Source organism: Tamlana sp. I1 (assembly GCF_015355625.1).
Classification (GTDB): domain Bacteria; phylum Bacteroidota; class Bacteroidia; order Flavobacteriales; family Flavobacteriaceae; genus Pseudotamlana.
The window spans coordinates 1-43,416 of record NZ_JACLAF010000019.1 but is presented as its reverse complement, the minus strand read 5'-3'; the positions used below and the strand labels follow the sequence as shown (position 1 = coordinate 43,416).

Genomic DNA, 43,416 nt, shown 5'->3' with positions numbered 1-43,416 from the left:
CTAAACTATTTTATTAATAGAAGTACAAATGCTTCTGCAGAATCCTTTAATGCCAAAATTAAAGCTTTTAGAACGCAGTTCAGAGGCGTGAGAAACGTAAAATTCTTCCTCTATAGATTAACTACTATTTTTGCTTAATTCTAAAATCCCACAACTTTTGCTCTTGATCCGACTTCGCTCAGCATAAACTTCTCACCCAATTTAATCCACAAAAAAACCCAATACTTTCGTATCGGGTTTTTGTTGCTCCTTCTCTTGGGCTCGAACCAAGGACCCTCTGATTAACAGTCAGATGCTCTAACCAACTGAGCTAAGAAGGAGTGTGCTGTTTTGCTTAGCGAGTGCAAATATAAAAGCTTTTTTAGTATCTGCAAATATTTTTTAAAAAAATTTATTCAAAAAGTGCTTTATAGACATCATTCCCGTTTGCAAACAATACTAAAGCAATCAAAATGAAGAAACCAACCATTTGTGCATACTCCATAAATTTATCTCCAGGCTTTCTTCCTGAAATCATTTCATATAATAAAAACATAACATGACCACCATCTAAAGCAGGGATTGGCAATAAATTTAAAACCCCTAACATAATCGATAAAAAGGCCGTAATGCTCCAAAAATACTCCCAACTCCATGTGCTTGGAAAAATATCGTAAATGGCTTTAAAGCCTCCTACACCTTTGTAAGCACCTGTACTTGGCGAAAATATCGCTCCTAATTGGTCCCAATATGAAACAAGTTTGTCTTTAGCCTTATTTAAACCAACCGGAAAAGACTCAAAAAAGCCATAATCCTTAACATCAAATTTATAATACCCTAAGGCTTCTAAAGTTTCAGGAGTTGCGCCAGCTAATTCAACGCCAATTTTACCGTTTTCATTTATCGAAAGTGGTAACGTAATTTCACTGTTAGCACGTTTTATAGTGGCTGTAACTTGTTGTCCTTTATGTGCATCTAAAACGGTTTTAACCTGATCAAGATATTTGGTTTGGTTCCCATTCATACCAACTATAATATCGCCTTTTTTCAAGCCGCTATTTACATTATAAGAGGTATCTGGAACTTTGTTTACTATAAAAGGCTGTCTTAAACTAATAAAGCCTTTTTCTTTAGCATCCATTAATTGCGACAAGAAATCTTCAGGCATGTTTATTGTTGATACATTTCCGTTTCTTTCTATTTCAATTTGATGTCCGAATAATACTTTTTCAGAAATCTCAGAGAATTTTTCAATCTTATCACCATCAACAGCAATAATTTTATCACCCGTTAAAAGCCCTGCTTTATTAGCAACTGTACTTTCAACTAAAAGTCCATCCTTAATATTTTCGCTAGGCAAAAAGGTATCGCCATAAAAATAGCTCATACCAATGTAGATTAATATGGCCAACAAAAAGTTTACCGTAACCCCACCAAGCATAATAATTAAACGCTGCCATGCTGGTTTCGATCTAAATTCCCAAGGCTGTGGTTCTTGCGCCATTTGCTCGGTGTCCATGCTTTCATCAATCATTCCAGAGATTTTAACATAGCCTCCTAAAGGCAACCAACCAATACCATAAACAGTTTCTCCTATTTTCTTTTTGAATAATGAAAACTTCACATCAAAAAACAAATAAAATTTTTCAACGCGTGTTTTAAACAGTTTTGCTGGGATAAAATGCCCCAATTCGTGTAAAATAATTAACAACGAAAGACTTAGTAAAAACTGAGAAATCTTTATAACAAACTCCATATGATAGTTTAACATTTTTTATAATCGTGCAAAAGTAAGGTTTTAAACCAACTTTGAAAAAACAATTAAACAAAGGCGCAAGTTTTAACAGCAATTTAAGCTTAGAGGCTATAACAGCGCCCGTTTCTTTTCCAATTATATTTTTTGAGACAAGAGATTCATTGTATTTTTGCATCATTTAATTTTCATAAATTCCTTTATGTTATCGTTTTTTAAGGATTACAAGATTTTCGCCATAGTTTTCGCTGTTATTTCAATCATTATTGTTTCAATAATTTATAACACCTTAAATGTTTATCAGCCTTTACCCATTTATCAACCCACTATGGTAAGTCCCGAATTGGTTGACAGCACGCTTCATTATCAGAAAAAATATCATAAAATAGCAGATTTTAATCTGATTAATCAAAACGGAAAAACCATTACCCAAAACGATTATAAAGGCAAAATTTATGTGGCCGATTTCTTTTTTACATCCTGCCAAACCATTTGTCCGATTATGACAACGCACATGGCCGATATTCAAAAAGAAATTTTAAATGATAACGATGTTATGCTGCTTTCACATTCGGTGACTCCCGAGATTGATACCATAGCACAATTAAAAAAATATGCCATTGAAAAAGGCGTAAACGATAAAAAGTGGAATTTAGTTACGGGCGATAAAAAGCAAATTTATGAATTGGCAAGAAAAAGCTATTTGGCTGTGAAAGATAACGGTGACGGCGGCCCTTTTGATATGATTCATACCGAAAACTTCATGCTAATTGATAAAAAACGACAAATTAGAGGCTTTTACGACGGGACAAACCCTGAAGATATTGAAAGACTTCTTGATGATATTAAAATTTTAAAACAAGAAAAGCTTTAGTTTAGAGCAAAAAAAAAGCGATTCTCACGAAGCGCTTTTTTTAATCTTATTTTATTTATTTGTAACGTCTTTTTGCATTCCAAACTAACGAGCTTGTATTGCTAAAGGTTTTAGTTACTGTTCCTACTTTCGTTTCTGCTGCTACTTTTGTAATATTTGTATTTGTTGTCATAATGTATTTTTTACCGGTGCAAATTTACAACGCTTATATACTTAAGAAAACAACAGACTTGGTACGTTTGTATGTTAAATTAACATTAAGTTTACCTGCAATGTTTTTAATCGATGAATAACACATTTTGACTGATAACTAATTGTTTTTCAGAATAGTTATTACTTTTAAATGTTCTTATTTTTGGATCGTGTCGCTGCGTTAGGGATTGCAGTGGAAAGCCCACAGCGCCTTTTTTTGGCGCGAGGACTTGTAACGTAAAGCCCGACCTTAAGGTAACGCCCAAAAAAATATTTGCATATTATAAACTCATTACCTTTTAGGTTTTAAAGTTTTAAAGTATTTTTGCTTCTTTAAAATCAATCTAAATAATCTTGCAAGATACTATAGCACAATTAAAACGCGGTGAAAGCGCCATAATTACTGATGTTTCTTCCGCCAATATTCCTCTAAAACTCTTAGAAATGGGATGCCTGCCGGGTAGCACCGTAAAACTGGTACAGCTCGCGCCATTTCAAGACCCAATGTACCTAGACATTAACGGGTCGCATCTTGCCATTAGAAAAGAAACCGCAGCACTTATATTAATTGAAAAAATAACGCATGAGTAAACAAATAAATGTTGCGTTAATTGGTAACCCAAACACAGGAAAAACCTCTGTTTTTAATGCTTTAACAGGATTAAACCAGAAGGTTGGAAATTACCCAGGCATTACCGTTGAAAAAAAAGAAGGTGTTTGCAAATTACCTCGTGGCGTAAAAGCCCATATTATCGATTTACCGGGAACGTACAGTTTAAATGCTTCGTCGCTTGATGAAAGTGTGGTTATCGAATTACTTTTAAATCAAAACGATAAAGATTTTCCAGACATCGCCGTTGTGGTTACCGATGTTGAAAATTTGAAACGTAATTTACTGATTTTTACACAAATAAAAGATTTACAAATTCCTACACTATTGGTTATAAACATGGCTGATAGGATGAGCTACAAAGGAATTTCGTTAGATATTGAAGGTTTAGAGGAAAAACTTCAAACCAAAATTGCGCTTGTAAGTACACGAAAAAATATTGGTATTGATAAGCTGAAAGAACTTATTACCAATTACAAAGAAGTCTCGTCGAAACCTTGCATTGATATTTCTGAAATTGACAACAACTATTTTAATAATCTGAAAAAAGCATTTCCCAATCAGCTATTATACAAGCTTTGGTTGGTTATTACTCAAGATGTTAATTTTGGAACTACAAACCGGAAAGAATTTGATGCTGTTGAAGATTTTAAAACCAAAAGTAAAGGCGACTTAAAACGACTTCAGCAAAAAGAAACCATAAAGCGCTATCAATTTATTAATAACGCTCTTAAAACAGGCCAAACTATTGATGCCACTCAAGCCAAAGATTTACGCTCGAAACTAGACCGCATTTTAACACACAAAGTGTGGGGATACGTTATTTTCTTTGCTGTTTTAATTCTTGTTTTTCAGGCCATTTACGATTGGGCAACCATCCCCATGGACATGATAGACACGGCGTTTGCGTTTTTAAGCGAATGGACAAGCGACCATTTACCTGCAGGAGCTTTTACCGATTTACTTTCTGAAGGGATTATTCCCGGACTTGGCGGTATTGTTATATTTATACCACAAATTGCCTTCTTATTTCTGTTTATCTCTGTTTTAGAAGAAAGTGGTTATATGAGCCGTGTGGTTTTTTTAATGGATCGCGTGATGCGTCGTTTTGGTTTAAGCGGAAAAAGTGTGGTGCCTTTAATTTCTGGAACTGCCTGTGCTATTCCAGCCATTATGGCCACTAGAAATATAGAAAGTTGGAAAGAACGCCTGATTACTATTTTGGTTACGCCATTTACAACCTGTTCGGCAAGACTTCCGGTGTATTTAATTATTATATCGTTGGTGATTCCCGAAGGTCGATTTCTTGGCTTGGGCTACCAACCTTTAACTTTAATGCTGTTGTATTTATTAGGTTTTGGAACTGCAGTTTTATCGGCTTACATCTTAAACAAAATTCTTAAAATAAAGAATAAAACCTTTTTTGTGGTTGAAATGCCAAACTACAAATTGCCTTTATTAAAAAATGTATTGCTTACTGTTGTTGAAAAAACAAAGGCTTTCATTTTTGGTGCTGGAAAAATTATTTTAGCGATTTCAATAATATTATGGTTTTTAGCTTCTTATGGGCCTGGTGAAAACTTTAACAGTGCCGAAGAAATTATGACTGAAAAATACGCTTCTCAAAATTTAGATGAAGACGATTTAAATCATAAAATAGCGCAATATAAACTCGAACATTCATACATAGGTATTTCGGGACGCGCCATAGAACCAGCGATTAGACCACTTGGTTACGATTGGAAAATAGGCATTGCCATTATTAGTTCGTTCGCTGCTCGTGAAGTGTTTGTTGGAACTTTAGCAACGATTTACAGCGTTGGAAGCGATGATGAAGAAACCATAAAAAACCGCATGGCAGGTGAGGTTAACCCCATTCTTGGAGGTCCATTATTTACATTTGCTTCAGGAATTTCACTCTTACTTTTTTATGCTTTTGCTATGCAATGCATGAGTACTTTAGCCATTGTAAAGCGTGAAACAAACAGCTGGAAATGGCCTGTTTTACAACTGGTTATCATGTCTATTTTTGCTTATATTGTCGCATTAATTGCATTTCAGTTTTTGAAATAATCTCAACTCAACAGAAAACATGAATACTATTATTCAAAATATATTAGTTTTTGCAGCTATAGCAGGCGCTGTATATTTTTTGATTAGAAAGTTTTTCTGGAAAAAAAAGAAATCTAAAAAATCTTGTGGTGGCGATGATGGTTGCGGCTGTCATTAATCACCTCAATTACACATTTTTAATTCTCTATATTTAGTTTGATGGAGGAATAAATTCGCTTCACAAAAGCTTTGAAGCTTTGAAGCTTTGCAACTTTATCACAATAATGACAATTCAACCAACCGGAAGGACTTCGAACATTATCGAGCAGCTAGTTTTAATGAAGATTTTATGTTATCGACTCCGCACACCTTTTTATTGAGAGTTTTAAACTTGAAATTTTTGGTTTTGTTTGAGTGAACATACTGCTATAAGCGGTTTTCATTGCTATTTTTTAATCTACAGGGTGTTAGAAACTTATTTTCAGTATTTCAATTTTAAGACTAATCAAGAATGGTCTGAAAAAAGTACAGCTTCACAAACCTCAACACACCTAATCACTCTGGAACTTTGAATCTTTGCAACTTTGAGACTTTGAAACTTTGAAACTTTGAAACTTTAAACACCCAACAATTCCATTTCATACCATAATTTTTAGTCTTATCTAAAATTATATTTATATTTGCATAAATTTATTTTAATGAAATATCTAATTATATTTTTATGCTTAGCTTCAATTACCTTAAACGCTCAGGACATAACCGGTCGCGTTTTATTTGACGGCATGCCTCTGGCCTACGCGAATGTCTACCTAAAAGGCACCTCCAAAGGAGCCACAACTAACGAAGAAGGCAGCTTCATTATTAAAAACAATCCAGCTGGAAATTATACCATTATCGCATCATATACTGGTTTTGAACCACAATCAAAAACCATTAAAATCACTAATGAAGATGTTGATGTTAATTTCAATCTACTAGATTCCTCCATGCTAGATGAAGTTGTAGTAACCGGGACTTTAAAGGCGGTTTCTAGACTTGATAGCCCCGTTCCTGTTGAAATTTACACACCAACATTCTTAAAGAAAAACCCAACACCTAACATATTTGAAGCTCTGCAAAACGTAAACGGCGTGCGTCCTCAAATTAATTGTAGTGTCTGCAACACAGGCGATATTCACATAAACGGATTAGAAGGCCCCTACACCCTCGTTTTAATAGACGGCATGCCAATTGTGAGTGGTTTATCTACCGTTTATGGGCTTTCGGGAATTCCAAATTCATTAATCGAACAGGTTGAAATTGTTAAAGGCCCTGCCTCTTCTCTTTACGGCAGTGAGGCTGTTGGTGGTTTAATTAATATTATTACCAAACTTTCAGAAAATGCACCATTAGTGTTTGCCGATAGTTTTGTTTCGGGTTGGGGAGAATGGAATTTAGATGCTGGTTTTAAAGCACGAATCGGACAAAAAACCGATGTGCTTCTAGGTATCAATTACTTTAATTACAGTAATCCTATAGATAATAACAACGATAATTTTACAGATTTAACCTTACAGGATAGAATTTCAATATTTCAAAAGTGGAATTTCAAACGAAAAGAAAACCGTGTTTTTTCTATGGCTGGTCGGTTTTTTTATGAAGATCGCTGGGGCGGAGAAATGCAGTGGAACCCTTCCTACAGAGGGGGCGACGAAATTTATGGTGAAAGCATTTACACGACGCGATACGAGATTTTAGGAAACTACCAATTGCCTGTAAATGAAAATATGATGCTTCAGTTTTCATATACCGATCATAATCAAAATTCGGTGTATGGAGACACCCCTTATTTGGCCACACAACGCATTGGTTTTTCACAACTTACCTGGGATAAACCACTAAAAAATCATGATTTATTATTCGGAATAGCTGCGCGGTATAATTATTACGATGATAATACACCCGCAACGTTTAGGGCTGATGAAATCGTGATTCCATCAATATTCGTTCAAGATGAAATTAAACTGAATGAGAAAAACAATCTACTATTAGGCGCACGTTACGATTACGACAAACGCCACGGTACTATTTTTACACCAAGAATAGCCTACAGATTTAAACCTACCGAAAATAATATTATACGTTTAAATGCCGGAACAGGCTTTCGTGTAGTTAATCTTTTTACTGAAGAACATGCCGCACTTACTGGCTCTAGAGATGTTATTATTGCTGAAGCTTTAAAACCAGAGCAATCTATTAACGTAAACATGAATTATTTAAGCAAATTATTCACTAAAAAAGGACACATGTTTACACTAGAAGCTTCGGCGTGGTATACTTATTTTAGTAATTTAATAGCCCCCGATTACGACAGCAATCCCAATCAAATTATATATGCCAATTTAAACGGAAAATCTGTTAGCAAAGGCGTGAGTTTAAATATAGACGCGTCACTTTCAAACGGACTTAAAATCCTTATGGGTGCGACGGTACAAGATGTTTCGCAAACCGAAAACGGCATTACCGAACGTCAAATTTTAACCGAAAGTTTTACAGGAACTTGGGGCATAACCTATAGAATTTATAAATATAAAACTGCTATAGACTATACAGGAAACCTTTACGGCCCCATGCGACTCCCCCTTTTAGGTGATTTAGACCCGAGATTACCTGAATCGCCTGTATGGAGCATTCAAAACATTCAATTTACTTTTGAAGGCTTAAAGAATTTTGAAATTTATGGCGGTATTAAAAACTTACTAAATTGGACACCAAACAAAGGCAACCCATTTATTATTGCACGTGCAGAGGATCCTTTTGATAAAGATGTGGTTTTTGACAGTGATGGTAATGCCATGGTTACCCCAGACAATCCCTATGGACTAACCTTCGATGCGGGTTATGTATACGGACCAAACCAAGGCAGACGTCTATTTTTAGGGTTACGATATATTTTGAAGTAATTACAGAATATCCCTAATCTTTCAAAAAGTCACGAAAAACCCTGAAACCTGAAGTAAAAACCATCATTAAAACTGAATAAATTTCTAATAAAAGGATGTTAAGCACTAGGCGGACACCCCTATAATCCCCTCTAGAGGATACTCCCCCCCAAGAATATTTAGAATTAATTTCTAAAAAAACTCAAACTAAAAAGCAAGGCGCCAAATCTGAGCAACTAAAAAGCAAACTATAAACCCTAAAATTACAGGCATTATAGAAGCAACTAGTGTCCATTTCGCACTGTTAGTTTCTTTATAAATCGTATAGATCGTGGTGCTACACGGGTTGTGCAGCAAACTAAAAAGCATCAAATTAATGGCCGTTAGAAGTGTCCAGCCTCCAGCTCTTAAAATATCGCCTGTGGCGTTTATAGAATCTAGTTCGAACATTACGCCAGCTCCTGCGCCACCGCCAATACCCGTTACCATTACGGTTAGCATCAAAATGGTAGGAATTACAATTTCGTTAGCTGGAATAGCCACTATATACGCTAGTAAAATCACACCATTCAATCCTATAAGAAATCCGAAGCCATCCATCCCATTTATTAACCATGCAGCAATGGTTTCATCACCTATATGAAGATTAGAAATTAGCCAAATTACAGCCCCTGCAGGTGCTGCAAAAACGATAGCACGCCATAAAACAATTAAAGTTCTATCAATTAAAGAGGTGTATATGGTTTTCCAGAAACGCGGTGGTCTGTACGGTGGTAATTCCAAATTAAAAGTTGAAACCTCGCCTTTTAAAACGGTTTTAGACAATGCCCACGACACACCAAACATAAAAGCCATACCCAAAACAGCAATACCAATTACGGCTAATAATGATGCAAAACTTGACATAGATTCTGGAACCACAGCACCAATAAAAATGGTCGCTATTAAAATTTGTGTCGGCCAGCGCCCATTACACAGTGAAAAATTATTAGTTATAATAGCAATTAATCGTTCTCTAGGGCTATCGATAATACGGGTAGCCACAACCCCGGCAGCATTGCAACCAAAGCCCATACTCATGGTTAATGCTTGCTTGCCATGCGCTCCAGACTTATTAAACAAGGCATCTAAATTAAAAGCCACACGTGGTAAATAACCAAAATCCTCTAAAAGCGTAAACATGGGAAAAAATATCGCCATGGGTGGCAACATAACTGCAATAACCCAAGCCACAGCCAAATACACTCCATCAATTAAAAAACCTGCAAGCCACCAAGGCATATTCACGTTTTCGGCACCACTTTTTAATATGGGATGAATGGTGTCTAAAAATAAAGTTGCTAACATGGAAGACGGATAATTCGCCCCAACAATAGTAAGCCATAAAACAGTTCCTAGAATTAAAAACATAATTGGAAATCCGAAATACTTGCTCGTTACAATTTTATCGATTTTAGCATCTAATCGGAATCGTTTTTCAGAATCGTTTGTCTTTACGGTATCTTTAACAATATCGGCTGCATCGGCATAAATTCCTTCTGTAAGATTATCATGAAATTCGTCACCAATCTGCCAACGCAATTCGTTTGATAATTCTATTATTTTGTCAATGTTATTCTCTTTCATAGTCTTGAAGCATTACACAAATTCTCCCGATTTTAAAGCCTTAATAATTTCTTTATCGCCTTCTAACAAACGAAAAGCAATCCAACGGCTGTTTGGAATGTTTGGAAATTCTTTTTCTATTTCGGCCGTTAAAGTTTTTACGGCTTTTTCAATGTTTTCTGGCACATTTTTTATGCGATGTGGCTTACAAACAATTTGTCCGCTAGCAATTTCACTCACCGTTTGAATTAATTCTGGAATCCCTTGATTAAACCTAGCACTTGCAGGCACCACGGGAATCCCTAAATCTCTGGACAGCGTTCTAACATCGATGTCAACTTTATTTCGTTTGGCTTCGTCCATTAAGTTTAAACACAAAACAGCTTTATCGGTAATCTCTAATATTTGAAGTACTAAATTTAAGTTGCGTTCTAGTCGATTAGCATCCACAACTATAATGGTCACATCGGGTTTTCCGAAGAGAATAAAATCACGTGCAGCAGCCTCATCTTCCGAAGTGGAAAGTAAAGAATAAGTTCCTGGCAAATCAACCAGTTTATATTTATTGGTATTGTACTCGAAACCACCTTCGGCACGCACTACGGTTTTTCCCGGCCAATTCCCTGTGTGTTGTCGCAGTCCTGTTAAAGCATTAAAAACAGTACTTTTTCCTGTGTTTGGATTTCCTGCTAATGCCACAACAAAATCGAAATTATCGGTTTGAATTCCCAATTTCTTTAAACCCTCTTTATTAAAATGAGAACAAGTTTCGCAAGCTGTATTTACTTTAGGTTCCATAATTTAATCTTTTTTAATAAGGATTTTTGCTGCTTGGTCGTTTCGCAAAGCAATGGAAGTGCCTTTAATTAAATAGGCATTGGGTTGCCCTAGCGGATTAACCAAATCGATACTCACAGAAGCTCCTTTTACAAAACCAAGATCCAATAATCGTCTTCGGCTTTCGCCTCTACTCTCTCTAGAAATCCCAATAATTTTAGCGGTTTCATGTTCTTCTAAGCTGGATAATCGAGCGATATTATCTTCAATAACCACTTCTTTCTCGATAACCGCTACCGTTAAATTTGCCGCTACAATGGGCGCTAACTTAAACTCTTCGCCTTCCGACCTAAAAACAATTCGTGTCGAATTATTTTCAATCACTTTAAGCAAGGATCCCATATGGATGTTTTCGGCTAATATTTGCTTATAAATAATATCGGGCTCATCTTCAATATGCGTGATTTTACCAACAGCACCAACCGGTAAACGTGGTAATTCCACACCATTAACTTGCGCTATTTTTCCTGTTCGTGTTGGAATGGGGTCGCCATGCGGATCGAATTTAGGATTTCCCAATTGTGCCGAAAGCGCTTCAGCATCATCATGAGACAGTTTATGTTCCATTAATTCGGCGCGGTCATGCCATTCATTTTTATTGAAGCCTGTTTTATCGGCCAAATAACGTTCCCAAAGCCGGTGCACACGAACAATACGCAAGGCATAATCTCGACCTTTTTCGGTGAGTTTTAAGATATCCGATTCAAAATAAATTAAATCGTTTATCGTCATTTTTTTTATGGCTTCAACAATACGGCTGTTATTAAAATCGAGCACTTGCACCAATGTTTTCATATCCACTTTATTATCTGAATTCTCAAAATGATAAAGCTGTTTTAAAACATCTTCAATAATAACCTTCTCGTTGCTTTTAAAATTCTTCTGAAGCAACCAAAACCAACCTTTTACAGGCCTGAAAAAAACATATATCAAGCCCACAATAATAAAGAAAATGGCCAGTGCCGCTATGGGATTGTAGTTATTCATCATTATAAACTTATATATAAATTTTTAGCAACTTCACTAGAAATAATCATCTTTCGGGATGTTGTTTCAATGGTTAATGAGTTATCAAAAGGTTCAAAATCTAAAACCTTGATCTGGTCTCCTAGTGCTAAATTATTCTTGTTAAGGTATTTTAAAAAGACGTCTGAAGAATCTTTAACCTGAGCTAAAACCCCCTCATCTCCTGGTTTCAACTCTAAAATATTCACACTTTTTAATGGCGAATAATTTCCTTCTTTATCTGGAATGGGATCGCCGTGCGGGTCGTGTGTTGGAAAGCCTAATAAAGCATCCAACTCATTTACTAATTTTAGCGATTTTATATGCTCTAACTGTTCGGCAACATCGTGAACCTCATCCCATGAAAAGTTTAGTTTTTCAACTAAAAACACTTCCCACAGTCTGTGTTTTCTAATCACTAAAGCAGCAGCCAACCTTCCTGCTTCGGTTAAGGTAACGCCTTGATATTTTATATAATTGGCTAATTTTTTCTCTGCCAATTTCTTTATCATATCGGTAACCGATGATGCTTTAGACTCAATTTTTTCGGCAATAGCATTGGTACTTACAGCAACAGTGCCTTGTTTCCCTAAATGGTAAATTGCCTTTAAATAATTTTCTTCAGATAGTGTAACCATAACATTAAAATACAGGCAAATATACAAAATTTCAATAGGTGTTAAAAATATTTTTAGATAAGACTAAAAAATAGCAACTCATAATATTCTAAGTAAAATTGAAATGGAAAATCAAAAAACAACAAAAGAATATTTTTCTTACATTTACTACATGGCAAAACACAACGAACTTGGAAAAAAAGGCGAAGATCTTGCGGTTAATTTTCTTCTGAAAAAAGGCTACACGATTAAAGAACGCAACTACAGGTTTGAAAAAGCTGAAGTTGATATTATAGCCGCGTTAAAAGACACACTCGCTATTGTTGAAGTAAAAACACGCTCGACAGCCGATTTTGGAAATCCGCAAGACTTTGTAAAACCCAAGCAAATTCAGCGTTTAGTTAAAGCGGTTGATGCTTATGTTATAAATAACGATTTAGATGTAGAAGTTCGTTTTGATATTATTGCCATTGTAAGAACCGACAAAACATTCAAAATAGAGCATTTAGAAGATGCTTTTTATCATTTTTGATTACTCGAAAATTAAGCTTTCTTATTCTTCCCCCTCAAAAAACATCATTAAATCGTCAATATGATCGGGTTTATCAATAATTTCTTTGTTCTTGTTCAGAATAAAATAGGTTGGTGTTGCAGTAACCCCATAAGCATCGCTAATCGTGTTGTCCCATTTTCCTTTTCCGTAAACATGAATAAATTCAGGATATTTTTTAGTTTGAGCCTTCCAACCTTCTAAGTCTTCGGCTTCTTCTAAACCAATAGCAATCACTTTTATTTTTCCCTTTTCTTCCGAATCGATAAAGGCTTTTAACTGCGGAATTTCATCTAAACAATGCGAACAAGTACTGCTCCAAAAAACAATAATATAATTTTCGGCGCCATTTAATTCGCTTAATTTTTTAGTGATTTTTTTATCTTGTTCCTTAACGGTGAGTGTGAAATCTGGAGCTTTATTTCCGTTAGAGATATTTTTATACAATTTTAAGGCAGCCAAAAGCTCGTTGTCATTTAGTGCCTTAGCCACATCGTTTAAGTAGGTTGTAGAAATATAATTCGCAACAGGTTCTAGTTTTAAATCGGCCATTTCTTGCCACAAATCAAATAATAAACTGCGTTTAACTTCATTAGGCGCCGTTTTCATGGCCTTATAAACCACATCGATATTGGCTTTATAATTTGAAATTTCATCTAAATTTTTAGAGGTCATTCCAAAAACATAACTCAGCATTTTTTCTTCAAGAAAACTAGAACTTTGAAGCGTAGGATTTTTAAAATCAACATAATCAAAATAATGCTCCTTAAGCTTATTAATGTAATTGCTAGCGGTTAACGCTTTAGCAGGCACAAAAGGTTTATTTGCCTTTATAAAATGTAAAGCGATGGTGCCTTTAGCTGCATTTTCAAAATTTGACTGAGTCTCTTTTTGAGTCTTAAAAATGGCTTTTAATGCTGTTGTATCCTTTGTTTCACTTTTATAATAATTGCTAATACTATGAATCACCATAGACATGCTGTTGTGGTAAGAGGCTAATAATTTATTTTCGTTCGACTTTTGAAATTTAACGCCTGTTTCGGAATTAAACTTAAGCTCGACATCTTCTTTCCCATTATAAATAATATCGAAATTATAATCTTCTTGAGGAATGGCATACACCAAACGATACATCCCTTTTGTAGCAGTAGAATCTAGCTGAAACTTAAAACTTCCGTCTTTTTGAATTTCTGCGCTAGTCACATAATCTGAAATAACCGGATTAACCTTATACAACAAAGCGATGTTATAATCTGCTGCTGGAGTAAACACCCCTTTTATGGTATGTTGAGCTAAAAGCAGCGATGGAAAAATTAATGCTAAAAAAAAGAAAGGTTTCAAAATTATAATCTTATTCATTTGGGTGCCTTCGTTTAAGGGAATTTTTATTAGGCATTAAAAACCTATGTTACAATAGGCTTTAAAGCTTCTAACGCTTGTTTTACTGTTTTTATTTGATCGAAAGTTATCATTAATCTTAAACCATTTCGGGTTTGTTTTTCTTTCATTTTACAAGCATTAGGATGTGTTTGAACAAACTGCAATACTTTAGTAAAACTAGGACTTTGGTAAAATCTACTTTGCTGATCGTTAATAAAATAACCGATAAGCTTACCCTTTTTCATAATGATTTTTTCAAATCCGATTTTGGTAGCCAGCCACTTTATTTTTACGCTATTTAACAAATCGATAACCTGTTTTGGCAACTCACCAAAACGATCAATTAATTCTTTCTCAAAGATATGTAATTCATCTTCCGATTTTAAATTATTTAGCTGTGTGTATAAATTTAATCGTTCAGCAATATTATTAATGTAATCATCTGGAAAAAGCAGTGAAAAATCGGTGTCGATAGTAACATCTTTTACATAAATTTTGTCTTCTTCGGGTTCGTCATACAAATCTTTAAATTCGTTTTCTTTAAGTTCTTCAATCGCTTCATTTAAAATTTTCTGATAAGTATCAAAACCAATATCATTCATAAAGCCACTTTGCTCACCACCTAACAAATCGCCCGCACCACGAATTTCTAAATCTTTCATGGCAATATTAAATCCGCTACCTAATTCGGTAAACTGCTCTAAAGCGGTAATACGTTTTCTGGCATCATCAGTCATTGCCGAATATTCTGGTGTTATAAAATAACAAAATGCCTTTTTATTGCTTCGCCCAACACGGCCACGCATTTGGTGCAAATCGCTCAATCCAAAATTATTGGCATTATTTATAAAAATGGTATTGGCATTAGGCACGTCCAATCCGCTTTCAATAATGGTGGTACTTACCAAGACATCGAAAGCACCATCCATAAAGGCTAACATTAATTGCTCTAATTTCTTCCCTTCCATTTGACCATGACCAACACCTACTTTGGCATCGGGCACCAAACGCTGAATCATGCCAGCAACTTCCTTAATATTTTCAATACGGTTGTGAATAAAGAATATTTGTCCGCCACGCTCAATTTCATAACTCACCGCATCCCTAATAGTTTCTTCAGCAAAACGAATCACATGACTTTCAATAGGATATCGGTTTGGCGGCGGCGTCGTGATAACTGATAAATCGCGAGCAGCCATTAAACTAAACTGAAGCGTTCTAGGAATAGGTGTCGCTGTTAATGTTAATACATCAACGTTGTCTTTTATGGTTTTTAGTTTCTCTTTTACGGCAACTCCAAATTTTTGTTCTTCATCGACAATTAGAAGCCCTAAATCTTTAAATTTTACACTTTTATTAACCAGTTGATGGGTACCAATAATGATATCAACCTTACCCTGCTCTAAACCTTCCAAAGTTTCGCGTTTTTCTTTTGCTGTTCTAAAACGGTTTACATACTCTACTGTTACAGGGAAATCCTTTAAACGTTGCCTAAAAGTTCGGGCGTGCTGATATGCTAAAATGGTGGTTGGCACTAAAACAGCCACTTGTTTCCCATTATCTACAGCCTTAAAAGCTGCTCGAATAGCGACTTCGGTTTTACCAAAACCTACATCACCACAAACCAAGCGATCCATGGGGCGTTCGCTTTCCATATCGGTTTTAATATCGGCAGTTGCAGTACTTTGGTCTGGGGTATCTTCGTAAATAAAAGAGGCTTCCAATTCGTGTTGCATCGCACTGTCAGGATGGTATTGATAGCCTTTTTGTGTTTTACGTTTGGCGTAAAGTTTTATTAAGTTGAAAGCTACATGTTTTACACGGGCTTTCGTTTTTTGTTTTAAAGTTTTCCAGGCATTGCTTCCTAGTTTATGGATTTTTGGCGCTTTACCGTCTTTACCATTAAACTTCGTGATTTTATGTAGTGAATGAATGCTTAAATACAGCACATCGCGTTCGCCATAAACCAACTTAATGGCTTCTTGTTTTTTGCCTTCAACATCTATTTTTTGAAGTCCGCCAAAGCGTCCAATCCCATGATCTATATGGGTTACATAATCGCCAATATCTAAATTTGTAAGCTCTTTTAAAGTGATGGCTTGTTTTTTAGCATAGCCATTTTTAAGGTGAAATTTATGATAACGCTCAAAAATTTGATGATCGGTATAACATACGATTTTTGCATCGTGATCTATAAATCCTTGGTGCAGCGACAACACAATGGTTTTATAAGCCACTTCTTCCTCGGCATCATCAAAAATATCATGAAAACGTTTGGCTTGCTGCTCGCTTACACAGGCAATAAAATTGTTGTAGCCTTTATTATGATTGGTATTTAAATCTTCAATTAACAAATTAAATTGTTTGTTGAAAGACGGTTGCGGTGTGGTATTGTATTCAATTAGCGCTGAAGCATTCCCATTTGATAGCACCGCAGAATTACCAAATTCGATAATTGAAAAATCCAGCAGCTGGCGTTTTAATAATTCGGCATTGCAAAATAAAGCTTCGGGTTTGGCGTGTTTTATATCTTCGGAAAGGGTTTTGAAGGCAGCTTCGGCTTTTTCGTAAAAATCGTCAATTCTTGAAAAAATTAAAGGCGCATTTTTTAAACATACTACGGTTTTTTGAGCGATATATTTTAAAAAACTCTGCCTGCTTTCCTGCATTAATTTATTCGCCACATTGGGAATGACATTAATTTTCTTGATTTGATCGATAGACAACTGGGTTTCTACATCGAAAGTTCGAATGCTATCCACCTCATCGCCAAAAAATTCGATACGATAAGGTTGGTCGTGCGAAAATGAAAAGACATCGACTATACCCCCTCGCACTGAAAATTCGCCAGGTTCGGTAACAAAATCAACCCTTTTAAACTGGTATTCAAAAAGAACTTCGTTTACAAAATCTATCGATAAATTATCGTTAACCCCAACTTTTAAGGTGTTACGTTCCAATTCCTTTCGGGTTACAACTTGCTCAAAAAGCGCATCGGGATAGGTAACAATTATAGCTGGTTTTTTTTGTGAATTTATTCGGTTTAAAACCTCGGCACGCAATAAAACATTAGCATTATCGGTTTCTTCAATATCGTAAGGCCTGCGGTAGCTTCCCGGATAAAACAGTACATCTTTATCGCCACAAAGTTGTTCTAAATCGTTTAAATAATGTGCTGCTTCTTCTTTATCATCAAAAACCAATAAAAAAGGCTTTTTAACCTCGTTAAAAACACTAGAAATCACAAAGGAAAAAGAAGACCCTACAAGGCCTTTTAAATGTGTTCTACTCTGAGGTTGGGCAATAGCGTTTTGCAGATTTTGCGTTTGCAAAGTCTGTGCGTAGGTTTTAGAGAGGATGGATTTACTCACTTATGTATTTTCATTTATGAACTGCAAATATAAGTCGCTTATTATTAATCTGAAATTTAGAAAACATAAAGAAATTAGTATTTACTTTACCACGAGTTAAAGGAATATCGATAAAAGTTATAGGTTCCGACATTTTATCGTTATTTTTGACTCTTAACCGATAAGCCTAAAAACACATCACAACTTTAAGTTAAAACTATAAAAAAAGGTATTATCCTTGTATATAATTTAACCCCCTCGCCTCCAAATGGAATCTGTAAGATCAACTTTATTAATAGATGATGATAAATTCACGAGTTTTTACAACGAAAAGATTGTAAAAAAACACAATAAATTTGGTGAAATCATCTCCGTTAATAGTGGTAAAGAAGCCTTGGAATATTTAGAGCTAGCTATTCAAGGTAAAGCCTTAAAACCAGATGTTATTTTTCTAGACATTAATATGCCCGCTATGAATGGTTGGGAATTTATTGAAGCTTATAGAAAATTAGACTTAGAATTTACAAGCAGTATTAATATTATAATGCTTACAACCTCTTCAAACCCAAAGGATAAAGAAAGATCGTTGGCTCTTGAAGAAATTAGCAATTACATTAACAAACCCCTTTCCCTCCCCATTTTAGATGATATCATTAAAAAATTAATTCCCTGTAAAACGCAATAACACCTTTTTTAAGCCAACTTAAATTTGTAGGTTGAAGCGTTTTACAAGAATACCAGACGACTAACCAATTACGCATGCGCATAAAAATTTATCTACAACACCTACTTTTGATAAGTTTTCTTTTAGGGCAAGTTTTGCATGCTCAAAACAGAGCTACTTTAACAGGCAATGTGTCTGATGAGTTTGGCAAATTGCCAGGCGCCTTAATTTCTATTGAAGGCACTACATTACAAACCACAACAAATATTGACGGGAACTTCACCCTTAATTTAGAAGAAGGCAGCTATGTAGTTACCGCTTCTTTCATCATGTACCGCTCTAAAAGCCAAGCCGTGGAAGTTAAAGTTGGTGATGAAATAACCCTTAATTTTATTTTAGAAACTGGATTTTCTGCCGATGAACCCATATCTTTAGGAACACGGGCTAAACCCCAAACTGCTTTAGAGACTACCGTACCAATTGAAATTATCACCCCCGAAGAGCTTAGCGGTTCTTCGCATTTCAATCTTAGTGAAATATTACATTATTTATCGCCATCATTTCATTCGACACCACAAACTATTGCCGATGGCACCGACCATATAGACCCAGGAACACTACGCGGTTTAGGGCCAGACCAAGTGCTGGTTTTAGTTAATGGTAAACGCCGCCACACCAGTTCTATGTTAAATGTAAACGGTACCATTGGTCGCGGTAGTGTAGGCACCGATTTTAATGCCATTCCGGTATCTTCCATAGACCATATTGAAATATTAAGAGACGGATCGACCCCGCAATATGGCTCTGATGCCATTGCAGGCGTAATTAATATCGTGCTTAAAAAACAAACCGATGTTATAAATTTAGATGCTCGAGTAAAATCGAATGTTCTAGGCGATGGGGTTACCAACTATTTTAGCAGTAACTTCGGATTAAAAATAGGCAATACTGGTTTTATTAATATTACAGGTGAGTTTCGCGACCGTAAAGCCACAAATCGAGCTGGAGATTATACAGGAAATGTTTATGTAACTGACGACGATGCTTTAGACGAACAATTGATTGCTCAAAATAATTTTTATTCTAAAACAGGTTATAAAAACCGCCAAGTTATGGAAATAGGAAGTGCTGCAGTACGTAATTCTGCTGTATCCTTTAACGGCGAGCTTTCTTTATTTAAACAAGCAAACCTGTATTTTTTTGGTGGTAGAAATTCTAGAGAAGGCTCCTCTGGTGGATTTTACCGTTTTCCTTATCAAACAGACCGTGTTGTTGATGAATTATTTCCCGATGGCTTTTCGCCAAATATTATAACCAATATACAAGACAATGCCTTAGCTTTTGGATTAAGAGGTGTTAAAAATGGTTGGAATCTAGATTTTAGTCACTCCATTGGCAATAACAACATCGATTTTACAGTAAGCAACTCCAACAATGCATCATTAGGAGTTACTTCACCAAAAACTTTTAAATCTGGTGGATACCTTTATAAATTAAACACCACAAATATTGATATTGATAAGCAGTTCGACTATATGCACGGTTTTAGTTTAGCCTTTGGAGGAGAACTGCGTATAGAAAGTTATGAAATTATTAGTGGTGAAGAGGACTCATACATTAATGGTGGTGAAACTTATATAGATGAAGATGGCAACGAGAAACCACGTCTTATAGGCGCCCAAGTTTTCCCTGGTATACAACCATCAGACGAACTTGTGCGTATTCGATCGAATGCTTCTGGTTACATTGATGCGGAATTACAACCCCTTCAGCCGTTGCTACTAAAAGCCGCTTTTCGATATGAATCTAATCAAGATTTTGGGCAATATTCCGTGTGGAAACTTTCCGGAAGGTATTTACTAGATAAAAACATCTCTATCCGTTCTAGTTATTCCACAGGATTTCGAGCACCTTCTTTACACCAAGTTTATTTTCAAAAAATAAGCACCCAATATTTTGATGGAAACATTAGTCAGGTAGGAACTTTTAACCATGAAAGTTCGCTTATTACAGATGTGTTTAAAGTGAGTAAATTAACACCCGAATTATCGAAACATTTTAGCTTAGGTTGGAACACAAAAATTAACAACAAATTCACCTTTACCTTTGATTATTACAACATTAACATTAACAACCGTATAATTTTATCGGGTGGGTTTAGCGATGGCTACGAAGCACTTTTAGCGCCTTACAACATTTCAACAGCGCAATTTTTTGTAAATGCCATCGACTCTAAAACCAATGGTATTGATATGGCGTTTACCTATCAAGACAAATTAGGTAACGGCTTATTTAATGGGGAAGTATCGGCAAATTACACCAAAACAATAGTGACTAATGTTGATGAGAATAGTGTTGAAAACGGTGACTTAAACTCTTTGTTTAATCGCGAAGAACGTTCTAGAATAGAATCGGCGCAACCAAATTTTAAAGTGAATTCATATGTGCAATATGAAATTAACAAATTTAAATTTAATTTGGTTGGCACTTATTTTGGAAGTTTAGATTATCTTCATCCTGATGATGGCGACCCAAACAATTGGCAGCTTAATGAATTTACAGGAAAGGTAGAAACTCGCGACCAAGTATTTAGTCCTAAGTTTGTTACCGATGTTTTTGTAACCTATAAATTTGCCGATTTTTTAGAAGCTACCGCAGGATGTAATAACATCTTTAATGTATATCCAGACAAACACACACATTCTGGAAATACAAATGATGGCAATTTTATATACAGCAGACGCGTTCAACAATTTGGAGTAAACGGTGCAAACCTATTTTTTAAACTACTATTACGTTTATAGTCTAATGAGGATTAAAACTTTTAAATACGCCTTACTTATAGTCTTCCTCGCTTGGGCGTTCCAAATAACTGCACAATCGCCTTTAAACGAACAAATAAAACGTGTTAAGCGCGCTATTTTTATATTTAATATCTCGGAGCAAATTCAATATAAAGACACCAACACCAACCCAAATTTTATTATTGGTGTTCTGGGTAAAGACCGTACGATAATCGATTTAAAAAGCTTAGCTCAAAAACGGAAAATTAAAAACAAACCCGTTCTTGTTGTTAGTTTTAACAGCATTAAAGACATTACCGATGTTGATGTAGTTTATGTAAATAGCAACAAAAATTTTGATGTTAATTACATACTGAATAAAATCTCGGGCAATAACACTTTACTCATTACCGAAGATTATCCTTTTAATTCCTCAATGGTTAATATTGTTAATATTGGTGATGATTTTCAGTATGAAATTAATGAAAGCCTACAATTAAGCAACAACATTATACCATCAAACAGCTTAAAAAAAGAAGCCATTTCTTCTATTGAAAAATGGAAACAACTCTTTCAGGATACCGAAAACAAACTTCAAGAAACCACTGAAGAATTAGAAATAGCCAAAGATGATATTAAAAACAAAGAAGCTAATATTACTAATCAGAAGAAAACCATAAAATCAATTAATTCTAAAATTGTAGAACAAAACGATGTTTTAGAAACTCAAAAATCTGAAATTAACGAATTGATATCATTAGCTGAATTTCAAAAAAAGAAATATTCAGAAAAACTCACTATTGAAAAACAATTAGAAGCGCGCATTTTAAAACAAATCGATTCTTTAAATCGAAAGCAAGAACACATCCGTGAAAACAACAAAACCATAGCCTTACAAAACCAAACTTTAAAGCAGCAAGAAGCCGATATTACGGCTAAAACAAATAAAATAAATACGGTTAATAGTAAACTCAATACTCAGAAAACAATTAACTATTTATTGGGCCTTATTATACTTATCTGTTTAATTGCGGCCATTTTACTTTACCGAAATTACACTGCCATTAAGTTTTTAAACAAGGATTTACAAGAAAAAAACAACGATATCTATAATAAATCCTTAGAAATCGCTTCAAAAAACAAAGAGTTAGAGGAATTCGCTTATTTAACCAGTCATGATCTAAAAGAGCCACTAACCACCATTTCTGGTTTAATCGATTTGCTTCAAGACGAATACAAAGACAAACTAGATGAAGATGCTTTAATGAGTATGGCCTTTATTAGCAAATCTAGTAACCGTATGCGAAACTTAATAGATTCGCTTTTAGAATACTCAAGACTTGGAAAAGCCAGCGAAAAGAAAACCATAAACTGCAATACATTAATTGCCGATATTACTGCCGATCTAGACCATGCCATCTACCGAAATAAGGCCACTATTAATTATGCCGATTTACCTACCGTTCGTGCAAGCCAAGTTGAACTTACTGTACTTTTTCAAAATTTAATTAATAACGCTATTAAATTTAAAAAACCAGATGTTTCTCCTATTATAAATATTTCATGCACCACAACAATTCCAGAGCATCAAACACAGGTTTTTTGGCAATTTAAAATTACCGATAACGGCATTGGCATTAAAAATAAACACAAGGATAAAATATTCGCTATTTTCCAGCGCTTACATTCTCGAGAAACTTATGAAGGTACAGGAATAGGTTTAGCATTCTGTAAAAAGATTGTAGAATCGTTAGGCGGACAAATTTGGTTTGAATCAACTATTAATGAAGGAACTTCTTTTTACTTCACCATTCCAAAATAGGTTTCATTTTTGAAACACAAAAAGCACTTCTTTAGATAAAAAAGCATCAAAGTTTAATTATATTTGCTCAAAATTAAACTTAAAAAAGATGTCAATTTCAAACTTATTTGATAACGGATTTAAAAAACGTAACGAAAATCATTTTGCATCTATTGTGCGTGTCGCTATGGACGATGGCATCATAACGCCAGATGAAAAAGCCTTTTTAGATCGATTAGCACGCAATTTAGATATTCACGAAGAAGTATATAATATTATTTTAAAGGATTATAAATCGCACCCTATAAACCCACCATCTTCTTACGATCGCCGCTTAGAGCGCTTATACGATTTGGTAAGAATGGTACACGTCGATCAAATTAAAGGCGACCCAGAACACCGTTTATTAAACAAAATTGGTGTTGGTTTAGGATTTCATGCTGTAAATGTAAAATACATTGTAGATAAAGCCCTAACTTTGGTACAAAACGGTGTAGATTTAGACACGTTTATAGATGAAATTAAAAACATGAATCAATAAGATTCAACTTTCTTATAAAAAAAGACGAATTCAATTTAGGGTTCGTCTTTTTTTATTCTGATTTTTAAAAGCGGCTTTTCATAGAAGGTTACTGCAATACCGCATAACAAAATAATACCACCAATTACCATTTGAAGCGAAATGGCTTCACCAATAAATAACCAAGCCAAAAGTGAGGCCAAAATACCCTGAGCTAACAAACTCACTGAAACCCTAGTGGCTCTCATACTTTTCGTGGCATAACTAATAAGCAACCAAGCCAACAATTGGCAGACAACCGCTTGAACAACTAAGACCAGCCACCCTAAATTGGAAAAACCCGAAAACGGTTCATTCAAAAAATAACTCACAAAAAATAAATATATTGAAGACGCTGATAAGCTTATGGTCATAAACGTAAACACATTCATATCCTTTAAAACGTATTTACTAATCAGCATATAAAAAGCATAAAGAACTCCCGAAAGTACACCAAAACTAAAAGCCAAATCGAAATCTAAGTTCTTGAAAACTGAAAAACCAACAAGCACTATCATACCAAAAACTGCAATTATAGTACCTATCCAAAAATTAACTTTAGGTTTATCTTTCAAAAAGAAAAAGCTCAAAAAACCCACCCAAACAGGCGATAAATTGGTTAATAAAGAAGCTTGAGTAGCGGTAGATTCTTGAATAGCTATATTCCAAACAGCCACATCACTGCCAAAAATCACACCACATAAAGCAGCCAATACCCCTAATTTTAAACTAACAACTTTAAACTGCCTAGTTACCAAAACATAAGGCAGTAGTAATAAAATTGAAAATGCCATACGGTAAAAAGCCGAAACCACACCTGGTGAAAGGCTAAGCTTAACCAAGATTGGAAACACCGATATACACAAAATCCCAACAACCAAAGCTAGTCTTGCTTTATTCATATTAGCCGTAAATTAAAGGAATGCTTATTTATGAAGTTTTAATTGTATACGCTTTCGCGGAACATCAACCTCGAGTACTTTTACAATAATTTGTTCATGTAAGTTTACGTGTTCAGTGACATCTTTTACAAAACTATCCGATAAATTAGACACGTGAATCAAACCACTTTCTTTGATGCCTACATCTACAAAACAACCAAAATTGGTAATATTATTTACAATTCCTGGAAGCAACTGGCCTTCGCGTAAATCGTTAATGGTTTTTATATTTTGATTAAAAGTAAATACTTTGGCTTGCTCTCGAATATCTAAACCTGGCTTTTCAAGTTCTTTAATAATATCTTCAAGCGTAAGCAAACCCACGGTTTCCGTACAGTACTGTTTTAAATTTATTTTTTGAAGTAGTGCTGAATTCCCTATTAAATCCTGAACCGATTTCCCTAAATCTTTCGCCATTTTATTAACGATGGAATAACTTTCCGGATGTACTGAAGAATCATCTAAAGGATTTTTAGCGCCTTTAATTCTTAAAAAAGCAGCACCTTGCTCAAAAGCTTTGCCGCCTAAACGCGGTACTTTTTTAATATCATTTCTAGATGTAAATACCCCATTTTCATTTCTATGGTTAAAAATATTTTCGGCTAATTTAGGTCCAATTCCCGAAACATAACTCAACAGTGATTTGCTCGCCGTATTAATGTTTACACCAACCGCATTCACACAATTTTCAACCACCACATCCAATTGCTTTTGAAGCTTAGCCTGATCGACATCGTGTTGATACTGCCCAACACCAATAGATTTCGCATCAATTTTAACCAATTCGGCTAGAGGATCTTGCAAACGCCTACCAATAGATACCGAACCACGTACCGTAACATCGTAATTTGGGAATTCTTCACGGGCAATTTTAGATGCCGAATAAATACTGGCGCCTGCTTCGCTTACCACAAATACCTGAACATCGTTTTTAAAATGCACTTTTCTAATTAAAGCTTCGGTTTCTCGTGATGCCGTGCCATTACCAATCGCTATGGCTTCAATTTTATAAGCATCGGCTAAAGAACTTATTTTTTTCATAGCTCCCACACTATCACTTTTTGGCGGATGCGGATAGATAGTTTCGTTATATTTTAACTGCCCTTGCGCATCTAAACACACCACTTTACAGCCTGTTCTAAACCCAGGATCGATGCCCATAACACGTTTTTCCCCCAAAGGCGAACCCAATAACAACTGTTTTAAGTTTTTCGCAAAGACGCTAATGGCAGATTCGTCGGCTTTATCTTTAGCAATTTGAAGTGCTTCATTAACTAAGGATGGCAGCAATAAGCGTTTATAACTATCTTTTATAGCCAGTTCAATATGTTCCGCGCAAGCGTTTCTAGAACGTATTACTTTTTGTTCAATTTTATCTAAAGCACGATCATCATCAATCGAAATTTTAACGCGAATAAAACCTTCTTTTTCTGCTCTTAAAATGGCTAAAAAACGATGCGAGGGCATGCGGCTTAAGTTTTCCTCCCAATCGAAATAATCTCTGAATTTTTGAGCATTTTCATCATCGGCTTTGGTTTTTATCACTTTCGTGGAAATCATAGCAAAACGCTCCAACTGATAACGGATGTTATTTCGAATATCACTGCGTTCGTTAATCCATTCGGCAATAATATGTCTCGCACCTTCCAAAGCCTCGTCAACCGAAGTGATGTCGCCTTTTACATATTTAAAAGCTATAGATTCCACATCATTAGCGTTCTGAGACATGATAATCTTTGCTAAGGGCTCTAAACCTTGTTGCCTGGCTTTTTCGGCTTTTGTTTTTCGGCTTTTTTTATAAGGGAGATACAAATCTTCAAGCGCAGTTAAGTCTTGAGTTTGTTCAATTTTTTGTTCTAATTCAGGCGTTAACACCTCTTGTTCTTCCAAAGCTTTTAAAATGGCTTTTTTTCGCTTTTCTAAAGCTTCAAATTGCTCTTTGAATTTTACAATTTCACCAATTTGAACCTCATCTAAATTACCTGTTCGTTCTTTTCGGTAACGTGAAATAAACGGAATGGTACAATCTTCATTTAATAAAGCCACGGTATTTTTAACCGATTGTTCTTGAAGCTGAGTGTGTTGAACTATATAATTTATCATGCTAATGGAATGAACTGAATAAACGCTAAACTAAAGAATTTTATGCTTAAAAAATTGCTTTTTTTAAAACCATTACGTGTTAAAAAAACATATAAAAACCACGATGGTGTTCTGTTAATTTTAAATAAAACCTCTCTTATCGACTCCGCTAGAAGACCGTACTTAGTAAAAATATATTTTAAATTTCAATGCTTAGGCAGTGGAGTCGAGAACAATTAATCTTCTTTAAATTTTCGCTTCTCAACTACGCGCGAAGCTCATTCAAGTAGAAACACAAAAGACCTAAACGTTTTTACACGAATAGGTCTTTTATCTTATATAAAATAGCGTTGTTAATCTATGACACCCTGCTGAAACGGTTTCAGCGAGCCAAAAAACTAGGCTACTTTCTTTATTAAATCGAAACAAGGGCATTTTGAACACCTTTTGTTTTCTCCTTTTTTAAATTTTTCACAGCAGTTACTCTTTACTTTTTTAGGAAGTTCTAATCCTAGTTTTCGTAATTTTTTCTCTGCCTTTTTTTGCTTCTTTTTCTTGCCCACAATAGAATGCTAAAATTCATATTCTCGGCAAATATATATTATTTTAATTAAATCTAAATAAGGTTAAATGTTAAAATTACTGTGGCCCAGGAGTTGCCGCTGTAGTAACGGTTAAATTTTCGATATCACGATCAAATAAATACAAGCCACCTTTATCGTCGCCAATCATATTTATTTTATCAAGAATGGTACGGGCTACGGCCTCTTCTTCTATTTGTTCGGCTACATACCATTGTAAAAAGTTATGCGATGCATAATCTTTCTCTTGTAAACTTATATGCACCAATTCGTTAATGCTTTGCGACACATAAACTTCATGCTCGTATAATTTTTCAAACATTTCTTTAAACGAGGTAAAAGTTACGTTTGGCGCATTTAATTGCGATATTTTAGCGTGGCCACCACGCTCGTTTACAAACTTTACTAATTTTAACATGTGTTCACGCTCTTCATCAGATTGAGCATACATAAAATTAGCAACACCTTCTAAGCCTTTAACCTCTGCCCAACAGGCCATAGCTAAATAAATTTGAGAGGATTCTGCTTCTATTCTTATTTGCGCATTTAGCGCGTCTTCTATAGTTTTTGATAACATAATGCTTCCTTTTTTTGTAAAGTTACAGATTTCTTTATTTAATTTTACATGAGAATTTACTTAATTCCCTTAATTATAATAGGTCTTAATTAAATTATAAATACAAAGAAGTCCACTAAAAAATAGATTTTAGGGGACTTCTTAAAAAGTTATTTAAAGCCTGTTTTTTAATTTCCAGCCTCCTGTTTAGCTTCTTTAATCATCTCGTCATTAGGTACAATAACAATATTTACACGTCTGTTTTTAGCACGACCTTCAGCAGTTCCATTATCTGCGATAGGCTGCTCTTCACCAAACCAGTGCGTTGTTAAACGGCTTGAGCTTATTCCGTTTTGTCTTAAGAAACCTGTTACAGCATTTGCTCTGTTTTTAGACAGTGTCATGTTGTAATTTGCGTCTCCTTGACTATCAGTATGACCAACAACTAATAAATTAGTATCTGGATGATCTTGAAATACACCAACTAATTTATTTAATGTTTCTTGAGATTCTGAATTGATATTGTATTTATTGGTTGCAAAATACACACCACTTCCGTCTTCGAAAGTCACAACAATACCTTGATCAACACGCTCTACTTGCGCACCTGGCACCTCTTGCTCGATTGCTTGTGCTTGCTTATCCATTTTATTTCCAATAACTACTCCGGCTCCACCACCTATGGCAGCACCAATAGCAGCACCTAATTCGCTATTACCATGGCCTACATTGTTTCCAATAATGGCACCTAAAATAGCACCTCCAACTGCACCAATAGCAGCGCCTTTTTGTTTATTATTGGCATTATCAACGGTTTTACAATTTACAAATGATACTAATGCAATGGCAGCTAATACTACCACAGCTGATTTTTTTAAGTATGTTTTCATCTTTTATTTTTTGAGGGTGAAATTTATTTATTTAAGCGTTTAATACGAATTTACATTTTTGAAAAATGCATGCTAATAACAAAAGGTTTATTATCAACAGACACGGTTTGATCCCAAGACATTTCTGTTTCTGAAAATGAAGCAAGATGCAGTCTAAAACCTTGATTGGTAGCCGATTTTCCTTTAGCATCGGTTGGCTTTATAAGAAAATCGTAAAGTCCGGACTGTTCGTCAATTTTATCAATGGTAAAAATAAAATCACGTTTTCCAACACTACAATCTGCACCATTAATGGTATAACTACCTTTATTATTATTGGTTACAAAATTCCAAGTACTGCCTTCAAAGCAAGCTTTACTTTCGTCATTTAGTAATGTGACATTATACTCGCCAGCTTCGCTGTAAGTAATTGAATTTAGCACCCAATCCCCTTTCATTACTTTTTTGGGTTTTACAGGAGCAGCAGTTTTTGTGGTTCCGCAAGCCATAAGGCTTAAAGTGATTAATACTAAAGCTATTTTTTTCATATTATGGTTTTAATTAATTATTCAAAATTACCGATATTATCTTCAAACTCTTTACAAGATAATATTTTTATTTTATATAATTAATAGCTGTTTTAGTTTATAAGGATTTTAAAACTTCACCAATTTATATCTCCCTTCTTTCTGATTTAAATAACCAAAAAGCAATTCGTTATTATGATAAAACACATCTTCGTTAGAACAATATTCCGTCAACGCGCTATAGGCTTTTATTTTTTCAAAAATATTTTCTTCAGTGGCGCCTGGTACATGGTTAAAACCAGCATCTAGTGTGGTTCTAAAATATGTTGATTTTGATGATTCATATCCGCTAAAACTATATGCAACAGGATTTATGGTTATTGCTACACTACCAAGACTAGCAATTGTAACACCTGCCATTCCAGGCATCACCATAGGCGTACTTGTTCTAACCTCTTTAGTTCCGCCAATAGTTAAATGATAAAGCGGCCCTACTTTGTAGGCACTAACACCAATGCCTCCAGAAGAAATTTTACGTAAAAACTTAGAAGTCTCATCAAAGGTTCTGGTCGTTACCCAGGGCACTGCTGTGTTTCCGTCTTGGGTGATAATAGAATTTCTTATGGCTATAGGCGCTTCCTTGTGATAGTAAAACGATTTTAAAACACTATCTGTCATAGATTTCACCCTTAAACTCATTTCTTTGTTTGAACTCGCTATTTGAAATAATTTACCATCTAGAAAATAGGAATTATACCTCTTATAATCGCCTATTTTACCAATAGCATAAGCAAACTCTTTTCTTTGAATATTGAAATCAATTAAACTGATAACAATCATTAAAGTAGATTTTGTTCTCTTATAATCGAAAGTTAAATATAAAGAATCATCATTTCTATAAATTTTAGCATCTTCAGAAACCAATTCAATACTATTTGGCACCGTATTTACTATTTCAAAAACTTGGCTCTCCCCTTTACTGAATAAGTCATCAAAACTAAAATAATCTAAATCACTTAGTCGCTGTGAGCGTTCTAAATCCAAAGCATGAGTTTTGATTACATTTAAATGATATGCATCATCCAATTCGCGAATTATAATTTCGTTATCGGCATTAGAGGATAAGAAATAAATAGTATTCTTGTAATTAATGGCTTTAATTAATGCCTCTCTAGGCAAATCAACCTTAAACTCTTTTACGCTATATTTTTTTGTTGAAAAGTCTACCGTAAAAACACAATATTTATTACGATTACTACTAGAATACACCAAACTGTATTGGTTCCCTACAACTTTAGTTCCTAATACTTTATCGTATTTATTTCGTTTATCTGAATCGAAACTAAAATGTACTTTCTCATTAAAGGAAGCATCAAACAAATACGCTTGAATGGTTTTCTTTTCCTTTACGAAAATAGCCAAATCGTTATTTTCAAGATTTGAAATAGAAAAGGTCTCCTTAGCCAATCTTTTAGATTCCTGTTCACATTCAAAGTCTAAAACAACCTCTTGACTAAAAGCCAATTGAAAACAAGACAGCAAACAAGCTAGAACACAAATAAATTTCTTCATAAACCGAAAAATTAACTAATGGTTAATCCATTAGCCACATTTGCTTCATCTGGATTAACAAAAACCAATTTCCCTTCGGCGTTTTCGGTCATTAAAATCATGCCTTCACTTTCTACACCACGTAAGGCACGAGGAGCTAAATTCACTAAAACCGTCACTTGTTTTCCAACAATATCCTCGGGTTTAAAACTTTCGGCGATTCCAGAAACTATGGTGCGTACATCGATGCCTGTATCTACTTTTAAAACCAATAACTTTTTAGCTTTTGGCATTTTTTCGGCTTCTAAAATGGTGCCTACTCGTAAATCTAGTTTTGTAAAATCATCAAAAGTAATGGTGGCTTTTTGAGGTTCTACTTTTTTATTAGCTACTTCGTTGGCTTTTTTGCTTGCTTCTAATTTATCCAATTGCTTCTGGATGGTTTCATCTTCAATTTTAGAAAAAAGTAATTCGGCTTGTCCTATTTTATGTCCAGCAGGAAGAAGCACTTTTTTAGTAGCTATTTCATTCCATTGTGATGCTTCGACAAGCTCAGCATGACTTTCGCTTTCAATAGAATTAGTCAACTTAAGAATATTTTTAAGTTTCTCGGAAGTAAACGGTAAAAACGGCTCACTTAAAGTGGCTAAAGCCGATGCGATTTGAAGCGCCACATACATGATGGTTTTGGTGCGTTCTTCATCTACTTTTATCACTTTCCAAGGTTCAGCGTCAGCTAAATATTTATTACCCAAACGCGCTAAATTCATTAATTCTTGACCTGCTTCTCTAAAACGGTAACGCTCTATAGAACTTGAAATCACATCTGGATACGCTTTTATAGCAGCTAAAGTTTCTTCATCAACGTCTGTAAAATCGTTTGGACTTGGCACAACACCTTCATAGTACTTATTGGTTAAAACCACGACTCTATTAATGAAGTTTCCGAAAATAGCAACCAATTCGTTATTATTTCTGGCTTGAAAATCTTTCCAAGTAAAATCGTTATCCTTTGTTTCTGGAGCATTTGCCGTTAAAACATAACGCAATACATCTTGCTGACCTGGAAATTCTTCCAAATATTCTGGTAACCAAACTGCCCAGTTTTTAGAGGTTGATAATTTGTTGCCTTCTAAGTTTAAAAACTCGTTAGCAGGCACATTATCTGGCATGATGTAAGATCCTTCAGCTTTAAGCATCGCTGGAAAAATAATACAGTGAAACACGATATTATCTTTTCCTATAAAATGCACCAATTTGGTGTCTTTATCTTTCCAATACGGTTCCCAATCTTTCCCTTCGCGAGCGGCCCATTCTTTAGTTGAAGAAATGTAACCAATAGGGGCATCAAACCAAACGTATAACACTTTACCTTCGCCACCTTCTACAGGCACAGGAATTCCCCAATCTAAATCGCGGGTTACGGCTCTAGGGCGCAAACCATCATCTATCCAAGATTTTACTTGGCCGTAAACATTAGGTTTCCAATCTTTTTTATGTCCTTCAAGAATCCATTCTCTTAAAAAAGCTTCATGTTTATCTAATGGTAAAAACCAGTGTTTAGTTTCTTTTAATGTAGGCGTGTTTCCTGTTAATGCCGATTTCGGATTAATTAAATCGGTAGCATTATGGCTGGTACCACAAGCTTCACATTGGTCGCCATAACTTTCTTCGTTGCCACATTTGGGGCAGGTTCCTACCACAAAACGATCGGCTAAAAACTGATTCGCTTCAGCATCGTATAATTGTTCGGTAGACTCTTCAATAAACTCGCCTTTATCGTATAAGGTTTTGAAAAATTCTGAAGCCGTTTCATGATGAATAGGTGCCGAAGTACGCGAATAATTATCGTAAGTTATTCCGAAATCTTCAAACGATTTTTTTATAATCGCATGGTATTTATCTACAATATCTTGCGGAGAAACCCCTTCGTTTTTCGCCTTAATCGTAATAGGCACACCGTGTTCGTCGCTACCTCCAATAAAAGCAACATCGTTACCCGTTAGGCGTAAATAACGCACATAAATATCGGCGGGCACATAAACGCCTGCTAAATGGCCAATGTGAATTGGGCCGTTGGTGTAAGGTAAAGCGGTGGTGACTGTATAACGTTTTGGTTTATTCATCAATTTAAATATTTTCAGACTGCCCTTTCGCGCAGGTTAACTTCAATTTACGCATGCTTTCGCATTATTTTCAAGCCACAAAAGTAATCATTTAACAAGCCATTTAGAAAAAAAATGTACTTTTACGTTATGTCTAAAAACCTACTAACGATAAGCTTATTATGTGCTATTTTTTTCTTCGGAATAGAAAAAAGTCATGCCCAAAATACAGCTGATAAAAACCAGAATAGCAGTTTGATACAACCACCATATTTAAAAGCAGGCGATACCGTTGCCATTGTGGCGCCTTCCGGAATTTTAAAAAATCGTCAAGGCGAAATTAAAAATGCCCAGGAGCTTTTAAAAAGTTGGGGACTACACAGCGTGGTTGGAAAACATGTGTTTACACAAAACAATCATTTTGCTGGTACTGACGATGAGCGTTGTGAAGATTTTCAAAATGCGCTAGACAACCCAAACATTAAAGCCATTTGGTGTGCCCGCGGCGGTTATGGTGCAGTGCGAATTTTAGACCGATTGGATTGGACGGCCTTTAAAAAAAATCCGAAATGGGTTATTGGGTATTCCGATATTACAGCCCTTCATAGCGATGTTCATAATTTAGGCTATCAATCGCTTCACGCCATGATGTGCACCAGTTTACAAGACGCACCAGAAACTATTAAAGAAACCATTTCAACCTTTAAAGATGCGCTATTTGGCAAGCCCTTGTCTTATACTTTAGAAGCTTCAACCTATAATAAAACAGGAAATGCTTCGGGCGAATTAGTTGGTGGAAATCTTACCATTTTACAAACCATGTTAGGTTCTAAATCGCAAATAGAAACCAAAGGAACAATTCTTTTTATTGAAGAAATTGGCGAATACAAATACCATATTGATCGTTTATTACAAAGTTTAAAACGTGCTGGATATTTTGATCATTGCAACGGGGTTATTGTTGGCGATTTAACCAAAATCAAGAAAAACACAACTCCTTGGGGAACCTCTGCCCAACAACTTATTTTAGATGTTTTAAAAGACTATAATTTTCCTATTGCATTTAATATGCATGCAGGCCACGCGAAAGATAATCGCGCTTTAATTTTTGGACGTCAAGTAGAATTACGAGTTGAAAAAAATAAATCGGAACTTAATTTTTCCAACTAATTGCAATGTTATTTAGTTGAAAACTGCCTACTTAACGATTAAATTTACCCATAAACCATAATATTTACAGGGCTTTTCGAGATGTTTTAAATTTATCCTATAATAATTAAACACTCTCAATATGAAAAATGTAAAACTACTATGCGCATCTTTGATGCTTTTACTTTCAATTTCACTTAGTGCTACTGAATTAAAATTAGACTTAAAAAACCCTGATGTTCGTAAATGCTTGTTAGAAGCTGCTTCAAATCAAGGTTGGTTGTTAGATACAGTTTACCAAGACTCGGAAGGAAATTTGGTTTTCATCCTTACAAAAGGCGAAGAAACTAGAACTTACACAAGTCTATAACCCAATTAATCGCTATCTTTTTAGATAGGAAATTGAAATAAAAAAGCCAACGCACCAAACGAATTGCGTTGGCTTTTTTATGTTTTAAACGTTCATAAAATGAAAATCCTATAAGACTTAAAAAAAATGATGTAATGCAAATACACGCTTCAGGTTTCATCTTTGTCATATCAAATAAAAAACAAAATAGATATGAAAAACCTAGGCAAAATTTCAATAGCCATGTTACTAATTTTTGGAGTAACAGCAACTTCAAACGCTCAAATTAATGATACATCAAAACCACAAATTGGTGTTAAGGGCGGCTTAAACTTTTCCAATTTACACGATAATGATGTCGATGACGATAATATGTTAACCAGTTTTAATGCCGGTTTGTACACAAATTTCCCCATTACAAATATACTCTCCATACAACCCGAGCTATTATATTCTAGAAAAGGCTCCGAATCGGTTTACGATAATGCCATTGCCACCGGAACTGCTAAGTTTAAACTGAATTATCTAGAACTGCCGGTACTATTAAAAATTAATGTAGCTGATAACATTAATATTCATGCGGGACCATACTTTGCGTATTTATTAAACGCCAAAGTGACTAACGAAACAGACAGTGGTGATTTCGATTTTGAAGAAAATTATGATAATGATGATTTCAACAAATTTGATACAGGACTTTCTATAGGTTTAGGCTTCGATTTGGATAGCGTAGGCTTTGGTTTAAGATATAATTACGGATTATCTACCGTAGGTAAAGAAAGAACATTTGCTGGAGAAACATACACCATTCCAGATGGAAAAAACAGTACCATCAATGTGTATCTTGCGGTACCTCTTAATTAAAAACAACAAATTTGGCTGTCTGAAAAGTATAGTTACATTTAATTTGTAACTATACTTTTCAGACAGCTTTATTTTAGGTTTCTCCTGTTTATGATTTACCGACACTCAATTCTTCAAACGGACCAAAAAATTCAAAATTAATATTTTCATTTTTCACACCTAAGTCATCTAAAATAGACAGAATATTAGCCATAAATGGTTTAGGTCCACAGAAATAAAAATCACTATTTCTAGAAATACCTAAATCGCTTAATATTTCAGACCTGAAATACCCCTTATAATCATAATTTACTCCAAGAACATCTGAAGCTAAAGGTAAATCAAACACTTTTACAAATTTTGATTTATCGCTAATTTGGTCATTAATTTCAGCATCGAAAGCCTGATAATCACTATTCAATGCACATTGAATAAAAGTGATATTCTCATGGCGTTTAGTGGCTGCTTTAAGCATACTCAACAAAGGGGTAATGCCTACTCCTCCGCTAATAAAAACAATAGGGTTTTTGGTAGGTTTTAAAACAAATTCTCCTGAAGGCATTCCTAAATTTAAAACAGAACCGACTTCAATATTAGAATGGATATAATTAGAAACCGTTCCATTTGGATCTCCTTCTTCTCTTTTAACACTTATTCTTAGATAATCTTTATCATTAGAATCGGATAAGCTATAATTTCTTGTATGTTTATGCGCAGTCCCAGGGATTTCAATAGTAATGGCAATGTACTGACCGGAAATAAATTTTGGAATGGGTTCGCCATCTTTTCTTTTTAAATAAAACGAGGTGATATTACAGCTTTCATTTATTTTTTGGGTTACTACAAATTCTTTCATACCTCTAAAGCCACCTATACTTTCTTCCCTACTACTGTATAACTCTTCTTCTCTAGTTACAAATATAACCGCCAAATCGCCATAAGCTTCAGCCCAGGCATCGATAATTTCAGGAGTAGCTGCATCACCTAATACTTTTTTTATGGCGATAAGTAGATTTTCTCCAACAATTGGATAGGCTTCCTTTGGAATGGATAAACTTGCATGTTTCTGCGCTATAAGTTCTACGGCATCACCAAGCATTTCTAATTTTTCAATATGAACTGCATACTGAAACACAGCATTGGCAAGAGCCCTTTGTTGCGTGCCTTTTTTTTGATTTACCATGTTAAAAACATTTTTTAACTCGGGATGTTTATCAAATAAAATCTCATAAAACACTTTAGTAATTGCTTCTCCATGTACTTGTAGTACAGGCGCAGTCGACTTCACGATTTCTATTGTTTTTTTACTTGCCATAATTAATAATTTTATTGTTTTTATTAAGTTGTAGTCCTGCTACTAAAGATAGTAATAAAAACACTACAAAACAATAATTATAGCTAATATGGGCTTAAAAACAAAAAGTTATACATCTGAAAATAAGACACATACCACGCATCGCTTAGAAGTACAGAAGTAAAATGAAGTAATTACACTAGCTTGTTTAAGCATAAAAAGTAACCTAAAAACTTAATTAAAACCCGCGTTCTTTCTGAATTTGCTCGTAAGCAGCTTGCACTTGTCTGAACTTCTCTTCAGCGCCTTTACGATGCGCAGGCCCTAAATGAATCACTTTATCGGGGTGGTATTTTTTTGCCATTTTACGGTAGGCTTTTTTTATGTCTTCTACCGCTGCATTTTTTTCGATTTCTAAAACCTTATATGCTGCATCGCTACTACTATAAAACATAGCTTTAATACTTTCGTAGTCTCTTGCCGAAATTCCTAAATAGCCTGCAATGGTGTAAATTTTATCAACCTCATCTTGAGTTACGAAGCCATCGGCTTTAGCTATTCCGAATAAAAAATGAAGCAGTTGCAAACGCGAAGCATGATCCATCATTTGTCTAATTTGTAAGCAAACCGGACGAATAGAAACCTGTTGTTTGTTTATATTTTTAAAAAGTTTAAAAGCATGATTGGCGCGTTCTTTTCCGTACATACCTACAAATTGCTGACGCACAAAATCTAACTCGCGCTGATCCAGTTTGCCATTAGCCTTTATAATTGAAGAAGCCAATATAAGTAAGCTCACTTCAAAATCGCCGGATTGCGTTTGCGGATGCTGCCTTGTTCTACCCTGATAAGTAGTTTCTTGTTCACCAAAAAAGGGGCTATTTCCGTTTTTTGAAAATGAATCTATTAAACTCCCAATCGCCAATCCTATTATTGCTCCAATTGGACCACCTAAAGACCATCCTATCGCACCACCAATCCATTTTGAAAAACTCATGTAAGTATTTATTTTAAATAGCGTCAAACTTTAATCATACAGGCTTCATAATACTGAAACCCATCATTTTAATCCTTTTACGCGCATTATTTTAGTAAAACATCATTTAAGCGTGTAAATATAATATTTGTTAGTTGATTGCTTTATAGAATTGTTACACAATTGGTATCTTTGCAATCAAAATTGTTAATTAATAAAATTTAAAAATATGTATCCAGCAGAATTAGTAAAACCAATGCGCGAAGATTTAACCAAAGTTGGTTTTGAAGAATTACATACATCACAAGAGGTTGATTCAGCTTTAGCTAAATCAGGAACAACTTTAGTGGTTGTAAATTCAGTTTGTGGTTGTGCCGCTGCCAATGCACGTCCAGGTGCTAGAATGAGTTTAGACAACGCTAAAAAACCAGATCATATCGTAACTGTTTTTGCAGGAGTAGACAAAGAAGCTGTTGATGCAGCACGTGCTCATATGGTACCGTTTCCTCCAAGTTCTCCTTGTATGGCCTTATTTAAAGATGGCGAATTGGTTCACATGTTAGAGCGTCATCACATTGAAGGGCGTCCTGCAGAACTTATTGCAGACAACTTAAAAGATGCTTATAACGAGAATTGCTAAAAATTGCTAAAGAAAAGCAATCACTTTTAGTGAGACTTTTTAAACACAACAATATCAAAGAGGCTTGAACAGGCCTCTTTTGTTGTTTAAAAGCCTGCTGTGTAAGGCTTGAAAAAATAACAAGCGCATCAAGAAACAGGGAAACCAAGATTTACTTATTTTTGGAGCATGGAAAAAATATTATCATACCCTCTAACGGTAATTTATCTACTGTTTTTCTTTATAACGCTTGTTATATTTCATGGTATACAATGGTTTTGTTTTAATATATTTGGTTATCAGGCACATAAAAAAAGTGTCGATGCCTTACAATTTTGCCTAATGCGTTGTGGCAATATTTTAGGCACACGCTATACCTTTACCAATCCTTATACGATAGACACCAACCAACCGCTAATTATTGTAGCCAACCACCAAAGTTTACACGACATTTACCCCATTACCTGGTACATGCGTAAACACCACCCTAAATTTATTAGTAAAATTGAATTGGGTAAAGGCATCCCCAGCGTATCATATAATTTACGTCATGGCGGTGCAGCATTAATCGACAGAAAAAATCCTAGGCAATCCATTCCTGAATTAATAAGATTTGGCGACTATATAGAAAACACCAAACGTGCGGCTGTAATTTTCCCCGAAGGTACTCGTAGTAAAAATGGGGTGCCAAAACCGTTTCAAACAAAAGGTTTGGATATTCTATTTAAAAAAATTCCTTCAGCCGTTGTAGTGCCTATCACCATAAATAATTCATGGAAAATGTTAAAATATGGCAAATTCCCAATGGGTTTGGGCACTCATATCACTTTTACTGTGCATAAGCCTTTAAAAGTTAGTACCTTTGTAGATAAACAAGAGCTAATACATAGTATTGAAACTACTATTACAAACAGTATCGAACCATAACATTACAACACATGTCATTGAAAAATAAAAGATTAGAAGTCATGAAGTTTTTGGAAAAAGACGTTGACGCCCTAATGGAAAAATATTTAATTCCAATTGACTCCATTTGGCAACCAACCGACTTTTTACCGAATTCTGAAACTACCGATGAAAAATTTTTCGAAGAGGTTAAAGAAATTAGAGAGCTTGCTAAAGAATTGCCTTATGACTTTTGGGTAGTTTTAGTTGGAGACATGATTACCGAAGAAGCTTTACCAACCTATGAATCATGGTTGATGGATGTTGAAGGTGTAGATCAAATGGACGGGAAAGAAAATGGTTGGGCCAAATGGGTACGCCAATGGACTGCAGAAGAGAACCGACATGGCGATGTGCTTAATAAATACCTTTACCTTTCTGGAAGGGTAAATATGAAAGAAATTGAAAAAACCACACAGCATTTAATTGCCGATGGTTTTGATATTGGAACCGATAGAGATCCTTATAAAAACTTTGTTTACACGAGTTTTCAAGAATTAGCAACCTATATTTCGCATAATCGCGTTGCTAAAATAGCGAAAGATGTGGGCAACAAACGTTTGTCTAAAATGTGTAAAATTATATCTGGTGATGAAATGCGCCACCACCATGCCTATTCCGATTTTGTAGATCGTATTTTTAAAGTTGATCCTAGTCAAATGATGATGGCTTTTCATTACATGATGAAACAAAAAATTACCATGCCTGCACATTTTTTAAGAGAATCGGGTGGTAAAATAAGTTCTGCTTTCGAAGAGTTTTCTAATACCGCACAACGTATTGGTGTTTACACGGCTACAGATTATGTAGATATCCTTCAAAAATTAATAGACCGTTGGGAAATTGATAAAATTACAGGATTAAATGATGAAGCTGAAAAAGCTAGAGATTATTTAATGAAACTTCCTGCGAGAATGTATCGTTTATCAGACCGTATGAAAGTGCCGGAAAACTCATTCCAATTTAAGTGGGTTGAACCAGCGATTATTAAATAGATTGTTGATGTGTTAAATCGTTGAATTGTAGATTCGTTTAACTGAAAACATTTCAATGCTAAAAAAAGTTCTCGATACAATTTTCTATCGAAAATCACTCGAAGCGACATTCATTTGTAACGAAATAATATTACACAGGAATAAAAAAACATAAATCCATTCCTTTCAGTTTAACTGGAAGGAATTTTTTCATTTAAAACAAAAGCTTCAAAAATAGTTTCGTAAAATCAAATCTTGATTCTTGTCTCTTAACTCTTGAATCCTGATTCAGGACTTCAAAAATCAGAGTAATACTTTTCAGCTTTAAACCCCTAATAATTTAAACCATGCACACTTCCGAAGTCATAATTAATAAAACCATAACCTTTGTAAAAACGACTTTAGCTAATGCCGAAGGTGGCCACGATTGGTTTCATATAGAACGTGTTTATAAAAATGCTTTACTCATTTCAAAATCTGAAAAAGCAGACAGCTTTATAATTGCCTTAGGCGCATTACTTCATGATATTGCAGATAGCAAATTTTATAATGGCGATGAAACTGTTGGTCCTAAAAAAGCAAAAGCCTTTCTTTCGGAATTAAAGGTAGACGATGCTGTTATAAACCATGTGGTAAATATTATTAAGCACATTTCGTTTAAAGGTGGTAATGAAGCCCAAACATTTAAATCGCCCGAATTAGATGTTGTGCAAGATGCCGACCGCCTAGATGCTATAGGCGCTATAGGCATTGCCCGCTGTTTTAATTATGGTGGTTTTAAAAACAGAGCGCTTTACAATCCTGAAATTAAGCCCGACCTTAATATGAGTAAAGAAGCTTATAAAAAATCGGATGCACCAAGCATTAATCATTTTTACGAAAAGTTACTGCTTTTAAAAGACCGGATGAACACCGAAACAGGCAAAAAAATTGCCCTAGAACGCCACAACTATATGTTAGGCTTTCTAGAGCAGTTTTATAATGAATGGGAAGGCATTAAATAAGATTAACTAATAATCTTTTTAATTTCCTTGCGGTAATTAGAGGCACTTTTTCCTGTGATGTCGTTAAAGGTTTTATTAAAATGCGAGAAATTATTAAAACCACACTCAAAACAAACATCGGCAATACTCATATCTAATTCTTCAGATAGCAGTTTTGTAGCATGTACCACACGGTATTCATTTACAATTTGGGTAAATGTTTTTCCTGTGGCCTTTTTAAAATATCTGCAAAAAGCAGGCACGGTCATACTTACTTTATCGGCAATTTCATCTAAAGCGATGTGATGTGTGAAGTTTTTATTCACATATTTAAAGATCACACCAATTTTAGCACTGTCTTGCGCTTCGGCTTCAAAAGCCAAACCATCGGCATTTAATAAGTTATAATCATCAGTCTGTGCTAGATAATCAATTATTTCTAAAAGTTTTAAAACACGTTTAAAACCAGTTAGCTCGTATAACTCTTCAATTTTGGGTCCAACCGCAAGTTTAGTTTCAACTTTAAAACGAATGCCTTTTTTAGCGCGTTCAAATAAAGCGGCAATATTAGCCGTTTCTGGAACACTTAAAAAATCGTCTCCTAAAAAATTGGACTTAAACTGTATGGTGGTTTCTGTTCCGTTAGCGGTTAAACGGTCTGTAAAACCATTATGTGGTAAATTAGAACCTATTAAAATTAACTGACTATTGTTAAAATATGACAGATGGCTTCCAATATGGGTTTTCCCTTGTCCTTGATTAATATATATAAGTTCTAATTCTGGATGAAAATGCCAGAAGGCATCGTTCTTATCTACCTGTTCTACATGCTGTTTAACCAAAATAGAGCTTCCAAAACTGGGGCTTAATTTCTTTAATGTGGGTTTCTTAGCAATCATATATCCGGTCTTTTATTAGCAAAATTAACACATATTATGCATACATTGTATATTTTATTACCTCAAATATATGTTAAATTAACTTCACAGTTAGTTAACATTTCGTTAACAGATAAAATAGCATAGAAATAAGCCAAAATTGATGTTTTTCAACGTTTACATCTCACATATCTTTGTACCGTTGAACGTTAGTAACGGCTCATTTATGAAAAACGTAATAACAATAGCAAAAAAAGGAATCTTAGCAGGAGCATTATTAGTTTCGGTTTTAGGATTTGCAAAAGATGCTAAAGTAAGCGTTAAGAAGGATGCCAAAGTAACATCGATAACCCTAGAAAACGTAAAACAAGGGGATTTAATATCGATTAAAGATACTAACGGTATCGTTCTTTTAAAAAAATTAGTAGCATCTGCTGGAACTTATCAAAAAGGATTTGATTTAACAGGTTTACCAATTGGGAATTACTTTTTTGAAGTTGATAAAGATTTAGAAGTTCAAACCATTCCTTTTAAAATTAACATGATTAATGTTGAATTTAATAAGTCTGGAGAAACAACAAATTACAAGCCGCATACAAAGCAGGAAGGTGATTATGTTTATCTAACAAAATTCTGCCCAAATCATGAAGCTACAATAATTAGCATTTATGGTGAAATTACTGAAGGTGATTACAAATTAATCCATTCAGAAAAAATTGAAAACACTCAAAAAATCGAGAAAGTTTTCAAATTAAATAAAGGAAATTATAAAATAAAAATACACTCTAATAATAAGGAGTACACGAAATTCATTAATAATTAGTTTTAATGTCTTATTTAGTTTAGTTTAGTTGGTAAAGTGGGCTGTGGTGGCCCACTTTTTTTTGTTTAAAAAACGAGTAGCTCAACCATTCTTCATTAAAAAGTATCTCCTACACTTTTTAAAATTCTTCCTAAACCTAGCACTTCAATTATATGTTAAATTAATTTAACTTTAACGTAACAATAAAATAACAGTTAATATTCCATATAAAGTAGTTAATATCAATGTTTTAAAATCCGTATTAAGAAGGTAAATTTGAGAAAGTAAATTGCTATTATGGAAAATATACTAAACCTCTCAAAAAAAGTATGCTTAATATTAACGCTGTTTATAACACTATCTGGTCATGCTAAAAAAGCATCCTTTTACAATGTTAGAACTGGTGTAGAAAAAAAGATTTCAAAATTAAGAACTCTTAAACGAGAACAAGCATCAGTTCAAAAAAAACCGAACACTATTGTTTTATATAATTTTAAAAACTTAGAAAGAAGCATCCATAAAATGGTTCTTTATTCTGATAAAAGAAAATCCTTAATCCATAAATATTAATCCCTACACTTTCTTATTTCATTAAGTTTAAAAAGCTGGACTTTAAAAAAGCCCAGCTTTTTTATTTTTAAATCGATAATAGTATGGCTTGGTTAAAAAATGGTTTCAACCGAAAACTTTGGATCAAGAGCAAAAGTTGTGGGATTTTAGAATTAAGCAAAAATAGTAGTTAATCTATAGAGGAAGAATTTTACGTTTCTCACGCCTCTGAACTGCGTTCTAAAAGCTTTAATTTTGGCATTAAAGGATTCTGCAGAAGCATTTGTACTTCTATTAATAAAATAGTTTAG

At 34.6% G+C, this 43,416-nt stretch carries 36 protein-coding genes, 1 tRNA gene and 1 pseudogene; 20 read left to right on the top strand and 18 right to left on the bottom strand.

The genetic code is table 11. The features are described 5' to 3' along the window. Positions 1 to 138: transposase (locus H6X70_RS15800; RefSeq protein ID WP_194765898.1), on the top strand; the 138-nt coding region annotated here is incomplete at its 5' end. Positions 139 to 246: 108 nt separating this feature from the next. Here H6X70_RS15800 and H6X70_RS15795 read toward each other — a convergent pair. After that, a tRNA-Asn gene (locus H6X70_RS15795) sits at positions 247 to 320 on the bottom strand. Positions 321 to 391: 71 nt separating this feature from the next. Beyond that, entirely contained in the window at positions 392 to 1,735 is a 1,344-nt protein-coding gene (rseP, locus tag H6X70_RS15790; protein ID WP_194768666.1) for an RIP metalloprotease RseP, read from the bottom strand. A 199-nt stretch (positions 1,736 to 1,934) separates the two neighbouring features. Here rseP and H6X70_RS15785 point away from each other — a divergent pair, with 199 nt between their 5' ends. From H6X70_RS15785 to H6X70_RS15765, 5 genes are all read left to right on the top strand, one after another. Beyond that, the gene (locus tag H6X70_RS15785; protein ID WP_194768665.1) at positions 1,935 to 2,606 is read left to right on the top strand and encodes an SCO family protein; all 672 of its coding nucleotides are present in this window, start codon (positions 1,935 to 1,937) and stop codon (positions 2,604 to 2,606) included. Between the two features lie 546 nt (positions 2,607 to 3,152). Beyond that, the gene (locus H6X70_RS15780) at positions 3,153 to 3,389 is read left to right on the top strand and encodes a ferrous iron transport protein A (RefSeq protein WP_194768664.1); all 237 of its coding nucleotides are present in this window, start codon (positions 3,153 to 3,155) and stop codon (positions 3,387 to 3,389) included. Next, positions 3,382 to 5,481 (top strand): ferrous iron transport protein B, encoded by a 2,100-nt coding sequence (gene feoB, locus H6X70_RS15775; protein ID WP_194768663.1) that lies wholly within the window; start codon positions 3,382 to 3,384, stop codon positions 5,479 to 5,481. The genes H6X70_RS15780 and feoB (H6X70_RS15775) overlap by 8 nt, the downstream gene beginning before the upstream one ends. A 19-nt stretch (positions 5,482 to 5,500) precedes the next feature. Then, the gene (locus tag H6X70_RS15770) at positions 5,501 to 5,638 is read left to right on the top strand and encodes a FeoB-associated Cys-rich membrane protein (protein ID WP_194768662.1); all 138 of its coding nucleotides are present in this window, start codon (positions 5,501 to 5,503) and stop codon (positions 5,636 to 5,638) included. Between the two features lie 520 nt (positions 5,639 to 6,158). Further along, positions 6,159 to 8,402 (top strand): TonB-dependent receptor, encoded by a 2,244-nt coding sequence (locus H6X70_RS15765; protein WP_194768661.1) that lies wholly within the window; start codon positions 6,159 to 6,161, stop codon positions 8,400 to 8,402. Positions 8,403 to 8,588: 186 nt separating this feature from the next. Here the strand turns inward: H6X70_RS15765 and feoB (H6X70_RS16960) are convergent. From feoB (H6X70_RS16960) to H6X70_RS15745, 3 genes and pseudogenes are all read right to left on the bottom strand, one after another. Next, positions 8,589 to 10,784, bottom strand: a pseudogene (gene feoB, locus H6X70_RS16960) (ferrous iron transport protein B). Positions 10,785 to 10,787: 3 nt separating this feature from the next. After that, positions 10,788 to 11,813, bottom strand: a complete 1,026-nt coding sequence (locus tag H6X70_RS15750; RefSeq protein ID WP_194768658.1) for a DtxR family transcriptional regulator — start codon at positions 11,811 to 11,813, stop codon at positions 10,788 to 10,790. Next, positions 11,813 to 12,466, bottom strand: a complete 654-nt coding sequence (locus tag H6X70_RS15745; protein ID WP_194768657.1) for a metal-dependent transcriptional regulator — start codon at positions 12,464 to 12,466, stop codon at positions 11,813 to 11,815. Before H6X70_RS15745 ends, H6X70_RS15750 begins: the two co-directional genes overlap by 1 nt. Before the next feature lie 151 nt (positions 12,467 to 12,617). Between H6X70_RS15745 and H6X70_RS15740 the strand changes: the two genes are divergently transcribed. After that, on the top strand, positions 12,618 to 12,977 hold the full coding sequence (locus tag H6X70_RS15740) for a YraN family protein (protein ID WP_194768669.1): 360 nt from the start codon (positions 12,618 to 12,620) through the stop codon (positions 12,975 to 12,977). A 21-nt stretch (positions 12,978 to 12,998) separates the two neighbouring features. On the opposite strand, the gene H6X70_RS15735 is transcribed toward H6X70_RS15740, so the two are convergent. Then, on the bottom strand, positions 12,999 to 14,354 hold the full coding sequence (locus tag H6X70_RS15735) for a peroxiredoxin family protein (RefSeq protein WP_228530400.1): 1,356 nt from the start codon (positions 14,352 to 14,354) through the stop codon (positions 12,999 to 13,001). A 44-nt stretch (positions 14,355 to 14,398) separates the two neighbouring features. Then, positions 14,399 to 17,746, bottom strand: coding sequence for a transcription-repair coupling factor (gene mfd, locus H6X70_RS15730; RefSeq protein WP_194768656.1), 3,348 nt, complete (start codon positions 17,744 to 17,746; stop codon positions 14,399 to 14,401). Positions 17,747 to 17,993: 247 nt separating this feature from the next. On the opposite strand from mfd, the gene H6X70_RS15725 reads away from it, so the two are divergent. From H6X70_RS15725 to H6X70_RS15710, 4 genes are all read left to right on the top strand, one after another. Further along, positions 17,994 to 18,410, top strand: a complete 417-nt coding sequence (locus H6X70_RS15725) for a response regulator (RefSeq protein WP_194768655.1) — start codon at positions 17,994 to 17,996, stop codon at positions 18,408 to 18,410. A gap of 74 nt (positions 18,411 to 18,484) precedes the next feature. Beyond that, positions 18,485 to 21,193: a TonB-dependent receptor gene (locus H6X70_RS15720; protein ID WP_194768654.1), complete on the top strand. Its 2,709-nt coding sequence runs from the start codon at positions 18,485 to 18,487 to the stop codon at positions 21,191 to 21,193. A 4-nt stretch (positions 21,194 to 21,197) separates the two neighbouring features. Then, positions 21,198 to 22,994 carry a YfiR/HmsC family protein gene (locus H6X70_RS15715; protein ID WP_194768653.1) on the top strand — a complete coding sequence of 599 codons (1,797 nt, stop codon included), beginning with the start codon at positions 21,198 to 21,200 and terminating at the stop codon, positions 22,992 to 22,994. A gap of 88 nt (positions 22,995 to 23,082) precedes the next feature. Then, positions 23,083 to 23,514 (top strand): TerB family tellurite resistance protein, encoded by a 432-nt coding sequence (locus H6X70_RS15710; protein WP_194768652.1) that lies wholly within the window; start codon positions 23,083 to 23,085, stop codon positions 23,512 to 23,514. A gap of 35 nt (positions 23,515 to 23,549) precedes the next feature. Here the strand turns inward: H6X70_RS15710 and H6X70_RS15705 are convergent, their stop codons facing one another. The 7 genes from H6X70_RS15705 to metG form a co-directional block, all read right to left on the bottom strand. Next, positions 23,550 to 24,434, bottom strand: a complete 885-nt coding sequence (locus tag H6X70_RS15705) for a DMT family transporter (protein WP_194768651.1) — start codon at positions 24,432 to 24,434, stop codon at positions 23,550 to 23,552. 24 nt (positions 24,435 to 24,458) lie between these two features. Continuing rightward, positions 24,459 to 26,576: a Tex family protein gene (locus H6X70_RS15700; protein WP_194768650.1), complete on the bottom strand. Its 2,118-nt coding sequence runs from the start codon at positions 26,574 to 26,576 to the stop codon at positions 24,459 to 24,461. 618 nt (positions 26,577 to 27,194) lie between these two features. Continuing rightward, a complete protein-coding gene (locus H6X70_RS15695; protein ID WP_194768649.1) occupies positions 27,195 to 27,713 on the bottom strand; it encodes a ferritin in 519 nt (172 codons plus the stop codon). 167 nt (positions 27,714 to 27,880) lie between these two features. Further along, complete coding sequence (locus tag H6X70_RS15690) at positions 27,881 to 28,582, bottom strand: OmpA family protein (RefSeq protein ID WP_194768648.1); 702 nt, start codon at positions 28,580 to 28,582, stop codon at positions 27,881 to 27,883. A gap of 50 nt (positions 28,583 to 28,632) precedes the next feature. After that, entirely contained in the window at positions 28,633 to 29,109 is a 477-nt protein-coding gene (locus H6X70_RS15685) for a lipocalin family protein (RefSeq protein ID WP_194768647.1), read from the bottom strand. A 108-nt stretch (positions 29,110 to 29,217) separates the two neighbouring features. Beyond that, entirely contained in the window at positions 29,218 to 30,660 is a 1,443-nt protein-coding gene (locus tag H6X70_RS15680; RefSeq protein WP_194768646.1) for a hypothetical protein, read from the bottom strand. Between the two features lie 11 nt (positions 30,661 to 30,671). Beyond that, the gene (gene metG / locus H6X70_RS15675; protein WP_194768645.1) at positions 30,672 to 32,765 is read right to left on the bottom strand and encodes a methionine--tRNA ligase; all 2,094 of its coding nucleotides are present in this window, start codon (positions 32,763 to 32,765) and stop codon (positions 30,672 to 30,674) included. Between the two features lie 114 nt (positions 32,766 to 32,879). On the opposite strand from metG, the gene H6X70_RS15670 reads away from it, so the two are divergent. The 3 genes from H6X70_RS15670 (at position 32,880) to H6X70_RS15660 (ending at position 35,106) form a co-directional block, all read left to right on the top strand. Further along, entirely contained in the window at positions 32,880 to 33,914 is a 1,035-nt protein-coding gene (locus tag H6X70_RS15670; protein WP_228530399.1) for an LD-carboxypeptidase, read from the top strand. 121 nt (positions 33,915 to 34,035) lie between these two features. After that, positions 34,036 to 34,263: a hypothetical protein gene (locus H6X70_RS15665; RefSeq protein ID WP_194768643.1), complete on the top strand. Its 228-nt coding sequence runs from the start codon at positions 34,036 to 34,038 to the stop codon at positions 34,261 to 34,263. A 192-nt stretch (positions 34,264 to 34,455) separates the two neighbouring features. Further along, a complete protein-coding gene (locus tag H6X70_RS15660) occupies positions 34,456 to 35,106 on the top strand; it encodes a porin family protein (protein WP_228530398.1) in 651 nt (216 codons plus the stop codon). Between the two features lie 88 nt (positions 35,107 to 35,194). Here the strand turns inward: H6X70_RS15660 and hmpA are convergent, their stop codons facing one another. Continuing rightward, positions 35,195 to 36,400 carry an NO-inducible flavohemoprotein gene (hmpA, locus tag H6X70_RS15655; RefSeq protein WP_194768642.1) on the bottom strand — a complete coding sequence of 402 codons (1,206 nt, stop codon included), beginning with the start codon at positions 36,398 to 36,400 and terminating at the stop codon, positions 35,195 to 35,197. Positions 36,401 to 36,617: 217 nt separating this feature from the next. Beyond that, a complete protein-coding gene (locus H6X70_RS15650; protein WP_194768641.1) occupies positions 36,618 to 37,376 on the bottom strand; it encodes a TerB family tellurite resistance protein in 759 nt (252 codons plus the stop codon). A gap of 208 nt (positions 37,377 to 37,584) precedes the next feature. On the opposite strand from H6X70_RS15650, the gene H6X70_RS15645 reads away from it, so the two are divergent. The 4 genes from H6X70_RS15645 (at position 37,585) to H6X70_RS15630 (ending at position 40,897) form a co-directional block, all read left to right on the top strand. Further along, positions 37,585 to 37,995 (top strand): BrxA/BrxB family bacilliredoxin, encoded by a 411-nt coding sequence (locus H6X70_RS15645; RefSeq protein ID WP_194768640.1) that lies wholly within the window; start codon positions 37,585 to 37,587, stop codon positions 37,993 to 37,995. 168 nt (positions 37,996 to 38,163) lie between these two features. Further along, positions 38,164 to 38,901: a lysophospholipid acyltransferase family protein gene (locus tag H6X70_RS15640; RefSeq protein WP_194768639.1), complete on the top strand. Its 738-nt coding sequence runs from the start codon at positions 38,164 to 38,166 to the stop codon at positions 38,899 to 38,901. 11 nt (positions 38,902 to 38,912) lie between these two features. Continuing rightward, a complete protein-coding gene (locus tag H6X70_RS15635; RefSeq protein ID WP_194768638.1) occupies positions 38,913 to 39,914 on the top strand; it encodes an acyl-ACP desaturase in 1,002 nt (333 codons plus the stop codon). A 326-nt stretch (positions 39,915 to 40,240) separates the two neighbouring features. Then, positions 40,241 to 40,897, top strand: a complete 657-nt coding sequence (locus H6X70_RS15630; protein ID WP_194768637.1) for an HD domain-containing protein — start codon at positions 40,241 to 40,243, stop codon at positions 40,895 to 40,897. A 2-nt stretch (positions 40,898 to 40,899) separates the two neighbouring features. Here H6X70_RS15630 and H6X70_RS15625 read toward each other — a convergent pair whose 3' ends face one another. Beyond that, entirely contained in the window at positions 40,900 to 41,775 is an 876-nt protein-coding gene (locus tag H6X70_RS15625; protein ID WP_194768636.1) for an AraC family transcriptional regulator, read from the bottom strand. Between the two features lie 205 nt (positions 41,776 to 41,980). On the opposite strand from H6X70_RS15625, the gene H6X70_RS15620 reads away from it, so the two are divergent. Both H6X70_RS15620 and H6X70_RS15615 read left to right on the top strand, forming a co-directional pair. Continuing rightward, positions 41,981 to 42,577 carry a hypothetical protein gene (locus H6X70_RS15620; RefSeq protein ID WP_194768635.1) on the top strand — a complete coding sequence of 199 codons (597 nt, stop codon included), beginning with the start codon at positions 41,981 to 41,983 and terminating at the stop codon, positions 42,575 to 42,577. A 276-nt stretch (positions 42,578 to 42,853) separates the two neighbouring features. Then, entirely contained in the window at positions 42,854 to 43,126 is a 273-nt protein-coding gene (locus H6X70_RS15615; protein WP_194768634.1) for a hypothetical protein, read from the top strand. Between the two features lie 152 nt (positions 43,127 to 43,278). On the opposite strand, the gene H6X70_RS15610 is transcribed toward H6X70_RS15615, so the two are convergent. Continuing rightward, on the bottom strand, positions 43,279 to 43,416 hold a 138-nt coding region (locus H6X70_RS15610; protein WP_194765898.1), incomplete at its 5' end, for a transposase.

Bases quoted from the DNA above. Each gene is read 5' to 3' on its own strand.
- H6X70_RS15715 (WP_194768653.1), top strand. From the start codon at position 21,198: ATGAGGATTAAAACTTTTAAATACGCCTTACTTATAGTCTTCCTCGCT.
- feoB (WP_194768663.1), top strand. From the start codon at position 3,382: ATGAGTAAACAAATAAATGTTGCGTTAATTGGTAACCCAAACACAGGA.
- H6X70_RS15690 (WP_194768648.1), bottom strand. From the start codon at position 28,582: ATGAAAACATACTTAAAAAAATCAGCTGTGGTAGTATTAGCTGCCATT.
- H6X70_RS15625 (WP_194768636.1), bottom strand. From the start codon at position 41,775: ATGATTGCTAAGAAACCCACATTAAAGAAATTAAGCCCCAGTTTTGGA.
- H6X70_RS15680 (WP_194768646.1), bottom strand. From the start codon at position 30,660: ATGAAGAAATTTATTTGTGTTCTAGCTTGTTTGCTGTCTTGTTTTCAA.
- H6X70_RS15745 (WP_194768657.1), bottom strand. From the start codon at position 12,466: ATGGTTACACTATCTGAAGAAAATTATTTAAAGGCAATTTACCATTTA.
- H6X70_RS15725 (WP_194768655.1), top strand. From the start codon at position 17,994: ATGGAATCTGTAAGATCAACTTTATTAATAGATGATGATAAATTCACG.
- rseP (WP_194768666.1), bottom strand. From the start codon at position 1,735: ATGGAGTTTGTTATAAAGATTTCTCAGTTTTTACTAAGTCTTTCGTTG.
- metG (WP_194768645.1), bottom strand. From the start codon at position 32,765: ATGAATAAACCAAAACGTTATACAGTCACCACCGCTTTACCTTACACC.
- H6X70_RS15630 (WP_194768637.1), top strand. From the start codon at position 40,241: ATGCACACTTCCGAAGTCATAATTAATAAAACCATAACCTTTGTAAAA.
- H6X70_RS15650 (WP_194768641.1), bottom strand. From the start codon at position 37,376: ATGAGTTTTTCAAAATGGATTGGTGGTGCGATAGGATGGTCTTTAGGT.
- H6X70_RS15735 (WP_228530400.1), bottom strand. From the start codon at position 14,354: ATGAATAAGATTATAATTTTGAAACCTTTCTTTTTTTTAGCATTAATT.
- H6X70_RS15720 (WP_194768654.1), top strand. From the start codon at position 18,485: ATGCGCATAAAAATTTATCTACAACACCTACTTTTGATAAGTTTTCTT.
- H6X70_RS15660 (WP_228530398.1), top strand. From the start codon at position 34,456: ATGAAAAACCTAGGCAAAATTTCAATAGCCATGTTACTAATTTTTGGA.
- H6X70_RS15705 (WP_194768651.1), bottom strand. From the start codon at position 24,434: ATGAATAAAGCAAGACTAGCTTTGGTTGTTGGGATTTTGTGTATATCG.
- H6X70_RS15645 (WP_194768640.1), top strand. From the start codon at position 37,585: ATGTATCCAGCAGAATTAGTAAAACCAATGCGCGAAGATTTAACCAAA.
- H6X70_RS15620 (WP_194768635.1), top strand. From the start codon at position 41,981: ATGAAAAACGTAATAACAATAGCAAAAAAAGGAATCTTAGCAGGAGCA.
- H6X70_RS15695 (WP_194768649.1), bottom strand. From the start codon at position 27,713: ATGTTATCAAAAACTATAGAAGACGCGCTAAATGCGCAAATAAGAATA.
- H6X70_RS15770 (WP_194768662.1), top strand. From the start codon at position 5,501: ATGAATACTATTATTCAAAATATATTAGTTTTTGCAGCTATAGCAGGC.
- H6X70_RS15700 (WP_194768650.1), bottom strand. From the start codon at position 26,576: ATGATAAATTATATAGTTCAACACACTCAGCTTCAAGAACAATCGGTT.
- H6X70_RS15670 (WP_228530399.1), top strand. From the start codon at position 32,880: ATGTACTTTTACGTTATGTCTAAAAACCTACTAACGATAAGCTTATTA.
- H6X70_RS15785 (WP_194768665.1), top strand. From the start codon at position 1,935: ATGTTATCGTTTTTTAAGGATTACAAGATTTTCGCCATAGTTTTCGCT.
- H6X70_RS15615 (WP_194768634.1), top strand. From the start codon at position 42,854: ATGGAAAATATACTAAACCTCTCAAAAAAAGTATGCTTAATATTAACG.
- H6X70_RS15740 (WP_194768669.1), top strand. From the start codon at position 12,618: ATGGCAAAACACAACGAACTTGGAAAAAAAGGCGAAGATCTTGCGGTT.
- H6X70_RS15685 (WP_194768647.1), bottom strand. From the start codon at position 29,109: ATGAAAAAAATAGCTTTAGTATTAATCACTTTAAGCCTTATGGCTTGC.
- H6X70_RS15640 (WP_194768639.1), top strand. From the start codon at position 38,164: ATGGAAAAAATATTATCATACCCTCTAACGGTAATTTATCTACTGTTT.
- hmpA (WP_194768642.1), bottom strand. From the start codon at position 36,400: ATGGCAAGTAAAAAAACAATAGAAATCGTGAAGTCGACTGCGCCTGTA.
- H6X70_RS15665 (WP_194768643.1), top strand. From the start codon at position 34,036: ATGAAAAATGTAAAACTACTATGCGCATCTTTGATGCTTTTACTTTCA.
- H6X70_RS15750 (WP_194768658.1), bottom strand. From the start codon at position 11,813: ATGATGAATAACTACAATCCCATAGCGGCACTGGCCATTTTCTTTATT.
- H6X70_RS15710 (WP_194768652.1), top strand. From the start codon at position 23,083: ATGTCAATTTCAAACTTATTTGATAACGGATTTAAAAAACGTAACGAA.
- H6X70_RS15765 (WP_194768661.1), top strand. From the start codon at position 6,159: ATGAAATATCTAATTATATTTTTATGCTTAGCTTCAATTACCTTAAAC.
- H6X70_RS15635 (WP_194768638.1), top strand. From the start codon at position 38,913: ATGTCATTGAAAAATAAAAGATTAGAAGTCATGAAGTTTTTGGAAAAA.